Raw genomic sequence first — 44,091 nt, 5'->3', positions numbered from 1 at the left:
GCCTACAACATTGTCACCGCTGCTGCTACCAGTACCGATACCAATTACAGCGGTGTTAATGCGGATGATGTCGCAGTCACTAATACTGATAACGACACCGCACCCGCACCTGCACCTGCACCTGCACCCACACCCGCACCGGCACCGGCACCAACACCCGCACCAACACCAGCACCCGCACCAACACCCGCACCAACACCTGCGGAAACACCAACACCCGCACCAACACCAGCACCTGCGCCCGCAGAAACACCAACACCCGCACCAACACCCGCACCAACACCCGCACCAACACCCGCACCAACACCCGCACCCGCACCCGCACCCGCACCAGCACCTGCGCCCGCAGAAACGCCAACACCAACAACAGCGGAAACACCGACACCAACGCCCGAAGTAACGCCAACACCAACAACCAATAACATCCCCAACGATGACTGCATCTGCGATGACATTGCCTATCCCAACTTAAACCAACCGAATTCAGTTGAAAACACCATACTCGGTGTATCGTCCATTCAAATAGGCACTGCCCAAAATGATGAATTTCTCGGCAGCAACAACGGCAATATATTGGATGCCAAATCGGGGAATGATAACTTATATGGGGGCGAGAGTCGCGACATATTCAACGGCAACACAGGTAATGATTTTATCAGCGGTGGCAAAGGTGATGACATCCTATTTGGAGATGAAGGAAACGACATTATTCTGGGCGACTTGGGCAATGATTTAATCTTCGGAGGCCAAGGCAATGACTCTATAAATGGCCGCGAAGGTGATGACATTGTTTATGGTAACAGAAATGATGACTTTATTGATGGTGGCAAGGGAAATGACACCTTATTCGGAGGCAAAGGGAATGACATAATCCTTGGTAGTGAAGGTGATGACTACCTGTTTGGAAGTCTGGGTGCGGATACTATCTGCGGCGGGGATGGTGATGATTTTATCAGCGGTAACGAAGCAGCAGATATCCTGGGAGGGTGCGAAGGAAATGATACTCTTTATGGAGGGGAAGATAATGATACTCTCACTGGTGGTCAAGGTGATGATATCCTTTACGGAGATTTGGGAAATGATAGTTTGATCGGAGGTAGCGGTAACGATATCTTTGTCTTAAAAGCAGGTCAAGGATTTGAGATCATCGCTGATTTTACCCTCGGTACTGATGCGATCGCACTAACCGGAGGTTTGAGCTTTAGCCAGTTGGGAATAACTCAAAATACTCAGGGATCTCTCATCAAAAACCTCTTGACAGGAGAGGAGTTAGGTGTAATGATTGGAGTGAGTGCTAATGCGATTACATCGGCTAATTTCCGGCTGATTTAGGGAAATAATGAAAAGTACGAGATCCCTTGGTAGTGAATTAAGGGATCTCGCCACAAATTACGGGTATAGCGGCTTTTCATATCAATTCCGGCTGCGCCGGAATGATAGGTCGGACACGGCACTGCCGTGTCCCTACCACGATCGATTGTAGGGACACGGCACTGCCGTGTCCTGATTTCGGGTGATATTAATTCCGATGCAACCGGAATTGATATCATTAGATTTTTCCAGAAAAGCAAGTCTTGAACAGGCAGGATGCCTGTTCCACAATAAATACGGTCGAGGTCTATTTGTTAATTTTCCCTACTTTACCAGCAGTTCTGAGAATTTGACAAGCCAAAATCGCCGCACCAAACCCGTTATCAATATTCACCACACCAACACCAGCCGCACAAGAATTGAGCATAGTTAAAAGAGGCGCAATCCCGCCAAAACTCGCACCATAACCAACACTTGTCGGCACAGCAATCACCGGACAATCTGCCAAACCCGCAACCACACTAGCCAAAGCACCTTCCATACCAGCAACCGCAATCAACACATCAGCATCAGTAATCACGTGCCGGTTGCTCAGCAAGCGGTGAATGCCGGCAACTCCGACATCCCACAAACGTCGCACCTGAAAACCGCAAAGTTCCGCAGTAATTGCCGCCTCTTCCGCTACAGGTAAATCCGCCGTTCCCGCACTGATAATAGTCACAGTACCCGGATGCTGCGGAGTTGGGGAATTAGGAGAAATTGCACAAATCCGAGCCTTTTGGTAGTAGCACAAATCGGGTATTTTTTGTTGCAGTTGCTCGAAAACTTCCGGTTCGATTCGTGTCGCCATCACCGCCGAATTTCGCCCGCGCATCGCGTCGATAATTTCAACAATTTGGTCTGGCGTTTTCCCTGGGCCCCAAATTACTTCAGGAAAACCCGTTCTTAAAGTGCGGTGGTGGTCAATTTTGGCAAAATCGCCGACTTGTTCAAAGTCAAAATGCTTTAATTTATCCAAAGCTGCGATCGGACTCACATCGCCTGCGGCCACTGATTCGAGTAACTGCTGTAAAATTTTAGGTTCCATAAACTAATAACAAATGACTGCTAACTAATGACCTGCCCAAAAACGGATACAAGCCCCCAACTTAAATCGCGATGGCACAATTTTAGACTCTTGTTCAAGTTCCCAGATTCATCTTTAGACTAAATGAAATCTAAAATCTAAAATCTAAAATCTAAAATCGACTGACTATTCTGTTATTTTCAGTTCGTACAAATTCCAGAAAGCACCGCCGAGGGCACTGTAGCGAATTCCCGAAACGCGATCGCGCACAGCCTCAAAAGTCAGCGGATTTACCATATAAACAAAAGGCACTTGTTCCGCGATAATCTGCTGCGTCTGGCCGTAAATTTCTTTGCGCTTCGCCTCATCAAGCTCCTGGGAAGCTTTCACGTAAAGGTCATCGATTTTTTGCTCCCAATCGTCAACTTTCCAACCCTTAATCGGCGGTTCTCCCGGCTGCGGGCCCTGGTTGAAACTGTGCAGTGTGCCGTTAACAGACCAAATATTGTAGCCGCTGTGCGGTTCAGTACCTCCGGTAAAACCGCCGAGGTAAGTATCCCAATTTCGAGTCAAGCGCAGCTTTTCCACATAAGTGTTAAAACTCAGGAACTGCGTATCAATTTGCATTCCCAGTTTGCCCAAATCTTGCTTAATTTGCGTTGCCATTTGTTCCCGCACTTTTTTTCCCGCAGCCATCAACAACGTAAATCGGACTTTGTTGCCTTCAGCATCCAACAATTCCTCGTTACTATTATACTTGAAACCAGCACTTAACAGTAACTCTTTGGCTTTTTGCCGATCGTAACTGTAAGTTTTCAATCCCTCTTCTGGGGACAGGTAGAACGGGCTTTGCGCCGGAATTGGGGAATGCAGCGGCGCGCCCAGTCCGCGATAGATATTGTTAGTCATGGCGGATCGGTTGATGCCGTAGGCGATCGCCTGCCGAAATTCCTTACTCGCGAACCACCGAGACTTAATTGGGTCTACAAACGGCTGATTTTGAGCATTGCGCCCCTTATTCAGATTGAAACACATAAACACGCTGCCAGTATCCGGCCCGCCGTTAAAGACCGTATATTTGCCGCGTTTTTCCTCCCGTTTCAGCAGGGGAAACACTTCCGGTTCCACGTTCAGAGTATCCAAATCGCCCGATCGAAAATTCAGCAATTGATTATCAGTATTTTCGATAATTTGCCAAACAATTTGCTGGATGTAAGGCTGGACATTTCCCTCAGCATCTTTGCGCCAAAAATAGGGATTTTTTTCCAAAACAACGCGCTGATTAGGAGTATAACTCAGCATTCGGTACTGACCGTTGCCGACAATTTTTTTAGGATCGGTATCCGTGCCCCAAGTAGTCAGGTATTTAGGGTTGCCGTCTGCATCTGTATTTTCGACAGCTTCCTGTAAAATATGAGCTGGTAAAATTGGGATTCCCCCAGCATATCTAATAAATGGAGCAAAGGGTTCTGCAACGGAAAATTCAACGCGGCGGCTGTCAATTTTTTTAACTTTTGGGAATTCGCGACTCATCCCAACTCTCAGAGTATCTTTCAAACCGCTAGGAATTTTGTCATTGAAATAAATCTTTTCATAGCTAAAGATAATGTCATCAGTAGTCAGGGGTGCGCCGTCTGACCATTTCAAATTTTCTCGCAGCGTGAAGACGATTTTTTTGCCATCTTTGGAGACTTCCCAGGACTCTGCTAAACCGGGTTCTAGCTTCGATGTCAAGCCGTTTTCGTTGATCAGTCCTTCGTACATATAGCCAAAGACGCTGTATGCAGATTGATTCAGCGGGTAGTTGAAGGTGGCCGGGCCGCTGGGGGTGGGAACGATGAGTCTGTTTGCTAAGTTCGATCGGGCTGGAGTGCACGCAGACAGAGTTATAGTGGCAATTGCCACCAGTAAAATCGCCAGACAGCGCAGTCTTGAATGTAGCATCATAGAAATTTTCATAATTTTTTACTATACCATCTGCGTGCAACTACGAGGAACCAATCACCAATAACAAATAACCAATGACCGAAAGTAATAAGCTGTTGTGCATTTAAATTGTATGTTGAGGGCGGGCTCTTCGGCCCACCCCACAAGAAGGAAAATTTATTTCCCCATGCAATTTAAATGCGTATTAGCTTATGCTCACAAGCCCCTGGATTCATCCGTAGAGACTTTAAAAAGCTCCGCATCATTCCTAACAAGCCCCCGGATTCATCCGTGGGATGAATCTAAAATCTAAAATCTAAAATCTAAAATTGGTTGACTGAGATTGTAACCAACCGAGAAAGTCTTCAGTGCGCGAAAAATACTTGGTTATCCCTACTTCCCGCAAAGCATCTTGAACTTCCGGTAGTTTGCGAAATTCTCTAACGTTGCCGCTTAAAAATACTTTGGGAGCTGTGGGGTGCAAGCGGGCATGACTCAGGATACAGTGTAGAATCAAATTGTCTGTTGGGTCTTGAGCAATGATAATGTTATTCAAGCTTTCTTGAATAACATTAGCAGTTAAGACAATCATTTCACCTTTTTGAGATAACTGCTCCATAGCTTGGCGCAGACGCAAATTTATATCAGAGAGTCGTCTTTCATAGTCGATTCTAGACTCACCTAAGTTTAAAAATAGAGACCGGGCGTGCTGTGAGGTTAAATCTCGATTAGCCTCGCTGATTTGATTGTCAAGTTGCTGTTTGAAATAGTTGTTTCGCTTCACTTCGTCCTCTAAAGCAGAGAAAGATTCCATATAGCAAATACTGGGTATTGTCAACTGTACGGATGCTGGCGTTTGCGTCAGCAACATACTTGCTTGAGGCTCACGCCCGGTCGCAATACTCATCAAAAAGTTTGTCTCGATATACAAAATTGCCAAGTTGCACTCCTGATTTTGTTGTTCCACCAGCCAGCCTTTCTAACAAGCCAATTATTGTTATCTGTTCTGATGCTGGCGGCATCTCCGATTTCCATTGATATGCTAAGTCTCGCAGCCACGCTTCGATTAGAGTCTCTAAGTAAGACTCAAATATCTGTTGGCTACCAAATTCTGGCTGATAATGGCGAAGTATTTCACCAGTGTTTAGAGAACAAACAGGTTCAGATAAGTTTACTCCGTCCCATTTGAAAATCAGAATTTGTTCGGTGTCAACAAACATAGCATAGGGAATGATGGTGCGCTGCTCGGACATCTTTGCTAACACAGCTTTCATCCAAGATATCATGTAGTCAGCAATCCTCTGCTTTGCTGCTTTTTCTTGAGCTTGAATAATTTTGACCTCGATTAGCACGACTACGCGATCGTCCTTATCGAGAGCTATGATGTCAACGTCGATCGGTGTTGTGATTTCCAAGTCTTCGGCGAGCATAAATTCGACTCCTAAATAAGTAGAAAATTTTCATAACCTGACAACTATTTTAGCACTAACAAAACTACAGCATAGGCTGCAATTCCTTCTTCTCTCCCCACAGGGCCTAACTTTTCGTTGGTAGTAGCTTTGATGCCGATTTGGTCAGGTTTTAATTGTAGGACAGTAGAAAGCCGATCGCGCATTTGCTCAATATGCGGTTTCAGCTTTGGACGTTCTGCCACTACCACCGAATCAATATTGCCGATTTCCCAGCCTTTATCTAATATTAACTGATTGACTTGTGCCAGCAATACGAGACTATCCGCACCCTTCCATTTCGGGTCAGTTGGAGGGAAATACAGCCCGATATCTCCTAAGCTGAGAGCTCCGAGCATGGCATCCATGATAGCGTGAGTAAGTACGTCGGCGTCGCTGTGGCCGAGTAATCCTAATTCGTGAGGAATATTGACACCGCCTAGGATGAGAGGGCGATCGGGAACTAAGCAGTGAATGTCGTAACCGTTGCCGATGCGGATGTTCATGTAAAAGGAAGGTTTGGGAAGTATAGTAGAAGACAATTATTTCATATTTTTAGGGAGATCAGTGAATTTATTTTTTAATGCCGAGCCGAGTGTTAAATATTTTTTTTTGCTGATTTCCTTAGCAGCTATGGCAATCCTAAAGCGGCTGGAGGGGGGAGAGAAGGGTTAATGCTGGAAACGCTAGAAAATTATGGGGACTTCTCGATCACTCTCCTGAACTCAAAGACTTACAAACGCGAATCCAAAATTTATTAGGCTTTTAAATATACGGTTTTGGACGCATCAAGACCAAAGAAACCGGGTTTTTTACCGAATCTGTGGACGACAACGAAGTATTACCGCAAAAAACCCGGTTTCTGACCACGAATTTCAAAGGTGGTACGCGCCACGTGATTTATCCGTGGAATCAATCCAAAATCGAAAATCTAAAATCCTCAAGCCCCCGCATTTATCCGTGGGATCAATCGAAAATCGAAAATCTAAAATCTAAAATCGATTGACCAGTCGTGCGATCGCCCTTTCTCCTATTCTTCCCTCTCCTGCAACCACCGATCGTACAAATCCGATCGCCTTTGGCGCGTTCTTTCAATTTGCTGTTCCCTGCGCCAGCGAGCAATTTCTGCGTGATTACCCGACAGCAACACGTCGGGCACCTTCAATCCCCGAAAATCCGCCGGTCGAGTGTACTGCGGATAATCCAAAAGTCCGTCCTCAAAACTCTCAAACTTCAGCGAATCTTCCTTCGCCACAGTTCCCCGCAGCAATCGCAAAACTCCATTAATCAAAGCCAAAGCCGGAATTTCCCCCCCCGTGAGTACAAAATCCCCCAAAGACACCTCGCGAGTTACCAAATGCAGGACTCGATCGTCCACACCTTCATAATGACCGCAAATCAACACCAACTGATCGCGATCTGCCGCCAACTCCCGAAACATCGACTGCTGCATCGGTTCCCCCTGGGGAGTCAGCAAAATCACCTCCCGCCTCGGCAAAACCGGCAGCGACTCCACCGCAGCAAAAATCGGTTCCGGTTTCATCAGCATCCCCACTCCGCCCCCGTAAGGCTCATCATCGACTCGCTGGTGTTTGTCTGTGGTAAAATCGCGGGGATTGACAAAATTCACCTCAGCAATCTTTTTAGCTAAGGCTTTGCCCATCAGTCCCGACTCTAGGGGAGCCCGGAAAAATTCTGGAAATAGGGTAACAACGTCAAATCGCACAATTATTGGAATTTCATTGATACATCACCTCTAGTTTGACCTTTAGAGGGAGTTCAGTTTTCAGTAATTGCTTTATTCTTTATAATTTCTTATAATTTCTGAAAATTTTGGCAAGTTAAATTCTCTTCCTGTGTCGGCGGGCCGGTTTTGTACAAAAATAATCTGTTTTTCATGACAGCGACTGCAAGTAAACTCGCCCCCAAACAACTGCGGGATAGCGCGATCGCCGATCGCACCTCGCTCGCACCAACAAATATTTATTCTTAAAAAGCCCTATTCTACGCACAGCCACGGCAAAATTGAATTTCACATCCAACAGAGGAAGACACACCATGCAGCAGTTGACATCTCAAGCCCTTGAACACAATATTCCCCAGCGCACAAAAACCTCGATTATGGTCATCGGGGGAGCCGAAGACAAAGTTCACGGGCGAGAGATTCTGAACACCTTTTTTTGCCGTGCTGGGGGTGCAAACGCTCGGCTGGCGATCGTTCCCTGCGCTTCGCGAGATCCCGAAGGAATTAGCAACCGCTACCGCACAATATTTGACGAAATGGGCGTTAGCGCAGTCAAAGTAGTGGACATCCGCGAACGCGAACAAGGCGAAAACCCCGTCTGGAAAGATTACTTAGAAGACTGTACGGGCGTATTCATCACAGGCGGCGACCAACTGCGGCTTTGTGGGCTGCTGGCGGACACCCCGCTGATGGAGAAAATTCGCAAAGAAACTCTCGAAGGCAAGATTACCCTCGCTGGCACCAGCGCGGGTGCTGCGGTGATGGGATATCACATGATTGCCGGCGGTGGGAGTGGTGCCCCGCCGAACCGCTCTTTAGTAGACATGGCAAACGGACTTAACATTATTCCTGAGATCATCGTAGATCAGCATTTTCACAACCGCAACCGCATGGCTCGCTTGCTGTCGGCTGTGGCTTGCCATCCCGATCGCCTCGCTATTGGTATTGACGAAGACACCTGCGCCTTGTTTGAGGGAGACGATACTATGAAAATTCTCGGTAAAGGCACTGTGACTATTGTTGATTCTAGGGAAAATTTTTATACCAATGAGTCTATGGTAGGAGCGACAGAACCCTTAAGCCTGTTCAATATGCGCTTGCACGTCCTGTGTCACGGAGATTGCTACAATATGCCCCTAGGCAAACCAATGCCATCGGGAGCGTGTTCCGAGTCTGGCTGGCCCCCCGAATGCCGCACAGCCAACTAACGTAGAACATCTCTTGTCATTGATTCGGCAGAAATTAGGCGGCATTCCGGCCGAATCATGGATACCACAATAGAATAGATTCCGAAGCAGCCACGGTCTGACCCCAGGAGGCCGAACCACAGAAAATTCTAGCTTCGGGCTTGGAGTTTTTGCTAGCCATGTACCTGTACTTGTTTTTAGCCGATCGCAGGGCATAAATTTTCAATTGGGTAGCCCATAACTGGAAATTCACTCCCAAACTGTTCGCTGCGAACAGTCTATCGAGCAATCTAGATCGAAATTGAATAAATGCTCCAATTATCTATAAGATTTCGCGCCCCATACCCCTCTAACTGCCATGAAAATACTTAAAATCCAGACCTTACGCGGCCCCAACTACTGGAGCATCCGACGCCAGAAACTCGTCCTGATGCGTCTGGATTTAGAGGAGTGGGCAGATAAAACCACAGCGGAAATTCCTGGATTCTACGAAGGGTTGATCGCCGCACTTCCGAGTTTGAACGACCATCACTGTTCTCCAGGCCATCAGGGAGGATTCCTGCAACGGGTCAGAGAAGGCACAATGATGGGACACGTAATCGAACACGTCGCCCTAGAACTTCAGGAAATGGCAGGAATGCCAGTCGGGTTCGGTCGCACCCGCGAGACTGCGACCCCAGGCATTTACCAAGTAGTAATCGAGTATCAAAACGAACAAGCAGGTCGCTATGCAGCCCGGGCGGGCGTGCGGATGTGCCAAAGCATTGCCGATACGGGCACTTATCCAGCAGCAGAATTAGTCCAAGATTTGAGAGACCTGAGAGAGTTTGCTGGGTCGGCGGCACTAGGGCCGAGCACGGAAACACTGATCAAGGAAGCAGAAGCGCGCGGCATTCCTTGGATACCTTTGAACGCCCGGTTTATGATTCAACTCGGCTACGGGGTTCACCAAAAGCGGATTCAGGCAACTCTGAGCAACCGCACGGGAGTTTTGGGGGTAGAACTGGCCTGCGACAAGGAAGGTACCAAAAATATCCTCGGCAGCGCCGGCGTGCCTGTTCCCAGAGGAACGGTGATTCATTATTTGGACGAACTGCGCGGGGCGATCGAAGATGTCGGCGGTTATCCGATCGTCCTCAAACCCCTAGACGGCAACCACGGCCGCGGCATTACGATCGACATCAACTCCTGGGAAGCAGCAGAAGAAGGCTACGACTTAGCCAGCGCGGCATCAAAAACAAAAAGCGTCATTGTCGAGCGCTATTACACCGGCCGCGACCACAGAGTATTGGTAGTCAACGGGCAAGTCGTAGCAGTCGCAGAACGAGTCCCCGCTAACGTCGTGGGCAACGGCAAGTCTACAGTAGAACAGCTTATTGAAGAAGTAAACCGCGACCCGCAGCGAGGAGACGGACACGACAACGTACTCACCCGGATCACGATCGACAAATTGTCCCTGGATTTGCTGCAAAAACAAGGATACGCGATGGACTCCGTAGTGCCCGCCGGCGAAAGAGTATTTTTGCGGGCGACAGCAAACTTGAGTACCGGTGGAATTGCAGTCGATCGCACCGACGAAATCCACCCAGAAAACGTCTGGCTGTTTTCCAGAGTAGCCAAAATTATCGGTTTGGACATCGCCGGCATTGACGTAGTAACTCCCGACATCTCCCAACCCCTGCGCGATGTCAACGGCGTCATCGTTGAAGTCAACGCAGCACCGGGTTTCAGAATGCACGTCGCCCCGAGTCAGGGTTTACCCCGCAACGTCGCCGGCGCCGTCTTCGATATGCTTTTCCCCTCACCTCAACCCAGCCGGGTGCCGATTTTAGCGGTAACGGGAACCAACGGCAAAACGACAACCACTCGCCTGCTAGCCCACATTGTCAAGCAGACCGGTCAGATTACTGGATACACGACTACCGACGGCACTTACATTGGCGATTATTTGGTCGAAACCGGAGACAATACCGGGCCGCAGAGTGCTCAATTGATTTTGTCTGACCCGACGGTGGAAGTGGCCGTGTTGGAAACTGCCAGAGGCGGAATTTTGCGATCGGGCCTCGGCTTCGATCAGTGCGATGTCGGCGTCGTCTTGAACGTCGCAGCCGATCACTTGGGCATTGGCGACATCGACACCGTGGAACAACTGGCCAAACTCAAGAGCGTCCTCGTCGAGTCGGTAATGCCCAAAGGCTATGCAGTTTTGAATGCAGACGACCCGCTAGTATCACAAATGGCGCAGCGTGTCAAGGCTCAAATTGCATATTTTTCCATGAACCCGGACAACGAACTGGTTGCCAAACATACCGCGGCGGGCGGGCTGGCAGCGATTTACGAAAACGGGTACTTGTCGATCTTAAAAGGCGATTGGACGCTGAGAATTGAGCAGGCTGTGAACGTGCCGCTGACGATGGGCGGGCGCGCGCCGTTTATGATTGCCAATGCTTTAGCAGCTTGTTTGGCAGCTTTTGCCCAAGGATTGAAAATAGAAGATATTCGCGCTGCTTTGTCAAGCTTCCAAGCATCGGTGGGTCAAACTCCCGGACGGATGAATTTGTTTAAATTGGGCAGCTATCACGCTTTACTCGACTACGCCCACAACCCCCACAGCTACAAAGCTTTGGGCAGTTTCGTGCTGAATTGGCCGGGACTGCGGATCGGGGTAGTCGGCGCGCCCGGAGACCGACGAGATGAAGATTTTGTCACGCTGGGCAAACTTTCGGCCGAGATGTTCGATCGTATCATTGTCAAAGAAGATATTGACAGGCGCGGCCGAGAACCCGGTACGGTGGCAAAGTTAATTTGCCAGGGAATTGCCGAGGCGATTTCTGCAGGAACCGCAAAGAAATCTCAAGTTGAATACGAGTTGATTCTCGACGAAACAACGGCTGTTAACAAAGCTTTAGATGAGGCGCCGGCCGGCAGTTTGGTAGTGATTTTACCTGAAAGCGTGAACAAAGCTCTGAGTTTAATTGAAGCCCGGAAACCGATTAAGGAATCTGTGGAAGTTCAAAATAGTTTAGATCGATCGAAGTCACAGGAAAGTTTAAAACCGACTGTGGTGAATCAAGGCTAAACTCTGAAGTTTGATTTCATTACATTATTAATAGGTTGGGTTAACGAAAGAAAACCCAACCTTTTTGCTTTAGACAACCGCCGTATTATCTTTCAATATTTTCTCTGTAACCTCAATCAGTTCGCACACAGAATTTTGCGTAAGTTGTGTAGTTTTAAACCCATGAGCAATAGCGTTCCGCAAAGAAAGCGCATTCATTAATAACTGATATTCGGATTTAGAAATCACGCCCTCAACCGTCAGTTGTTTCACTAAATACAGCGGTTCTAATCTTTGCAAACTTAGCTCTTCTTTATGGGCAACAATCCTCAAAGTTGCCTCAACTAAAGACCAACAATATAGCATTGCTGACTCTAGATGTTGTGTTACAAGTTGCTTGGCGACTTGCAAACCCAACTCTATTTCATGCTCTTGAAAAGAATCCTCAGCTTGGGAAATATCGACTGCATCCTCCGAGTTAGTCATCACTAACTCAAACCTCCAGCCGGGATTTTCTGCTACTGCTTGGGCTAAATTACGTAGATATGTAGTAGAGGGTGACTTGAGTGAAGCGCGTGACTTGACTGCAATAACCACCGATTCTTCGCCCCGGCGCACTATCAGATCCGGGCGATAGCTTTTAAGGAAGTCCGGTAAATCTTCAGAGTTTGGATGAAATGAAATTTCATAACCTTTCTCACGATACTCCTCTGCTAGTTTCAGCAGTTGCTCTCTTTCTATGTTTGCACTTGGGGTTGCGATCATGTCAGTACCTCTTTGTCAGGAGCATCAATTACGACAATGTGCAAGAATTCATCAGAAAAATGGGTAGAAACCCCGTCCTTTTAGGACGGCTTTACATTTTTGATTTACTACCGCCTTGGGACTGGTTGGCGGGAGTGTGCTTTTGTGTTGCACTTTCAACGGGACAATTACCGCCTCAAACTTAAGAGCCCTGTACGCATAGTGTTTTGCTCTTTCGAGCCTCCCTTGCGGGGTAAAGTTAGCTTCGCCAAGGTTTAATGAGCTTGTTAGGCCCGTAGCACTGTCTCAGTGACCTTAAGACTGTTTAACTACCAGCGACAGAGCAGGGAACTAGCTTCGCATTCTCCCGGTGTCGTGACTCAAAAAACGTAGCCAGTTAAGACTTAGGCTGGTCAGAACGGCTTGTTAGATTTCTCCTTCAAGCCTCATGCCTTTAGGCTGAGGTTCCTGACTACCACGGGCAAATCCTTCCGCTAGAATCGAGGTCATATTTTCTACTTTAAAGTTAGTTGATAAATTCCTCTTGCGGACTAGAACATCAGTTACTTGATCGTCATCGACATAGGCTAGCCCGATAATTGCATCTTGAATTGGCTTTACTATGTTGTCTACATCGATTTTAACAGAATCGTAGAAATAAGTTATCTGAAGCATCACTAGGCCAGTAGCTGTTTTCTGCTCCGAAGACCAGTATTTTTCAGCCTCTTGCCTCACTGTCACTTTCCAAGCTTTAAGAAGAGCTCGCCTACGAGCTTGTTGTGATACTGGTGGGCCATCTACTATGAACTCAAATCTCGCCAAAGTGTTTCTAAATAGAAGATTGGGGATTATTTTACCTCTTAACTGCCGCCCACTGGGTAATCGGTGCCAGGAGTTTCCAACCAAAATCGCAAGATAAATCGCCAATTCAAACCGATCGAAGTATAGAATCAGGAAAAAGCAAGCAGCAGGGATTCAAGCATGAATGAGGCCGATCGCACGCGAGTCGAAACATTCATCACGCGCTGGGCAGGTTCTAGCGGTAACGAACGGGCAAACTACCAGTTGTTTTTTGCGGAAATGTGCGAGGCGCTGGGAGTCGATCGCCCTTTTGATAAAGGCAGAATTCCCAACGATCCCTACTGCTTTGATAAAGATGTCAAAATTTTTCACCCCAGCGGCAAAGTAACTCCGGGGTTTATTGACTTTTACAAAGCCGAGCATTTTTTAATCGAGGCAAAACAGGGCGGAACAACGAGCAAAAAGGGAACGGCCAAGCGGGGGACAAATACCTATTTGCGAGAGATGGAAAAAGCGTTTGTGCAGGCAGTTGCCTATACCCGCAGTCTCAGCAGCAAACCGCCGTTTTTGTTAACTTGCGATATTGGCGATCATTTTGAATTATGGATGGGGTTTAGCGGCGATTATGGCGGCTATGGGGCGCGGCGAGAAATTGGGCTAATTGAGTTGCAGAAAGCCGATGTTTTCGATTTGTTTGTCGATATTTTTAGCAATCCGCAGCAGCGCAATCCAGAGAAAATTGCGGCGCGGGTGACGCGGGAAGTGGCGGCGGATTTGGCAGAGTTGGCGAAGCGGATGGAGGCGAATGTCGATCCGCAGCAAGTCGCCCAGTTTTTGATGCGCTGTATTTTCACCATGTTTGCTGAGGATGTGGGGTTGTTGAAAGAACATTTGTTTACGCAGGCGCTGGAAACGCGATGGATTCTCAATCCGAAGACGTTTAAGCCGGAGGTAGAGGCGCTGTGGGAGGCGATGAATGAGGGAACGAGTTTTGGCTTTCATGGCAAACTGTTGCGGTTTAATGGCGGATTGTTTGCCGAGTCGCAGGCGTTTGCGCTGACAAAGGCGCAGTTGGAAGTTTTGTTGCAGGCGGCGAAGCGGGATTGGTGCAATGTGGAACCGGCGATTTTTGGGACGTTGTTGGAAAGGGCGCTGGATTCGAGGGAACGGAGTAAGTTGGGGGCTCATTATACGCCGCGATCGTATGTGGAACGGTTGGTAAAGCCTGTGGTGATGGAACCTTTGGGCGATCGCTGGATTGCGGTACAAGCGGAGGTTAAACAGTTGCTCAACGCGGGGGAATCGGAACCGACTGCAAATCAAAGGAAAAAGGCGAGATCAGTTTTAGAAGCATTTCTGACGCAGTTACAACAGGTGAAGATTCTCGATCCGGCCTGCGGATCGGGTAATTTTCTGTATGTGACGTTGGATTTGTTGAAGGGGTTGGAATCGGAGGTGTTGCGGCGCTTGGAGGATGTCACCGGATCGGCGCAGTTGCGGTTAGATATTGCTCAAGTTAATCCGAGTCAGTTTTTGGGAATTGAGATCAATCCTAGGGCGGCGGCGATCGCGGATTTGGTGATTTGGATTGGGTATTTGCAGTGGCATTTTCGGCGGTTTGGCGCCATTCCGCCGATCGAACCGGTGCTGCGGGAGTACAACAATATTGAATGCCGGGATGCGGTGTTGGCCTATGACGGGAGGGCACCGGATGTGGATGCGGCGGGGAAGGTGAGAACTCGCTGGGGCGGACGGATGATGAAGAGTCCGGTGACGGGAGAAGATATTCCCGATGCGAGCGATCAGATTCCCATTTATCGGTATATTAATGCACGCCCCGCAGAGTGGCAGGAGGCAGATTATGTTGTGAGTAATCCTCCATTTATAGTAGATAAGCGTATGAATAACATATTAGGAGATGAATATGTTAGTTCTCTAAGAAAAGTTTATATCGATTCACTCACAGCCTGTGATTTTGTGATGTTTTGGTGGAATAAAGCTGCTTATCTTCTTACGCAAGGAAAACTTCAATCATTTGGCTTTATTACAACTAATAGTATCACGCAAATATTTAACCGCAGAGTTTTAGATAAGTATCTGAATCAAATTTCTATTATTTTTGCAATTTCCGATCATCCTTGGGTCATTAGCGATGATGGTGCAGCAGTAAGAATTGCAATGACGGTTGCTGTTGCTGGCATCAAAGAGGGTTTACTTGCCAAAATTATATATGAATGCTTCAATAAAGAAGGGATGAATGATGTTATTTTTAAAGAAAAAAAAGGATGTATTTATTCTAATTTGAGGGTTGGATTTAACTCTTCCGAGGTTGCTCCATTAGCTTCAAACCTAGGTGTGTGCAATAAGGGAGTAACAATACTTGGTGAAGGTTTCTTCCTGTCTGCCGAGGAACTCAAGCTACTGCTTCACTTAGAACCAGATGCAAAAAAAATAATCAAACTTCTCTACAAAGGTAAAGATATTACTGATAAACCCCGAAGCCTTAAAGTAGTTGATTTATATGGGTTAACTGAGAAACAGGTTCAAGATTTTTATCCAAGAATTTATCAACGAATTAGGGATGAAGTTTTTCCATTTAGAGCAGTTCAGAAGAGAAAAGCTTATCGAGATAGCTGGTGGATTTTTGCTGAACCAAGATCCCAGTTACGCAAAGCTATTGAAGGTCTTGAGCGTTATATTGCCACCGTTGAAACAGCAAAACACCGTGTATTCACTTTTCTTGCTGAAGATATATTACCCGATGTAAAACTCGCTGTCATTGCTTCAGATGATGCTTATTATTTAGGAGTTTTATCTAGCAGTGTACATCTTACGTGGGCACTTATTGCAGGTGGTACTTTAGAGGATCGCCCTGTTTACTCAAAAACTACTTGCTTCGACCCTTTCCCCTTCCCCGACCCCACGGACACCCAAAAACAAACCATCCGAGAACTCGGAGAACGCCTCGACAGCCACCGCAAACGAGTCCAAACCACTCACCCCGAAGTCACCATCACCGGGATGTACAACCTCCTCGAAAAACTCCGCCAAGGCGAACCCCTCAACGACAAAGACAAAGCCTTCAACCAAAAAGCCCTCGTCTCCACCCTCAAACAAATCCACGACGAACTCGATGCCGCCGTATTTGCCACCTATGGTTGGGAACCCACCCTCACCGACGACCAAATCCTGGAAAACCTCGTCACCCTCAACGCCCAACGCGCCCAAGAAGAACGCAACGGACTGATTCGCTGGCTGCGTCCCGACTACCAAGCCCCAGGCGAAACCTACGTGCAACCATCCCTTGCAGGTATCACCACCGAAACCGAAACCTCGATCGCCCCCACGGAACAACAACCTTTCCCCAAAACCCTCAAAGAGCAACTTTGGGCCATCCGCGACTTATTCCGCACCCAAAGCGGCGAATGGACAGCCGCCCAAGTCACCGCCCATTTCAAAGCAGCCAGCCGCAAACAAAAAGTCATTCTCGACTGTCTAGAAAGCTTGGAAGATTTGGGGATTTTGCTCAGTCATAATGAAGGTGGCGTGCAATATTGGTATCTCCCAACCTGATGGAATTGCAAAAACTTGTAGCTTACGCTAGGGGGTTTGAAGGCGATCGCCCTTACCGGAAAACTGGGTTTAAAGCCCCGTCCTTCTAGGACGGCTTTTCCTCTTTAAGTTTATCAATCCAGTCTTCTACAAGTTGGGTCATTGTTTTTTCTTTCTGTTTGGCAATTCTCCGCAACTTCTCTAGCCGACTCACGACAATGCGAATACTTAATCTTTCTCTGACCATTTGGCTACCCAATTGCTACCTATTATGTTATCATAGTTAGCATGAAAACATTGAAGTTCAAGCTATATCAAAGCAACCAAAATAAACACCTCAAGCAAAGTATCAATGCTGCCGGAGTGATTTATAACCATTGCATTGCACTTCACAAACGGTACTACCGGATGTGGGGTAAGCACTTGAATTGCAGCAAACTTCAAAGTCATATCGCCAAACTCAGAAAGCGTAAAGCATTCTGGCAACAGGTTGGATCTCAGGCTGTACAGGATATCTGTCAACGCATTGAGAAAGCCTATCAACTGTTCTTTAAGCATCACAAGAAAGGAGTTAGACCTCCCGGATTCAAGAAAGTTCGCAGATACAAATCGTTCACTCTCAAGCAAGCTGGCTACAAATTATTAGGCGGCAATCGAATTAAGATTGGGAATCGCGTTTATCAGTATTGGAATTCCAGAGAGAGAGAAGGGAAGGTTAAGACGTTAACCATTAAACGCACGACATTAGGAGAGCTATTTATGGTTGTGGTCGTTGACAGCGTTGAAGAACCTGAAACCAAAGTCGAGACGAGTAGAATCGCTGGCGCAAGATTTCGGCTTGAAAACGTTTCTCACCTGCTCAGATGGAACAAAAATCGAATCACCGCAATTCCTGAAACAGTCCCTTAACGCTATTAAGAAAGCAAATCGTCAGCATTCCCAAAAACGGAAAGGCTCAGCGAACCGAGAAAGAGCAAGACTTAATCTAGTTCGCAAACATGAAGCCGTAGTGAATCGTCGCTCTGATTGGTTCTGGAAATTGGCTCACGAACTAACTGATAAGTTCGACGTGCTGTGCTTTGAGACGTTGAATCTAAAAGGAATGCAACGACTTTGGGGACGTAAAATTTCAGACATTGCATTCGGCGAATTTCTCCAAATTCTCGAATGGGTTGCCAAAAAGAAAGGAAAAGAAGTAGTTTTCATCGACCGTTGGTATCCATCTAGTAAGACTTGCTCGCATTGTGGACAGGTTCTGAAAGAGTTGGATTTGTCAGTTCGTGAATGGCGCTGTCCGTCCTGTCAAAGGGTGAACGACAGAGACGAGAACGCGGCGATAAATATTTGTGTGGTTGGGGCATCAACCGCTAAGTTAGGTGATGTTAGACAGGCTATGCCTGCAATTGCTGTCTGAGCTTAGAATCCCTTCGCCTTTAGGCAGGGGAGTATGTCAAGTTCTTCATGCTTTCCAAAAGAAAACTCAGAAGACAGCCAAGAAAAATATCGAAATTGGACAGAAACGCTACCAACAGTTGTTACAAAATCGTTTAAATTCAAGAGAACCACAACCATGAGTGAAAATACTATTACCCAAGCAACCGATAATATCTTTCTCGATCTGGGATTTTCAGCAGAAGAAGCTGATAACTTACTAATCAGATCGCAACTCATGCTCGCCCTGCTTAATCAGATAAAACATCACCGTTGGACGATCGACCAAACTGCTCAACATCTCCAACAGTCAAACGACCAAATCAAAGCTCTAACTCAAGGTAAAATTGGGGAATTCTCGGTTGATACTCTGATCGCAATGCTAAACCAAGTAGGCATGACTGTCAAAATCGAAATTTGTCCCAAGGTAGCTTAGAGCGAGATTAGAGACATCGGTAAGTTTTGCTTTGCGCTTGTTATCATGAGCTTATCCAGCAAGAGGTTATCTAATGCTAGAAACCACCATCCTAGAAACCCTGGTCAAGTTGCCAGATTCCCTGAAACAGGAAGTTTTGCACTATGTAGAATTCTTGGCCGCAAAATATGCAAATAATGCAAATAATGAGGTTGCCGTAAATCCTCCTCAAAAGAAACGTCAAGCCGGGATGATGAAAGGCACGTTTGTCTTACCGCTTGCTGATGATTTTGATGCACCATTAGAGGATTTGCAGGAGTATATGGAATGAGTGCATTGCTCCTCGATACTCACACTTTTATTTGGTTTTCAGAAAATGCTCCTAACCTATCAGTTACCTTGAAGGAGCAGATTGAAGCCGCCGATATAGTCTATTTGAGTATTGCCAGTCTTTGGGAAATTGCCATCAAAATCAGCATTGGTAAATTGACACTGCAAGCAGACTATGCAGACATCGAACCTCAGTTACCTGCTGCTGGCATCTTATTACTGCCAATTTCCTTTGCGGATACTGTACTGGTTCGCAATCTACCATTCCACCATCGCGATCCATTCGATCGCATTTTAATTGCCCAATCCATTAATCATGCTTTAGTTTTAGTCAGCCGTGATGAAGTGTTTGATGCTTATGCTGTTCAAAGACTATGGTTATAAACTAGATTATTATCGCCAATGGCATTGACCAGATCGATTGTAAAAGAGTAAAATAAATTATATAATTACTCCCAAAAAGTTTCCATGCCTCCCCAAGAAATCCTCCTACAATACTGGCGCGAACTTGCCCCCGCCGATCGCGCAAAAGTCCTTCACTTTACCCAAGCTCTAGCGCTCAAATCTTCACCTGAATTTACCCCCAAAACACAACTCGGTCAAACCTTGTGGAAACTTCGCCAACGGGCGATCGCCAACGGTATGAAACTCCTCAATGAAGTTGAGTTAGAGCAAGAAATTGCCGATCGTCGAGGTGGCTACGGTGTCTGGTAAACTAACTTATCTGGATCTCTATTCCATTTGCAAATACTCCAAAACCAGCAACCGCAAATAGTCTAGCATTCGGATATAAGACCGCATTTGAAGATAGCCCGATCGCGTCTCATCATAAAACTGAGCGATCGCAGAACGATCGAACACCCGAAGCTGATGTAAGTCTGCGATCGCTTGCTCGCGATTCTCAACCTCTGCGCGCTCCTCAATCTGACTAGCATAACCGCGAATACTTACTGTTACTAACTCCAGATCCTCCAGAAACGAAAAATCTTCCTCAGAACCAAGATACCTCTGAGATATCTCTTTGCGCTCTAATTTAGTGTTTTGATAGTCAACCCTCAACTGTGCCAAAAGTTGCACAATAATATCTTGTTGAATCGCTAATTTGTTCGGAACTTGTGCCATATCGCTATTCCTCATTAATGCCATAAGTCACGATTTTCTCAACACCATACTGGTCAGGTCGCACAATTAAAAACTCATTGCCCTTTCGGTAAACAGCGGCTCCATCCTGCCGAGATCCCGTGCGAGGAACTCTTACAGCACCTCTGGTGTTGAAGTTGTGTGCTTTACGCAAATATTTGAGTGGATCAAATCCTTTTCTTTGTGAATGGTCTAACACACTTTGGGCCACAGTTCGATAAGTTCCTCTATCCCATTCAGACAGATATTGCTGTAGTTCGATAACTTCAGTGTTGGAATAGTCTTCAAACAGTCGATTTAAATAAGGATCTACAGATGATTCGTCTGGCATTATCACTCTCATTCCAGAGGATATTATTGATTATAGCTTTATTAGAAAAAGATCGATCGCCTTTTACATCAAATCCACTCTTAATCGGAATGATTCATCTCTCTCATCTCTTCCTCTGTGTTCTCTGCGTACTCTGTGGTTAAATCATTCCGAGCCAATCAGAATTGGTATTACCCCTTAACAACCGCCCACTGAGTCACCGGTGCAAGCGGCTTCCAACCCTGAAAAGAACCGATCGCCCCTACTCGCTGAATCCCAATTCTAATTAGTTCCCCACCATAACGATCGTGCCATTGCAAAACTTTAAACTCGCTCTCAACAGTCACCGCATTAACAACTAATCGGCCGCCTTCACCTAAAGCATTCCAGCAAGTTTCCAGCACAGATTCTGCGGTGACACCGCCGCCGATGAAAATAGCATTCGGTTGAGGTAAATTTGTCAAGGCTTCCGGCGCTGATCCCGCCACGATTTCGAGTTCGGGAACACCGAAAGTCGAGGCATTTTCAGCGATGTATTGCAATCGAGTCGGATGGCGTTCGATCGCGATCGCCCTGCACCGAGGATGACTCCGCATCCATTCGATCGCGATCGAACCGCAGCCCGCCCCCACATCCCAAAGCAACTCTCCGGGAATCGGTGCTAACGTTGACAGAGTAACGGCTCTAACCTCCCGCTTGGTAAGTTGTCCGTCGTGGCGATAAGCAGTATCCGCCAAACCGGAGGTACGAGGGAAAATCACAGTTGGTCGATCGGCTGCAACTGCGATCGCGATTGTGTTCAAATCCGCCAAATCCACTGCATTCCAGGCTGCTGCTACCCTCTCGATCCGCCGTTCCGCTCCCGCTCCCATCCGCTCGAACACGGTCATCAAACTGCTGCCAAACCCCCGCTGCGTCAACAATTGGGCAACCTTTCCCGGCGTGTGCCTGTCAGCGCTCAACACCAGCAAGCGCGCCCCCGGCGACAAAGCAAGGGCGATCGATGCGATCGGGCGATTTGTCAAACTGAAAGTCTCAACATCCGCCAAAGCCCAACCCAAACGGGCGCAAGCAAGACTAAAAGCCGATGCAGCGGGAATTACAGTCATTTCGGAAATGGGAATCTGGCGCGACAGTGTTACCCCAATTCCGTGACACATCGGATCGCCGCTTGCGAGCACGCACACAGACTGTCCCCGGCGGCGGAGGATGTCGTCAACTGTTGTCTGCAAAGGCGATGCCCAGAGCAATTTTTCGCGGCTGTCGTCGCTTGGTAGCATTGCTAGGTGACGGGCGCCACCAACAACGATTTGAGATCGAGAGAGGAGGGTAGAGGCGATCGCACTCAATCCCGAAAGTCCGTCTTCGCCAATCCCCACCACCGAAAGCCATTTGTGCATTGAATCCTTACTGCTAATCTCGTTTCCGGCTGCATCGGAATCATCAAACTCAATAGTCATCACTCATTAGTTATTAGTTATTAGTTGTTAATCACATTATTTCCGCTAGAACAACCCGAATAAAATTGATTTAGAGTGAGGAATTCATTCCTCATAAAACTCTGTGGGACTGAATTATTGACTACAAAATTTATAACTGACATCTTGCACAATTTTCAATAATAGGCATCTTGCCTGTTCCACAAAGAGTATATTTCTTCTTGTGGGGAGTAGGGGTTGGGCATCCTGCCCGCCCGTGAAACGGTTATTAATAATGGTACAAGATGTGAGTTATAACGGTTATTTTACCGGACGAGATATCCTAATAAAGTCTCTAAATATTTTTCCCCAAACAAAAAGCGCCCCTATTTCTAGGAGCGCTTTTTGTTAATCAAAAACTAAAACTTAGCCATTGATAGAAGGAGCAACCAAAGCTACTGGGGTGACTTCACTAGCAGCCAAGTCGAGAGGGAAGTTGTGAGCGTTGCGCTCGTGCATTACTTCCATACCCAAGTTAGCGCGGTTGATGACATCAGCCCAAGTATTGATAACACGACCTTGCGAGTCGATAATCGATTGGTTGAAGTTGAAACCGTTCAAGTTGAAAGCCATCGTGGAGATACCCAAAGCGGTAAACCAGATGCCGACAACTGGCCATGCACCTAACAAGAAGTGCAAAGAACGGCTGTTGTTGAAAGAAGCGTATTGGAAAATCAAACGACCGAAGTAGCCGTGGGCTGCAACGATGTTGTAGGTTTCTTCTTCTTGACCGAATTTGTAACCGTAGTTTTGTGATTCGGTTTCGGTTGTTTCACGAACCAAGGAAGATGTTACCAAGCTTCCGTGCATGGCGGAGAACAAGCTACCACCGAAGACACCAGCAACTCCCAACATGTGGAACGGGTGCATCAGGATGTTGTGCTCAGCTTGGAACACGATCATGAAGTTGAATGTACCGGAGATACCCAAAGGCATACCGTCAGAGAACGAACCTTGTCCAATTGGGTAGATCAAGAATACTGCGGTGGCTGCTGCAACAGGTGCAGAGTAAGCGACGCAGATCCAAGGACGCATACCTAAGCGGTAAGACAGTTCCCATTCACGACCCATGTAGCAGAAAACGCCAATGAGGAAGTGGAAAATTACCAATTGGTAAGGGCCGCCGTTGTACAACCACTCATCGAGGGAAGCTGCTTCCCAGATGGGGTAGAAGTGCAAGCCGATCGCGTTGGATGAAGGAACAACAGCACCTGTGATGATGTTGTTACCGTACATCAAGGAACCTGCTACTGGTTCGCGGATGCCGTCGATGTCCACTGGAGGGGCAGCGATGAAGGCGATGATGTAGCAGATGGTGGCGCTCAGGAGGGTAGGAATCATCAAGACTCCGAACCAACCTACATAAATGCGGTTGTCGGTGCTTGTGACCCACTCACAAAAGCGTTCCCAGACATTGGCGCTTTCGCGCTGCTGTAAGGTTGTTGTCATTTGTTTATGATTGCTTTATTTGGTTTTCAATGTTCGTGACGGCTTTGTGTTCCGCCATGTAAATAAACATAAAGCTTTTATTTCAGTTTGTAAAGGCCTTTTAAGCACAGTTTTTCTTATAGGTGTCATAAAATATGCTTGTTAAAAGCCACAAGGCTTGCTGTATAAGGAGTTGAAAAGCAGAATGGGGAATTTGGGGACGATCGCCCACAAATGAAGAATACTCATAATCTACCTGGGGAACGAGATTCGGGATGGGCGTCAGTGTTAAGATAGATTAAGGGTTGCGATCGCCAACCGCAAAACTCGCACTGCACAGATATATGTTGTTGCGTAAGTCCGATCGATAAAAATCCCAAGGAATGTCCCGCAACGTCACCTACAGCCCTGCTTATACTCTGGTTCCCACTTACGAGTGTTTTAACCGCTGCACCTATTGCAATTTTCGGGCAGAACCGCTGCAAAGTCCTTGGCTAACACTCGCAGAAGCCGAAAAACAGCTTTTGCTGCTGCAAACTCAAGGTGTAATTGAAATTCTCATCCTCAGCGGCGAGGTACATCCTCAAAGTAAACGGCGAAAAGCTTGGTTGCAGCGGATTTACGATTTGTGCGAACTGGCACTTGCTCTGGGATTTTTGCCGCATACTAATGTGGGGCCGCTCAGCTTTGAGGAGATGGCACTGTTAAAAGAGGTAAATGTATCGATGGGGCTGATGCTAGAACAGCTTACCCCACATTTGTTACAAACTGTTCACAGGCACGCACCGAGTAAAGTGCCGGCGCTGCGGCTGCAACAGTTAGAATGGGCTGGGGAATTAAAGATTCCATTCACAACTGGTTTGCTGCTGGGAATTGGGGAAAGTGAGGCAGATTGGGTGGAGACATTAGAGGCGATCGCCCGGATTCATTCGCTATACAATCACATTCAAGAAGTTATCCTCCAGCCACACAGTCCCGGAAATCAGCAAAGTTGGGACGGTGAAGTTTTTGATGCTACAAAAATGCCGGAAGTAATTGCGATCGCCCGCAGCATTTTACCATCGGAAATCAGGTTGCAAATTCCCCCGAATTTAGTTGCACAGCCAGACATATTGCTGGCTTGTTTAGAAGCAGGTGCTAGAGATTTAGGAGGAATTGGACCGCGGGATGAAGTTAATCCCGATTATCCTCACCTGCAACACCAAACTTTAACAGAAATTTTAGCAGCAGCGGGATGGCAACTTGTGCAGCGTTTGCCTGTTTATCCTCAGTACGATAAGTGGCTGCCACAGACATTGCAAACTGCTGTTAAACAATGGAGAGTCAATCGATTTTAGATTTTAGATTTTAGATTTTAGATTGAAGAATTGAGCCTAGGGATAAATCCGGGGGCTTGTGACCAAATTGCTTGATAGTCAGTCAATCGATTGAAGAATTGAAGAATTGAAGAATTGAAGAATTGAAGAATTGAGCCTAGGGATAAATCCGGGGGCTTGTGACCAAATTGCTTGATAGTCAGTCAATCGATTTTAGATTGAAGAATTGAAGATGGGTAATTGGTAGCAAGATTCTTTAAATTGCTGCTATAGAGATTTCAAATCAAAGAACCGCCACCATCAATCCAGACTTCAGTACCTGTAATGAAGCTGGAGGAATGTGATACCAGAAACAACACTAATTGGGCGACTTCTTCGCTAGAACCTGCGGTATTATCCGTCAAAGGAATCATGTCTTGAATGGAATCAGGCGGGACTGGAATGCGATCGAGATGGCGCTTAACGGTGCTTTCTTCAATTGCAGTTAGCACCCCGCCCGGACAGATCACATTGACTCTGATTTGGCAGGCTGCGAGTTCTAGCGCCAGCATTTTTGCAAAGGCTACTTGGGCAGCTTTTGAACAAGCGTAGGCCGTGGCACCAACTTTCCTGAAACTTCGGGTGCCATTAATCGATGATGTAATTACAATTGAACCTCCTTGTTTTTTCAGATGAGGAACAGCATACTTAACAGCCAAAAATGTTCCTCTGAGGTTGGTGTTAATTGTCCGATCCCACTCATCGGGTTCTATCTCCTCTATCGGCGACCATACACCGTTAATACCCGCATTTGCAAACAAAATATCAATTCTTTGATATTCATCAAAAATTGTTTGAAACGCTTTTTGCATTTGCCCAGAATCTCCAACATCTGCGGCAATAGCCAGCCCGCCGCCTCCTTCATTGACCAACTGGCGGACGGTTTCTTGCCCCGTTTCCAAAATGCGATCGATAATAGCAACTTTTGCGCCTTCCTTGGCCATTAAAATTGCTGCTGAACGACCAATTCCCGACCCACCGCCGGTAATAACGGCAACTTTTTGTGAAAGTTTCATATTTTTTTAGATAAATATTTTTTTGCGCGATCGCATAGCATAAAAATAATACTCGATAGAGGACTAAAGTCCTCACTACAAACAACTTTCCGTCATCAAAATCATGAAATTCAAAAGTGGTTTAATGTACTAATTATAGCGGTAAGGTGTGCACTGCACACCCTACTTTAGGCAGAGGAGTACCTCAATTTTAATGCTGTTCTTACGGCTGTGGAACCCAGACAGAAACTGAACCGGCGTTACACCTAAAATCAGCCCAACCATCCTCATTCGTGGTGATGGGCTCTTGGATGTGTTCGGTGATGTCAATATAAGTTCGATTCGGTTGTCCGACTTCCATAAACTTGGTGCCATCGCCTCCGTTACTGAGTACCACAGCCATGCCGCCCGGATGTTCTTCATCTCCGAGTCGCGTCCAGCCAATAGTGTTGGCGTGGTCGAAGTAATCGTACTGATTGCCGTAGGAATAGGTTTGGCGCGCTAACAAGAATTTATCTACCATAAACTGATGTTTGTCTAACCAAATCTCGTATTCGTTGCCATCGTTTGCTGTATCCTTATAGTTAGCGCCGTAATAATCCGGGTAAAAAATGCACGGATATCCTTCGCGCCGCAGCAGAATTAAAGCGTAGGCAAGGGGTTTAAACCAAGCCTCGACAACTGATTCTAGGGATTGTAAGGGTTGGGAATCATGGTTGTCAACCAAGGTAACGGCGAGGGCTGGTTGCTGTTGGACGAGGGTGTTATCAAAAATTGTTCGTAAGTCGTAGCTATTGCCGGCTTTGCTAGCAGCGTAGAAGTTGTAGTGGAGGGGCGCGTCAAATAAGGAGACTTTACCATCGGTTGCTTGGATGAAGCTGTGCAAAGCTTCAACTTCATAAGACCAATATTCGCCGACTGCAAATAAGTCGCGTTTGACATAGTTACGAACGTGTTCTAACCATTCTTGGAAAAATTCTGCTTTAACGTGTTTGACGGCATCGAAGCGAAAGCCGTCAACGTTTGTTGTATCGACATACCACTCACCCCAGTATTTTAATTCCCCGGTGACTTCTGGGTTGTCCATATCTAAATCGCAACCCATCAGGTAGTCATAATTACCTTTTTCTAAGTCTACTCCGGGATCGAATTCTTTACCTTTGAGTAGGTAAACGGCATGGGTTTCTGTGTTGTAAACGTTGTAATCAATGGCGTCAAAATGCCACCAATGCCACTCCATGCTGGAATATTTTTTATCGCGACCGGGAAAAGTAAAATGCGTCCAAGCTTTAATGTTTTGATATTCGCCTACTGTGGCATTGCGGTCATCGGGATTGAAGGGTGTGGCTTCGGCTTCTTCTTCTGCATCTGCACCTAATTTGTGGTTGAAGACTACATCGGCATAAATCCGAATTCCTGCATCTTGGGCAGCTTTTATCGCGGCCAAATACTCATCTTTTGTCCCGTATTTCGTCCGTACCGACCCTTTTTGGTCGAACTCGCCTAAATCGAATAAGTCGTAGACGCCGTAACCCACATCCGTACCGCCGCCAGTTCCTTTATAGGCGGGTGGCAACCAAAGGGATGTAACGCCTATTTTGGCTAAATCTTTTGCAGATTTCGCTAGCTGATTCCACAGGCTGCCGTCGTCGGGGCTGTACCAGTGGAAATACTGCATCATCACGCCATTGGCTTCAGACATATATTTAGTTTTTCCTATTTTGTAATATTGCCAGATAGATTTTTGTTCGTAGCTTGCTAGTTTACGTAGGTCTACAATCTATCGTTAATAAATATCATAATAGATGGGGTTGCTCACCACAATCTATCTGTTGATGGATTGACAAAAAAATGTAAATTTGATAATAATTATTTTCAGGCTATCGAAAATTATTAAAAGGGTGGCGATGCTTCGGCAACTCGCTCAACTCTGGTGTTCCAAGTACCGTCGATCGCCAATTCAAGCAATCTAAATCCCGGCGGGATTTCGTCAAGTATAATCGGATGGCTTTTGGGTAAAAGTTGGATGCAGGTGCTGGGTGTCCCCAAGTAGGTAACTGAGCCCCGCTGTTGGTGAAATTCTTGGTGAATGTGGCCGCAGAGGACGATTTTTATTTGAGGATATCGATCGACAATTGCCAAAAATTCATCAGCATTCTGCAGCATCATTCCATCCATGATTTCAGAGTCGATCGGCAGCGGATGATGGTGCAAGGCAATGATAACAGGTCGATCGCCCGTTTCTTGCAGTTGAGAGTCGAGCCAATGCAAGCTTTCTGGGGAAAGCCGCCCGCCGTCGCATCCGGCTTCCACACTCGAAAGTAATAGAAATTGCCAGTTTCCTAGCATCCATGATTTTTCTGGGGAAAGGGGCGACTGATTTAAGATTTCTGCCATGACTGGGATGTTGTCGTGGTTCCCAGGTATCCAGTAGGCGGGTATTCCGAGGGGGGCGATGAGGGAGACGAGGCGCTGGTAGGATTCGGGTGTTTCGTCTTGGGACAAGTCGCCTGTGAGTAGGAGTAAGTCGGGCGGCGGCTGTATCTGTTGCAAGCGATCGAGAACTGCTTGGAGGGTGCGGGTTGTTGAGAGGCCTTTCCATTCTCGATCGATCTCTGCAAACAAGTGAGTGTCGGTGATTTGGGCGACGAGTAGGGGAGAATCGGGTGTCATGGCTGGTGTTGCGGGTCGTTGCTATAGTTCTAGAGTACCTTCCCACAAGGGTTTTGGGGATATGGAAAAAAGGGCGATTCCCTACCCTTGGGGAACCCACGCGCGATCGGGATAGCTGCGCTTGACGAAATTTTTGACAGGTATGTTAAAATTTTCGAGATTTGGTGTACTATAAGAAAACGTCAAATTTGAGACGTGACGGCGGCATAGCCAAGTGGTAAGGCAGAGGTCTGCAAAACCTCCACCCCCAGTTCAAATCTGGGTGCCGCCTTTTTTAGTCATGTTTTTAAATAGCTTGAATTGCTTTCGTGGTAACGATAGTACGATTGTTGCTGATTGTAAATCGCATATAATCGCACATAATTAGATTGAGAAAGTAGTGCAAAACTAAGACAGTGCCAAACAACCCAAAAATCAATCAAGCTAATGGTCGCTTGAAGGCGGCCAAGACTGGGGTCTCGATTTTGCAGCGGGGCGATCGCCTTTATCTTAGGGCTGTACTCCCCCCGCGCCCTGGTTCGGGCAAGTTATCGCCGTGCCAGCAGCAAATCGCGCTAGGCATTCACGCGAATATCGCCGGAATATCCTTGGCCGAGAAGGAAGCTCGCAAAGTTGGGTATCTGCGGGATGCCCGAAAGTTTGACTGGGGAGATTACGGTGGCGGCAGTTCTAAGCCTGCTGAGACGATCGCCGATTGGTTGGCAAAATTCGAGCAAAGCAAGCGAGGTGCGGTTTGTTCAACCACTTGGAAAACGGATTACCTGCAACCTTTTAGTCAGTTACCTGCGGACGAGCCGATCGCCCCAGAGATATTGTTAAGTGCGATCGCCCAGACAAAGCCCAACACCCGGCAGCGGCGCCGCTTTTGCTTAGCTTTCCGGCAGCTAGCTCAATTCGCCGGCATTGATATGGATTTGGGTGATTTACTTGGTAACTACTCCCCCACAAAGGTGCAGCCCCGCAATCTACCGAGCGATGACGATATTGAAGCTTGCTTCGACAAAATTGAGAACCCTCAGTGGCAGTGGGTTTTCGGCATTCTTGCTGCATACGGTTTGCGCGACCACGAAGCTTTTTATCTGGATTTGAGTAAATTTCCGATCGCTCAAGTGCTCGAAGGGAAAACCGGTTATCGGCAATGCTGGCCACTACGGCCCGAATGGGCGGAGCGTTGGGATTTGGCAAATGATAAGCGGCCTCCCGTTACTGGTAAGTGTCACGCTGACTTTGGCGATCGCGTTTGCAAGTTTTTTGCTCGATCGCCTGCTGATTTTTGTGCTTACGATTTGCGTCACGCTTGGGCGATTCGGGCTATGAGCTTTGGGCTAGATGCCTCGCTGGCGGCCAAACAAATGGGCCACTCCTTGGCGACCCATACACAGACTTATCATTTAGCTCTGAATGAGCGCGAGCAACAGCGAGCTTATGATCGCATTTTGTCAATGCACGCGCGTTAATTTCTAGTCATTGCCCTCGAATATTTTCAGTTTCGGTAACTGCCTCATAGCTTGTGGAATGGAAATAATTTGTTCCCCCGATATATCAAGGCATTCCAATTTCAATAGTTGTCCTAGCGATTCGGGAATGAAGCTGATCGGATTGCTTCCAATCGCAAGTTCTGTTAGGTTTGACAGTTTTCCGATTGTATCAGGGATAGAAGTAATTCGATTGCCGTTAAGGGCGAGTTCTGTCAGGTTTGACAGTTGCCCGATCGATTCAGGAATGGAGTCGATCTGATTGCACGTGAGGGAAAGTTCTTTTAGTTTTGACAGTTGCCCGATCGATTCAGGGATGGAGGTGATCTGATTATCAAAAAGGTCAAGATTTGTCAGGTATGACAGTTGTCCAAGCGTATCTGGGATGTAAGTAAGCTGATTCCTGCTAAGAAGAAGCTCTTTTAATTTTGACAGTTGCTCAATCACTTCAGGAAGAGAGGTAAGGCGATTATATTCAAGGTCAAGTTTTGTCAGGCTTAATAGTTGTCCGATCGATTCAGGAATAGAGGTAATACGATTATATCCAAGGTCAAGTTTTGTCAGGTTTGACAGTTGTCCGATCGATTCAGGGATAGAGGTAATACGATTCCCACGTAAACTGAGCGTTGTTAAATTTGGCAGTTGCCCTATCGCTTCAGGGACAGATGTAATCTTGTTGTCACTGAGGTCAAGTATCTTTAAGTTGGTTAATTCAAGGACAGCATTAGGAAACTCAGTTAACCTATTTCCAACCTGTCTGTCTTCATCTTGGCCCAACAGCAAAGTTTCAAGTTTTATGCACTTGGCAATTTCTGGTGGCAACTTTTTCAACTTCAGCCCCGACAAATCCAGTTTTGTCGAATTCTCCTCAGATGCTTGATCGATTCTCTGCACTGCTTTCTCTCGCGTCATGTTCTTTGTCTCTCAGTGAAATTCATTTTAGTGTGACTATGATTTTAGTCTATCTCTCATCTATCAAGTTCTTCTTTCCGCAGTAAAACTTAGCTAAAACTGTCCGAAATTTCGGACAGTTTTAGGGTAGTGGTATTTCGTAAAGGACAGAGTAAAATACTCTATTTTGGAAGTCAGACTGGGTAAGACTCCTCGAAAGGTCGATTATTCTTCATCCTTTACGAAAAGACACTACCCGTACTCCTACGCGATATTTGATTTTTTGTAGATGTCTATTGACTACGATCGCAAATCGTCGATCAGTTTTTCTATAGCCATACTTTTTGTGGTTTCATCCGGTAGAAAATTAAACAGTTTCTGCAAAAGTTCTATAGACGCATTTTTAATAAACCAATCTTCACCCGGATTCTCCCCAAGATTTAAAAAATACTTTAAACGTTCCTCTATAGCTTCCTTATCTGCTTTATCCAGTTGTCCAACTCGCTTAAGCCAATCCCCTTGCGAATCTTTAAAACAGTTAGCATCAACAGTACATATCTGATGCACTAGAGCGAAGGAATTCTTAGAAAGACCATTTGTGCTTGTAGAATTAATCGGATATACAGTTGGCAAACCTTTATAGGTTTCTTGTGAAGTCAACGGAATCAGCGTCAAAGTTTGGATGTATTTAGATTCATCTTGAAATTGGTCATTTGTCCAAACGATATAAGGATGCTCTCCCCGAAAAACCCGACTCGAATTAATCACCTGAGTGCAAGAAATTGTCTTGCACTCAATCTCCCCTGGTTCATTTATCTCATAAATATGATGATGACCGAGTTTGCAACGAAGAGATACTCTATAGGGATTGATAAAATAAATCCAACCTTGACGCGGTTTTTGTCCAGACACTCGCTCACTCCAATTCACTCATTAACTTTTCTCTTTCTTTGTACAGATTAAGTCTCACCTGTTCCTCTGGTTGGTGGCTATATCTAACCTCAAGCATGGGAGCAGTGTTATATACATATTCTAGTAACTGATTCAGTTTATCCTCTCCTGATCCCGCCCATTCTCTCCTGATGTTGTCAAGCATGAGCTTCAGACCTAAAGGTAACTTTAAATCATCCACATTACCAGCTCCCTCACCAAGTCTGATGAATATACTTTCTCCCTGAGATTCTTGAACAATCTCTTTGCCATTCATTTGATTTAAAGCAGCGTCTATGCCTTCATTCCAAGGCCCATAGTAATAATAACGCCAATCTAAATCAGTAAGCTGCTTGTCTGTCCATTTGACCGCATAAAGATCGGCCAAATACAAAAACTTGATTAACTGCGTTTTTGTAATATAGCCTTTTGTTGCGTACACAAAGTATTTGATCAGGTTTTCTAGCATGGCTTTCCTTCTTTTGATTTCAAAAAGCTCCCTAATTAATCTTATAATTTGTTCGCTCAATTGAACTTTATTCTATTATATCATCCAAAGGAAAGCTTGGCTATTAAAGCAGATAAAAAATACCCAATGGTAACAAATAGAGTGTGTGCGTCCAAGAGTGTATTCTTCAAAAGTTGAATTGCCGTCTAAGAAATATTTAGAAGGATTATCGCTCGCTTTAATATTTGTTGAACAACCCCATAATAATGAGGATTTTCTAACCCTTCTAATTCATGTTCGATATCTTCCCAATCCCCTAACTTGCTTTTCCACTTACCATCCTCTTCTTGTCTGGCTGCGTGCTGTGGCTGGCCGTTATAGGTGTATATTGCTATTTTTTGAAACCCCGGTTCAAGGTCACGATTCTCGCAAGGTTCATATCCAATAGTTTGATAAGCTTGGATAAAAGCTTCCAGCGTTAGCTCTCTTGAAACACCATCCGGCCAGTACCCATCTGGGTCTACCGGATCCCATCTGCATTCCTCTTCTCCAGCAGCAAAAGCAAAGCAGTTATAATCTACTGTTTCTTCACTTGTTACTTGATATTCAGTAAGCTCTAAGTTAGGAAATCTCAATATTTTTCGGTACTCTAGCTTACCACTCATAACCGTGTTCTTTTCCCCATTGTATCCAGGCTTGGGCCATTTGCTTCATCCGGCCGCGCTGTTCGGGTTTTACCGGATTGTCACCAGTAATTGCCCTCAACGCCCAAAACCAATGGTCTGGCTTTTGTTCGAGGTCACGCAAAATCAAGGGGATAACTGGCTGTCCCATGCCGATAATTCTCTGATAAGCCTGGTGCATCGATTTCTGTGTAACTAATGATAGCATCCCCGTCTCTACGCGCCATTCTTCGGCGAACTTCTTAAACTCTGCTTCCAGTTCTACCTTGCTTTTAATCGGGAAGTCATCAGCAGGAATTCCTGAAGGCAACAAATATACTTTTAAAACATCTTTGGCTTTTGATGCCGATTCTAAAAAGCTATTCGGCATCAACAATTCATTAAGCTTTTCACAAAATCGCTCTTTTTCTTCGGTTGATAAGTTAGAGAGTTCTTCAAATTCATCAACAGCCGCAATCAGCTCATCTGCTAGTTCTTCCACTGTCCAAGCATAAGTTTTCTTTAAAGCGTATATAGGAATAATACTCTCTAGTATATTGACTAAATCATCATAGTTCGTGTTTTCTACCTCTGACTCTACGTTTCTGACTAAATCATCAAGAGGCAACGCAGGGACTGTTTTTCTCAATGCAGTCAAAATAGCCTCAAAGACTGAGTTGTCCAAGGCTATAATTTTTTCGATGCCGGATTGATATTGGCGATGTATTTTTAAAGAAGGCATATTAGTTTTCTTGTCTTTGCTAAGAGAAAGTTAACTTGAGACTAATTGGCTTACTTATACATTCATTCAAACACAAATGGTAAGGTGCGCTAGGCGCACCCTACAAGTAGAGTCTGTGCGTAAGTCCTAAATTAGCAATCTTACCCAAATTATCACATTTTGCTGATAATTCTTTGGAGGATTTCCACGCCTGATACCGCTTGCCAGCCAAACAGCCCCAAGAGCACAATATTCAGAAAGATGTGAGTGTTTCTCGCCCAATCATTGCCTTTTTGCATCAAAGGAGTCAGCGAGGCTGCGATCGCAATTATTGCCATCATTCCCAACCCTGCTAGCAAGTGCGGCCCGACAAATAGCTTGCCGTTGTTGATGTAGGTGACAGCAATCCCCACGATCGCCACCGTAACCATCAAGGCTAACAGCAAAGAACCCATCTGGTGGTGCTTGACGTTGAATTTGCCCTTAAGTAACTCTTTTTTGAGCTCGCCTTCCGCACTTCTGGTACGTCGGATTTGAATGCCCAGATACAAAGCATAAAATGAGATAGCCAGCAGTACCCACATTAAAACTGGGTGGATGAATTGGCTCCAAACTTTCACTGACTGAGGAATTTCGAGATTCATAGTGTTCTGAGGATTAGCAAACATACTTCATAAAACTTAGCATACCAGTCAGGCCGTCTCGTGCGACGGTAAAAATATACGGTATGAGAGACTATTATGCCTGCCACTAAACAAGACGCTGTATTAATCCAAGCCGCCAAGACTGGCAACATTATTCACGTCCAAGCTTTACTCGCTAAGGGAGTTGACGCAAACGCCAAAGACTCTGAGGGGACGACGGCTTTGATGTTTGCTGCCCAAAAGGGCTATACAGAAATCGTGCGTATTCTACTAAACAATGACGCTAATGTCAACCAGGTGAGCAGGCGTTTTGGCTTGACAGCTTTGATGCTGGCGGCGGCTCACAAGCAGGCTGACTCTGTGCGGCTGTTGCTGGCTGCGGGTGCTGATGTTAATGCTAAAAATGATGATGGAAGTACGGCTTTGATGGCCGCTTCTCTCAAGGGCGATATCAATGTTGTGCGGATGTTACTTGATGCTAATGCTGATGTAAATGTCCGAGATAAAGATGGAGATTCTGCTCTGAAAATAGCTGCTTTATCGGGACACGAAGCTGTTGTCAAAGCTTTGGCAGATGCGGGTGCTGTTGCTGACAATTCTATGCTGTTTTTAGCTGTCCGTCAAGGTAGCGCTGAAATTGTGCGAATTTTGCTCAATTGTGGGGCGGATGCTAATGTTAAAAATCTAGAGAGCAAAACTGCTTTGATGCTGGCTGCGACGGCGGGAAATTTGGCTGTTGTCGAGGCGCTGTTGGCTGCTGGTGCTGATGTCGAAATTCGCGACAAAAACGGAGAAACTGCTTTAACTTTGGCTGCGGATTCCGGCAATACTGATGTGGTGCAAACTTTGCTTGGTGCGGGTGCTGATGCGAATGTGAAAAATGGAGATGGGGGCACGGCTTTGATGGCCGCTGCTGCTGGAGGAAATGCGGCGATCGCCCATATCTTACTTGATGCTGGCGCGGATATCAACGCTAAAGATAAAGATGATGAAACTGCTTTGAATTTTGCCGTGGTTGAAGGCTGGGAAGATGTCGTGGAATTGCTCTTAAACCGAGGTGCTAGTGTCGGTGCTCGAAATCGGTTGGGCGATACGCCTTTACTGGTGGCGGCTGTTCACGGCCATAGTGCGATCGTATCGGCTTTGCTGCAAAAAGTAAACTCAAATCGGGATGAGTTTCTGAATGCGAAAAACTTTGGGGAGACGGCTTTGACGCTGGCTGCGTTTCACGGACATACCGAGACTGTGAAAGCTTTGCTTGACGGCGGTGCTGATCCGAATATCCCGGCGGATTTGGGGAAAACGGCTTTAATGAAGGCGTGCGATCGAGGTTATGTGGCGATCGTCCAATTATTAGTCGAAAAAGGTGCGGATCTCAACTTGCTCGATGATTCGGGCGCAACGGCTGTAATGTGGGCTGCACATCGGGGCTGTGTCGGTGCTGTACAGGTTTTAATTGATGCTGGTGCAGAACTAAACCACAAAAATCCGGGCAATTATACAGCTTTAATGCTGGCTGAGTTTAAACGTTATTCCAGCGTGGTGAAATTGCTCAAAAGTGCTGGAGCACTGGAGTAAGAATCAAATAGTTTTGAGTAACTTAATTCTGTCATTCTGAGGGTAGGCTTTGGGAAGTGAAGAATCTCAGATATAGCCTTTCGAGCTCTCATATGAGGTACTCATGGGCAGAGGGCATAGGGCATAAGCCTCCGTGGGCATACCTCACTTTTTTAAGAACCGCTATATCTGGACTTACGCATTGTAACGGTGTGGCAATAGTTTGAGATTCTTCGCTTCACTCAAAATGACAAAATTATGTGATTAGTGCGTCCCGGACGATGAATTATATCATGTCCGATCGATTAACCATAATATCCCGGTCGGGGCGGGTTTTTGAGATTGTCAATTATTGGCGATTATGGTTGGTGGAACCCGCCCCTACAAAAATCGCGGTAGCTCGACCCGACATGATATTAACCTCAATTTGCTTTGCGTACCCAGCCGTTAATAGTAAAGCGGCTATCAGCAAAAGCTTTTGAGGGACAGCTAACTCGCAAAACTTCGTGCATATAGCGACTCAGAAAAAATACGATGCTATTATTGCGCGGTTCAACAGTTCTGAATGTCTCGTCCGCAACATAGAAATTGTTCTCGATTTTGCTGTCATAAATCAGCAATTCACCACCTGAAAAAGCCTTGGGCTCTCGATAGAAATAGTAAACGTAAGTAAAAAACCGGCTGGCTGTATCTGGCGAGCCGCTGTCGTTGTGAAGTTTGTAAAAGTTGTTGTCATTGTGCATGGTTAACTGAGCTTCTATTTCACCCAGCGGAAATGAGGGAATATTTAATTTGTGCAGCACGTCGGGGAGAATTGCTTTGATGCGATTAACCATCAGTTCGGAAAATTCTGGGAACGAGTGGAGTACCATCGAACGGCGGTAATCTTCGGCATTGGTTGAGGTGCTGGTAGTCACAAATTCTGATTCTTTTGCTAAGACATATTTAATGAGTTTGTTTTTTTCAGCAGGTGTCAAAAAGTTGTCAATTTGGGCGTAGCGAGATATTAAGTCGTCATTTACAGGCGGCGCTGGGGCGGGAATTTCTGCGGGAATTTCTACAGGAGTTGCAGGCTGCTGCGGTTGCAGTTGCTGCAAGTAAATTGGGGGTTCTGTGACTAATCCGACTAGGTGTTCGGCGGGAAAAAAAAGGGTGGAACGCCCGTCGTCTATGGGGATTTGAAATAAGGGCGAAAAACCGAGTGTTTGTTGGGTGCGATCGACTAATGTTTTGATCAGGCTGTGCAATAATGGTGTATCAGATTTGAGGGTGACGGTGCATTGATGTCCCCCGGTGAGCAGAATTTTGACTTTTATGTCTTGGGGTTTAATTTGCTGTTGAATTGTGCTAGTCATAGCCGTTAGTTATAGAAGAAGAAGGAAGTTCGGCAACGGATTCTGTAACGGATGTAACGGATGGAGGGATGGGAGAAGAAAGAAGGAAGATGCAAGAAGGAAGATGGAAGAACAAAAATTCAATCATTGCTTGAGGGCGGGCTAGAAGCCCAACCCACAATAGAATTAACTCTTTGTGGAACAGGCATCTTGCCTGTTCATAATAGAGGTGCAAAATGTCATTGCTACGAACTTAATTAATGCAAGAAGTGGCGGATATCAGTGAAAACCATTGTGATTCCGAGTTGGTTGGCGGCTTCAATGGAATCTCGATCGCGCATACTTCCTCCCGGTTGGACGATCGCAATTATGCCCGCCTCAGCCGCAGTTTTGACTGAATCGTCGAAGGGGAAGAAACCATCGCTAGCCAAAATCGCTCCTTTGCTTTTGTCTCCTGCTTGTTCCAATGCTAGTTTAACCGATCCCACGCGATTCATTTGTCCTGCGCCGACACCGATTGTAGTCCGATCGCGCGTGACAACGATCGCATTAGATTTGACGTGTTTCGCTACTTTCCAAGCAAACAGCAATTCTTCCAACTCTCCCGCCGTCGGCTGTTTCTCAGTAACCATCCGCCATTTGCTAGTTTCTTCTACTACATTATCTGAGTCTTGCACCAGCAAACCGCCTGCAATTATTTTAACAGTTTGTGGCGGCCCTTGAGTCAAATTTGGCAAAATTAATACTCTAACTTTCGCCTTCTTCTTGATAATTTCTTCGGCTTCTGGTTCGCACCCCGGCGCGACGATACATTCTAAAAATGTTTGAGTTAACGCCGTTGCGGTAGCAGCATCAATCGGGCGGTTGAGGGCGACAATTCCACCGAAAGCTGAGACGGAATCAGTGTCGAAGGCTTTTTGATACGCTTCAGAAATAGTTGTTCCCAAGGCTGTACCGCAAGGATTTGTATGCTTCAGAATAGCGGCGGCGGGGGTGTCGGGGAATTCTACGATTAGCCGCCTTGCTGCTTCTAAATCTACTAAATTGTTGTAACTTAATTCTTTTCCTTGCAGGATGGTGCTAGTCGTCCAGCCTGTCGGTGTACTTCCGCTTTGATACCAGGTGGCGGCTTGATGGGGATTTTCGCCGTAGCGGAGAGTTTGCAACTCTTTTCCGGATAAATTAAACTCGTCTGGTAGCGCCGATTTTTCAGCGGATTGGCTGCTGCTGAGATAAGTTGCGATCGCGCGATCGTAGTTGGCTGTATGTTTGAAGGTTTCCAGCGCACATTTTTGCCTAAACTCTAAGGATGCTTCGCCGCCATTTTCCCGCAGTTCTTTTAAATAAGTATTGTACTGTTCTGGGTCGCACAAAACTGTCAAATGAGCGTGGTTTTTGGCGGAAGCTCTCAACATTGCTGGGCCGCCGATATCTATCTGCTCAATTGCGTCTGCTAGAGTAACTCCGGGTTTCGCAATTGTCTGTTCAAATGGATACAGATTGACTACAACTAGATCGATCGCCCGAATTTGATTGGCGGTTAAATCTGCGAGGTCTTCCGGTACATCGCGGCGTGCTAAAATGCCACCGTGGATTCGCGGGTGAAGTGTTTTGACTCGCCCTCCCAAAATTTCGGGGGAACCAGTATATTCCGCAACTTTGGTGACTGGGATGCCTGCTTCTTTGAGGGCCGTTGCTGTCCCGCCACTACTAATTATGTCAAATTCAAATTCTTCTACTAGACTGCGCGCTAAGTCGATTAGTCCGGTTTTATTGGATGTGCTCAGAAGTGCTAGACGTGCCATTGGTTTGAAGTTGCGATCGCAAAAATAGACAGGTTATATTCTATACCAAGTCTGGTGGCAGGCACATGATTTGGTAATGGCTAATTATGATTATTTTTAATAAACAAAGATGAGTTCGCTTATTTGTGCCCAGATTTTTTGTCAAACCTATATAATATTTTATACTGACCCGTGGCTTCTAAATATTTAGGACTTGCGCGTGGAACTGATTATTTTGTGAGTGCGAGGGGGATTGCAGCCATATCCAGCTTGCACAGTTCGTGTCGCTACGTAAGTGTCAATGTTGTTGAAATTACTTAATAAAACTTAATAGATAATTCTAGGGCGATCGCTCTGGAATTTTAACGATGTTTTAGGATGAATTCTCAAAGTAATGTGCTAGCATCGGGTGTAAATTGCTGTCTCCGTAATATTACGGGAAATTGGGCGATCGCAACACCTTAATCTAGAAAATAATTTGGTAGGGTTGAAATATGTTTTTTCAAGAAGCCGATTCCGAAAATAAACTCAGTAATATTAGCAGGAACCATAAAAAAACTGCTCCCAATCTTGCCAATAGAACAGGCTACCAACAGATTCCCAAAAAAAGAGCCGAGAATTCGACCGAGGCCAACATTTCCGAAGCTTATAGTGTTAGTTTGTGCGAATTGCAGCAGATGGAGCGAGCAATGGAACAACTAAAGCAGGATTTGAAAGCTAGCGAATCTCGGTTTCGGAATGCGATCGAAAAAAATGCCGACGGCATCGCAATCGTTAACAAGCGAGGACTTGTCTGTTTTGCCAACCCGTCAGCAGAAGCGCTGTTTAACTGCAAAGCAGAGGAACTTTTAGGTCAAGCATTTTTTGGCAATTTAGTAGTAGAAGTTTCAGCTTGCGACATTGAGATGGCGACGGATATTATTCCCCAAGTTGGAAAAACAGAAGCACCAGGAACTCGCGTCGTGCAAACAGAAGTTGAAGCTATTCGCAAGCAAAAAGCAAATGCTGTAGTAGAAATGCGGGTGGTGGAAACGGAATGGGACGGAGAAATGGCTTATTTAGCTACGCTGCGGGACATTACCGATCGCAAGCGCGCAGAAGAAATGCTTTGGTTGTACGATCGAGCTATAGCAGCTACTAGCACCGGAGTTACGATTTCTGACGCCACTGACCCCGAACATCCAATTATTTATTGCAATCCCGCATTTGAAACCATGACAGGTTATCGGCGGCAGGAAATTATCGGAAAAAACGGCCGATTTTTGCACGGAAGGGATACCGATCCGGCGGCGGTAGAAATAATTCGCCAAGCCTTGCAAACAGAAAGCGAATGCAAGGTAATATTAAAGAATTACCGCAAAGACGGAACCGCTTTCTGGAATTGTTTCTCAATATCTCCCGTGCGCGATCGACTGGGCAAATTAACTCATTTTATAGGCGTACAGAGAGACATCACTGAGCGCAAACAAGCCGAAGAAGCCTTGCATAATTCCGAAGCACAAAGCAGAGAACAAGCCGCTCAACTAGCAGCCACACTTGAGCAACTCAAAGCCACTAATTCCCAATTAGTTCAAAGCGAAAAAATGTCGAGTTTGGGATTGCTACTTGCCGGCGTCGCTCACGAAATTAACAACCCAGTCAGCTTCATTTACGGCAATCTCGCTCATCTCACCAATTATACTCAAGACTTGTTTGGGCACCTCCAACTTTATCAACAGCACTATCCTAATCCAGTAGCCGAAATTCTAGAGGCAAGAGAAAAAAATGATCTCGATTTTTTAGCTGAAGATTTACCTAAAATACTGTCTTCAATGAGCGTTGGTGTCGAGCGGATTTGCCAGATTGTGCAGTCGCTGCGGAACTTTTCGCGGCATGACGATTCACAGATGAAACCCGTGAACCTCCACGAAGGTATTGACAGCACGCTGTTAATTCTCAATCACCGTTTGAAAGGGAGCGGAGAAAAGCCGCCAATTCAAATTGTCAAACAATACGGAGAATTGCCGACTGTTGAGTGTTTTGCGGGGCCGATCAATCAAGTTTTTATGAATATTCTCAGCAATGCGATCGATGCTTTAGAAGATGCGAACAGTAGGCAAAATTGTCAAGAAATGGCAGAAAAACCCAGCCAGATTAGGATTGGTACGGAAGTTGTCGGCAATTTTGTAGAAATTAAAATTGCTGACAACGGGCCGGGAATACCTGAGCAAGTCAAACAGCAGATATTCGATACATTTTTTACTACCAAGCCCATTGGCAAAGGCACGGGAATGGGTTTGTCAATTAGCTATCAAATTATTGTAGAAAGACACAAAGGCGAATTATATTGTACTTCGGAATTGGGCAAGGGCACGGAATTTACTATCAAAATGCCGATCGCACATTAGTGCCGAATGTGCAATCTGCACCTTACCAACGTGATATATAGGCAAGCAAGCGATCGGGATGCTCGCATTCCTAAAAAACGAGAAAAATCGTTTTTTCTCGTTCCCAGACTCTGGCTGGGAACGCATACTTAGAGGCTCTGCCTCCCCATTCTAGAAATAATTTCAGGGTGTTTTTCTGCTCACATTACCCGCCTAAATAGGCAATTAAAAAACCTCTGCACCCTCCAACTTCTTAACAGTTTCAACCTTAGCCCTCGCCGCTTCCCCGCAAGTCTTCGGCGTCGGAAACATCTTCCCAGGATTCGCCAAACCTTTCGGATTAAACACCTGACGCACCCACTGCATAGTCTCCAAATCTACCTCGGAAAACATATCCGGCATAAAACACTTCTTGTCAGCGCCGATGCCGTGTTCCCCCGAAAGACTTCCCCCAACTTTCACGCAAAGCCTGAGAATTTCCCCGCCCAATTCTTCCACCTTTTCCAGCGCACCTTTTACCGAGTTATCGTACAGAATCAGCGGGTGCAAATTCCCGTCTCCCGCGTGAAATACATTAGCAATTCGATAACCGTATTTCTCGCTCAAGCCCTCAATTTCTTTCAAAACATAAGCCATTTGCGTTCGCGGAATTACGCCGTCTTGCACGTAATAATCCGGGCTGAGATGACCCGCCGCCGCAAAAGCAGCTTTCCGGCCTTTCCAAATTTTTAGGCGCGTTTCCGGGTCAGTTGCCGTGGTGATATTTCGTGCTCCGTTATGCTTGCAAATATCAGCAATCCGCTGTTTGTTTGTGGCAACTTCCACTTCTAAACCGTCGATTTCTACGAGGAGAATTGCCGCCGCATCGCGGGGATAACATCCAGTTGCTACCACATCTTCCACAGCATTGATGCTGATGTTGTCCATGATTTCCATGCCGCCGGGAATAATGCCAGCGCTGATAATATCGGAAACTGATTCGCCCGCTGCTTCTATACTGGAAAAATCCGCTAGGAGAACGCAAATCGATTCCGGCGCTTTGAGAATTCGCAAAGTAACTTCTGTGGCGATTCCTAAAGTGCCTTCAGAACCGACAAATACACCAGTTAAATCGTAACCGGGCATTTCGGGAATTTCGCCACCGACATCGACAATAGAACCGTCGGGAAGTACCAATTTTAATCCTAAAACGTGATTGGTTGTGACTCCGTATTTGAGGCAGTGAACACCGCCAGAATTTTCGGCAACGTTGCCGCCAATCGAACAAATAATTTGACTGGAAGGATCTGGCGCGTAGTAGAAACCAGCGCCGCTAACTGCTTGCGTTACCCAGTTATTAATTACTCCCGGTTGCACGACTACTTGCTGATTTTCTAAGTCTACTTTCAGGATTTTTCGCATCAGGGCTGTGACAATCAGCACGCAGTTTTCTACAGGCAAAGCGCCGCCGGAAAGGCCGGTGCCTGCGCCTCTAGCCACCCAGGGAATTGAGTTGCGATCGCATATTTTGACCACTTGCGCCACTTCCTCGGTAGTTCGAGGCAATACCACCAGGGCGGGGCGCTGGCGGTAGCTGGCGAGTCCGTCGCACTCGTAGACAATCAATTCTTCGCGGCGCTGTACGACGCCATTTTTGCCGACTACAGCCTCGAATTCTTTAATAACGGGTTTCCAGTTGCGTTCTGTTTCTACGGCTATCATTAGTGAATTTAATTAGGGAACTCTCAATAATATTGTTGCAAATTTTACTAAGTTTAGCCAATTATTTTTCTAAGGGTTGCAATATTGACACAGGGAAGGATCGGCAGTCTCTCGACCGTCGGGAAATAGTTTTTCTTTAGTATAACCGCAGTTTTTGCATTTATAGATTGCCGATCGCACTAGCTGAGTCGGAAAATAGCAAAGTTCGCAGGGCAATCCGATTTTCCTCTCAGCTATATCGAATCCCGGCCAACCGCACTCCGGGCAGAATTGCTTAAATTTTTTAACTAAATCGAGAGTTGCATTTTCGATGTTTTTCATCCGAGTTGGATTGTACATCGCCCGCATATCTGTTTCGATATGAACTCGGCCGGTTGACGATTTTTTTAAGCCTGCTGTCACAGCGTCAAAAAGTTGTTTTTCTGTCCTAATGCCCTTGACAATTTCGCCGTTACCGAGGGCAGCATCGCCAACTATAACCACCAGTGCGTGTTCGGGAAATCCAGCTTTTTTAGCAAAATCATCTGCTTCTTCTATACTGGAAACTAACAGGTGACTGTAGTTAGTTTCAACGGAGAAAGAGTCGCCGATGAGTTCTAGATTGTTGGCTATATCTAATAAAATTACAATTTCTCTGTTAGCTGGCAGATACGGCATCATTGGGTGAGGGCCGAAAGTGCCTTCGCTGGCAAAGGCAAGAGTTTCGCCCGCAATTTCTAGAGCTTTTTGTGCTTTATGGCGAGCCGCTTCTATTTGTGTTCCTAAGCGTTTAACTTCTCTGGTGAAGGTGCCGAATGCGTCAGTATCAAGCGCCGCAGGTACTAGGATATTTACACCCAATTCTCGTTTCAAAATGGGAGCCATCACCCGTTCTTTTTGGTGCATGGTAGCAATAACTGCGGTGCGATCGCTCAATAATTGATAGGGATTCACAGGCTCAGAAATATTAGACATACAGCAGCATCATTTTAGGAAAAAAAACTCACATACACCCTTTCCACCGCCCCACAACCGATAGAAACCCTGACTTAACTTCCGAGTAAAAATTTTAGACCTCAGTTAAATATTCATGATATTCACCTGTGGACTTAATTTAAAATTCTTCAATCTTCAATCGTCAATCTAAAATCTAAAATCTAAAATCGTATTAGTTGCCCCCAGTCACTCCCCCAGCTTGACCTCTGAG

General features: G+C 46.1%; 42 protein-coding genes and 1 tRNA gene (1 of these 43 cut by a window edge). 16 read left to right on the top strand and 27 right to left on the bottom strand.

Translation table 11 applies throughout. From position 1 onward, the window contains the following. Nucleotides 1-1,332, top strand: a 1,332-nt coding sequence (locus QUB16_RS04450; RefSeq protein ID WP_333314307.1) for a calcium-binding protein, incomplete at its 5' end; no start/stop codon positions are given. 286 nt (nt 1,333-1,618) lie between these two features. Here the strand turns inward: QUB16_RS04450 and larB are convergent. The 6 genes from larB to trmD all read right to left on the bottom strand — a co-directional run bounded on the left by larB (nt 1,619) and on the right by trmD (nt 7,477). Next, a complete protein-coding gene (larB, locus tag QUB16_RS04445; protein ID WP_333314305.1) occupies nt 1,619-2,398 on the bottom strand; it encodes a nickel pincer cofactor biosynthesis protein LarB in 780 nt (259 codons plus the stop codon). 165 nt (nt 2,399-2,563) lie between these two features. Next, nucleotides 2,564-4,324 (bottom strand): ABC transporter substrate-binding protein, encoded by a 1,761-nt coding sequence (locus QUB16_RS04440; RefSeq protein ID WP_333314304.1) that lies wholly within the window; start codon nt 4,322-4,324, stop codon nt 2,564-2,566. A 295-nt stretch (nt 4,325-4,619) separates the two neighbouring features. Then, the gene (locus QUB16_RS04435) at nt 4,620-5,210 is read right to left on the bottom strand and encodes a PIN domain-containing protein (protein WP_333314302.1); all 591 of its coding nucleotides are present in this window, start codon (nt 5,208-5,210) and stop codon (nt 4,620-4,622) included. Continuing rightward, nucleotides 5,188-5,733: a hypothetical protein gene (locus tag QUB16_RS04430; protein WP_333314301.1), complete on the bottom strand. Its 546-nt coding sequence runs from the start codon at nt 5,731-5,733 to the stop codon at nt 5,188-5,190. Before QUB16_RS04430 ends, QUB16_RS04435 begins: the two co-directional genes overlap by 23 nt. 44 nt (nt 5,734-5,777) lie before the next feature. Beyond that, a complete protein-coding gene (ispF, locus tag QUB16_RS04425) occupies nt 5,778-6,257 on the bottom strand; it encodes a 2-C-methyl-D-erythritol 2,4-cyclodiphosphate synthase (RefSeq protein ID WP_333211506.1) in 480 nt (159 codons plus the stop codon). Nucleotides 6,258-6,781: 524 nt separating this feature from the next. Then, the gene (gene trmD, locus QUB16_RS04420) at nt 6,782-7,477 is read right to left on the bottom strand and encodes a tRNA (guanosine(37)-N1)-methyltransferase TrmD (RefSeq protein WP_333314300.1); all 696 of its coding nucleotides are present in this window, start codon (nt 7,475-7,477) and stop codon (nt 6,782-6,784) included. 332 nt (nt 7,478-7,809) lie between these two features. On the opposite strand from trmD, the gene QUB16_RS04415 reads away from it, so the two are divergent. Next, nucleotides 7,810-8,703: a cyanophycinase gene (locus QUB16_RS04415; protein ID WP_333107830.1), complete on the top strand. Its 894-nt coding sequence runs from the start codon at nt 7,810-7,812 to the stop codon at nt 8,701-8,703. A 337-nt stretch (nt 8,704-9,040) separates the two neighbouring features. Then, a complete protein-coding gene (gene cphA / locus QUB16_RS04410; protein WP_333314298.1) occupies nt 9,041-11,761 on the top strand; it encodes a cyanophycin synthetase in 2,721 nt (906 codons plus the stop codon). A gap of 69 nt (nt 11,762-11,830) precedes the next feature. On the opposite strand, the gene QUB16_RS04405 is transcribed toward cphA, so the two are convergent. Continuing rightward, nucleotides 11,831-12,505, bottom strand: coding sequence for a hypothetical protein (locus tag QUB16_RS04405; protein WP_333314296.1), 675 nt, complete (start codon nt 12,503-12,505; stop codon nt 11,831-11,833). A 405-nt stretch (nt 12,506-12,910) separates the two neighbouring features. Next, the gene (locus tag QUB16_RS04400) at nt 12,911-13,411 is read right to left on the bottom strand and encodes a RusA family crossover junction endodeoxyribonuclease (RefSeq protein WP_333314294.1); all 501 of its coding nucleotides are present in this window, start codon (nt 13,409-13,411) and stop codon (nt 12,911-12,913) included. Between the two features lie 54 nt (nt 13,412-13,465). On the opposite strand from QUB16_RS04400, the gene QUB16_RS04395 reads away from it, so the two are divergent. Continuing rightward, a complete protein-coding gene (locus tag QUB16_RS04395) occupies nt 13,466-16,858 on the top strand; it encodes a DNA methyltransferase (RefSeq protein WP_333314293.1) in 3,393 nt (1,130 codons plus the stop codon). 85 nt (nt 16,859-16,943) lie between these two features. On the opposite strand, the gene QUB16_RS04390 is transcribed toward QUB16_RS04395, so the two are convergent. Beyond that, nucleotides 16,944-17,084 (bottom strand): hypothetical protein, encoded by a 141-nt coding sequence (locus QUB16_RS04390; protein ID WP_333301139.1) that lies wholly within the window; start codon nt 17,082-17,084, stop codon nt 16,944-16,946. A gap of 41 nt (nt 17,085-17,125) precedes the next feature. Here QUB16_RS04390 and QUB16_RS04385 point away from each other — a divergent pair, with 41 nt between their 5' ends. The 7 genes from QUB16_RS04385 to QUB16_RS04360 all read left to right on the top strand — a co-directional run bounded on the left by QUB16_RS04385 (nt 17,126) and on the right by QUB16_RS04360 (nt 19,727). After that, entirely contained in the window at nt 17,126-17,746 is a 621-nt protein-coding gene (locus QUB16_RS04385) for a transposase (RefSeq protein ID WP_333314382.1), read from the top strand. Continuing rightward, entirely contained in the window at nt 17,676-18,251 is a 576-nt protein-coding gene (locus tag QUB16_RS04380; protein ID WP_333206800.1) for an RNA-guided endonuclease TnpB family protein, read from the top strand. Before QUB16_RS04385 ends, QUB16_RS04380 begins: the two co-directional genes overlap by 71 nt. Further along, entirely contained in the window at nt 18,217-18,411 is a 195-nt protein-coding gene (locus QUB16_RS33480; RefSeq protein WP_445251094.1) for a type II toxin-antitoxin system RelE/ParE family toxin, read from the top strand. The genes QUB16_RS04380 and QUB16_RS33480 overlap by 35 nt, the downstream gene beginning before the upstream one ends. Then, entirely contained in the window at nt 18,408-18,704 is a 297-nt protein-coding gene (locus QUB16_RS04375) for a helix-turn-helix domain-containing protein (RefSeq protein ID WP_445251093.1), read from the top strand. Before QUB16_RS33480 ends, QUB16_RS04375 begins: the two co-directional genes overlap by 4 nt. Before the next feature lie 73 nt (nt 18,705-18,777). Continuing rightward, on the top strand, nt 18,778-19,014 hold the full coding sequence (vapB, locus tag QUB16_RS04370) for a type II toxin-antitoxin system VapB family antitoxin (protein WP_333314289.1): 237 nt from the start codon (nt 18,778-18,780) through the stop codon (nt 19,012-19,014). Beyond that, a complete protein-coding gene (locus tag QUB16_RS04365) occupies nt 19,011-19,397 on the top strand; it encodes a type II toxin-antitoxin system VapC family toxin (RefSeq protein WP_333314287.1) in 387 nt (128 codons plus the stop codon). The genes vapB and QUB16_RS04365 overlap by 4 nt, the downstream gene beginning before the upstream one ends. 84 nt (nt 19,398-19,481) lie before the next feature. After that, on the top strand, nt 19,482-19,727 hold the full coding sequence (locus tag QUB16_RS04360; protein ID WP_333314285.1) for a hypothetical protein: 246 nt from the start codon (nt 19,482-19,484) through the stop codon (nt 19,725-19,727). A gap of 18 nt (nt 19,728-19,745) precedes the next feature. Here the strand turns inward: QUB16_RS04360 and QUB16_RS04355 are convergent, their stop codons facing one another. From QUB16_RS04355 to psbA, 4 genes are all read right to left on the bottom strand, one after another. Then, complete coding sequence (locus QUB16_RS04355; RefSeq protein ID WP_333314283.1) at nt 19,746-20,135, bottom strand: hypothetical protein; 390 nt, start codon at nt 20,133-20,135, stop codon at nt 19,746-19,748. A gap of 4 nt (nt 20,136-20,139) precedes the next feature. Next, nucleotides 20,140-20,484, bottom strand: coding sequence for a hypothetical protein (locus QUB16_RS04350; RefSeq protein WP_333314281.1), 345 nt, complete (start codon nt 20,482-20,484; stop codon nt 20,140-20,142). A gap of 170 nt (nt 20,485-20,654) precedes the next feature. Beyond that, nucleotides 20,655-21,923, bottom strand: a complete 1,269-nt coding sequence (gene cbiE, locus QUB16_RS04345) for a precorrin-6y C5,15-methyltransferase (decarboxylating) subunit CbiE (protein ID WP_333314280.1) — start codon at nt 21,921-21,923, stop codon at nt 20,655-20,657. 384 nt (nt 21,924-22,307) lie between these two features. Then, nucleotides 22,308-23,390, bottom strand: a complete 1,083-nt coding sequence (gene psbA / locus QUB16_RS04340; RefSeq protein WP_333070606.1) for a photosystem II q(b) protein — start codon at nt 23,388-23,390, stop codon at nt 22,308-22,310. A gap of 362 nt (nt 23,391-23,752) precedes the next feature. On the opposite strand from psbA, the gene cofG reads away from it, so the two are divergent. Then, nucleotides 23,753-24,706, top strand: coding sequence for a 7,8-didemethyl-8-hydroxy-5-deazariboflavin synthase subunit CofG (cofG, locus tag QUB16_RS04335; RefSeq protein WP_333314279.1), 954 nt, complete (start codon nt 23,753-23,755; stop codon nt 24,704-24,706). A gap of 257 nt (nt 24,707-24,963) precedes the next feature. Here cofG and QUB16_RS04330 read toward each other — a convergent pair whose 3' ends face one another. From QUB16_RS04330 to cpdA, 3 genes are all read right to left on the bottom strand, one after another. After that, nucleotides 24,964-25,740: an SDR family NAD(P)-dependent oxidoreductase gene (locus tag QUB16_RS04330; RefSeq protein WP_333314277.1), complete on the bottom strand. Its 777-nt coding sequence runs from the start codon at nt 25,738-25,740 to the stop codon at nt 24,964-24,966. 202 nt (nt 25,741-25,942) lie between these two features. Beyond that, nucleotides 25,943-27,421 (bottom strand): alpha-amylase, encoded by a 1,479-nt coding sequence (locus QUB16_RS04325; protein ID WP_333314275.1) that lies wholly within the window; start codon nt 27,419-27,421, stop codon nt 25,943-25,945. 191 nt (nt 27,422-27,612) lie between these two features. Then, the gene (gene cpdA / locus QUB16_RS04320) at nt 27,613-28,392 is read right to left on the bottom strand and encodes a 3',5'-cyclic-AMP phosphodiesterase (protein WP_333314274.1); all 780 of its coding nucleotides are present in this window, start codon (nt 28,390-28,392) and stop codon (nt 27,613-27,615) included. A 200-nt stretch (nt 28,393-28,592) separates the two neighbouring features. On the opposite strand from cpdA, the gene QUB16_RS04315 reads away from it, so the two are divergent. Beyond that, nucleotides 28,593-28,663, top strand: a tRNA-Cys gene (locus QUB16_RS04315). A 124-nt stretch (nt 28,664-28,787) separates the two neighbouring features. Further along, on the top strand, nt 28,788-29,849 hold the full coding sequence (locus tag QUB16_RS04310) for a site-specific recombinase (protein WP_333314273.1): 1,062 nt from the start codon (nt 28,788-28,790) through the stop codon (nt 29,847-29,849). 3 nt (nt 29,850-29,852) lie between these two features. Here QUB16_RS04310 and QUB16_RS04305 read toward each other — a convergent pair whose 3' ends face one another. The 6 genes from QUB16_RS04305 to QUB16_RS04280 form a co-directional block, all read right to left on the bottom strand. After that, entirely contained in the window at nt 29,853-30,689 is an 837-nt protein-coding gene (locus QUB16_RS04305) for a leucine-rich repeat domain-containing protein (RefSeq protein WP_333314271.1), read from the bottom strand. A 369-nt stretch (nt 30,690-31,058) separates the two neighbouring features. Continuing rightward, nucleotides 31,059-31,670 carry a type II toxin-antitoxin system PemK/MazF family toxin gene (locus tag QUB16_RS04300; protein ID WP_333314269.1) on the bottom strand — a complete coding sequence of 204 codons (612 nt, stop codon included), beginning with the start codon at nt 31,668-31,670 and terminating at the stop codon, nt 31,059-31,061. Between the two features lie 4 nt (nt 31,671-31,674). Further along, nucleotides 31,675-32,217, bottom strand: a complete 543-nt coding sequence (locus QUB16_RS04295; protein WP_333314268.1) for a type II toxin-antitoxin system antitoxin SocA domain-containing protein — start codon at nt 32,215-32,217, stop codon at nt 31,675-31,677. Between the two features lie 125 nt (nt 32,218-32,342). After that, nucleotides 32,343-32,801: a DUF7689 domain-containing protein gene (locus QUB16_RS04290; protein WP_333314267.1), complete on the bottom strand. Its 459-nt coding sequence runs from the start codon at nt 32,799-32,801 to the stop codon at nt 32,343-32,345. After that, nucleotides 32,791-33,540 (bottom strand): hypothetical protein, encoded by a 750-nt coding sequence (locus tag QUB16_RS04285; RefSeq protein WP_333314265.1) that lies wholly within the window; start codon nt 33,538-33,540, stop codon nt 32,791-32,793. The genes QUB16_RS04290 and QUB16_RS04285 overlap by 11 nt, the downstream gene beginning before the upstream one ends. Before the next feature lie 152 nt (nt 33,541-33,692). Then, nucleotides 33,693-34,163, bottom strand: coding sequence for a DUF4079 domain-containing protein (locus QUB16_RS04280; protein ID WP_333314263.1), 471 nt, complete (start codon nt 34,161-34,163; stop codon nt 33,693-33,695). Between the two features lie 96 nt (nt 34,164-34,259). Between QUB16_RS04280 and QUB16_RS04275 the strand changes: the two genes are divergently transcribed. Next, nucleotides 34,260-35,741, top strand: coding sequence for an ankyrin repeat domain-containing protein (locus QUB16_RS04275; protein ID WP_333314262.1), 1,482 nt, complete (start codon nt 34,260-34,262; stop codon nt 35,739-35,741). A gap of 401 nt (nt 35,742-36,142) precedes the next feature. Here the strand turns inward: QUB16_RS04275 and QUB16_RS04270 are convergent, their stop codons facing one another. Together QUB16_RS04270 and purH are read right to left on the bottom strand one after the other, a co-directional pair. Continuing rightward, complete coding sequence (locus QUB16_RS04270) at nt 36,143-37,075, bottom strand: 2OG-Fe(II) oxygenase (RefSeq protein WP_333314260.1); 933 nt, start codon at nt 37,073-37,075, stop codon at nt 36,143-36,145. A 236-nt stretch (nt 37,076-37,311) separates the two neighbouring features. Next, nucleotides 37,312-38,859, bottom strand: coding sequence for a bifunctional phosphoribosylaminoimidazolecarboxamide formyltransferase/IMP cyclohydrolase (purH, locus tag QUB16_RS04265; protein WP_333314259.1), 1,548 nt, complete (start codon nt 38,857-38,859; stop codon nt 37,312-37,314). A gap of 473 nt (nt 38,860-39,332) precedes the next feature. On the opposite strand from purH, the gene QUB16_RS04260 reads away from it, so the two are divergent. Next, complete coding sequence (locus QUB16_RS04260) at nt 39,333-41,225, top strand: PAS domain S-box protein (RefSeq protein WP_333314257.1); 1,893 nt, start codon at nt 39,333-39,335, stop codon at nt 41,223-41,225. A 204-nt stretch (nt 41,226-41,429) separates the two neighbouring features. Here the strand turns inward: QUB16_RS04260 and glcD are convergent, their stop codons facing one another. From glcD to QUB16_RS04245, 3 genes are all read right to left on the bottom strand, one after another. Next, entirely contained in the window at nt 41,430-42,905 is a 1,476-nt protein-coding gene (gene glcD, locus QUB16_RS04255) for a glycolate oxidase subunit GlcD (protein WP_333314255.1), read from the bottom strand. A gap of 69 nt (nt 42,906-42,974) precedes the next feature. Beyond that, nucleotides 42,975-43,859, bottom strand: a complete 885-nt coding sequence (locus tag QUB16_RS04250; protein WP_333314254.1) for a DUF6671 family protein — start codon at nt 43,857-43,859, stop codon at nt 42,975-42,977. 193 nt (nt 43,860-44,052) lie between these two features. Beyond that, nucleotides 44,053-44,091 carry the end of a transporter gene (locus QUB16_RS04245; protein WP_333085435.1) on the bottom strand. Its footprint extends 354 nt past the window's final position, so 39 of the gene's 393 nt are visible here — the last part of the coding sequence; its start codon lies off the right edge, out of view; its stop codon occupies nt 44,053-44,055.

It is taken from the genome of Microcoleus sp. D3_18a_C4 (assembly GCF_036702415.1).
GTDB lineage: Bacteria > Cyanobacteriota > Cyanobacteriia > Cyanobacteriales > Microcoleaceae > Microcoleus.
This window is presented reverse-complemented; position numbering and strand designations above follow the sequence as displayed.

Bases quoted from the DNA above. Each gene is read 5' to 3' on its own strand.
- cofG (WP_333314279.1), top strand. From the start codon at position 23,753: ATGTCCCGCAACGTCACCTACAGCCCTGCTTATACTCTGGTTCCCACT.
- QUB16_RS04285 (WP_333314265.1), bottom strand. From the start codon at position 33,540: ATGCCTTCTTTAAAAATACATCGCCAATATCAATCCGGCATCGAAAAA.
- QUB16_RS04360 (WP_333314285.1), top strand. From the start codon at position 19,482: ATGCCTCCCCAAGAAATCCTCCTACAATACTGGCGCGAACTTGCCCCC.
- QUB16_RS04365 (WP_333314287.1), top strand. From the start codon at position 19,011: ATGAGTGCATTGCTCCTCGATACTCACACTTTTATTTGGTTTTCAGAA.
- QUB16_RS04275 (WP_333314262.1), top strand. From the start codon at position 34,260: ATGCCTGCCACTAAACAAGACGCTGTATTAATCCAAGCCGCCAAGACT.
- psbA (WP_333070606.1), bottom strand. From the start codon at position 23,390: ATGACAACAACCTTACAGCAGCGCGAAAGCGCCAATGTCTGGGAACGC.
- purH (WP_333314259.1), bottom strand. From the start codon at position 38,859: ATGGCACGTCTAGCACTTCTGAGCACATCCAATAAAACCGGACTAATC.
- QUB16_RS04430 (WP_333314301.1), bottom strand. From the start codon at position 5,733: ATGCTCGCCGAAGACTTGGAAATCACAACACCGATCGACGTTGACATC.
- QUB16_RS04350 (WP_333314281.1), bottom strand. From the start codon at position 20,484: ATGCCAGACGAATCATCTGTAGATCCTTATTTAAATCGACTGTTTGAA.
- QUB16_RS04250 (WP_333314254.1), bottom strand. From the start codon at position 43,859: ATGTCTAATATTTCTGAGCCTGTGAATCCCTATCAATTATTGAGCGAT.
- QUB16_RS04290 (WP_333314267.1), bottom strand. From the start codon at position 32,801: ATGAGTGGTAAGCTAGAGTACCGAAAAATATTGAGATTTCCTAACTTA.
- QUB16_RS04405 (WP_333314296.1), bottom strand. From the start codon at position 12,505: ATGATCGCAACCCCAAGTGCAAACATAGAAAGAGAGCAACTGCTGAAA.
- QUB16_RS04440 (WP_333314304.1), bottom strand. From the start codon at position 4,324: ATGATGCTACATTCAAGACTGCGCTGTCTGGCGATTTTACTGGTGGCA.
- QUB16_RS04325 (WP_333314275.1), bottom strand. From the start codon at position 27,421: ATGTCTGAAGCCAATGGCGTGATGATGCAGTATTTCCACTGGTACAGC.
- larB (WP_333314305.1), bottom strand. From the start codon at position 2,398: ATGGAACCTAAAATTTTACAGCAGTTACTCGAATCAGTGGCCGCAGGC.
- QUB16_RS04375 (WP_445251093.1), top strand. From the start codon at position 18,408: ATGAGTGAAAATACTATTACCCAAGCAACCGATAATATCTTTCTCGAT.
- ispF (WP_333211506.1), bottom strand. From the start codon at position 6,257: ATGAACATCCGCATCGGCAACGGTTACGACATTCACTGCTTAGTTCCC.
- vapB (WP_333314289.1), top strand. From the start codon at position 18,778: ATGCTAGAAACCACCATCCTAGAAACCCTGGTCAAGTTGCCAGATTCC.
- QUB16_RS04385 (WP_333314382.1), top strand. From the start codon at position 17,126: ATGAAAACATTGAAGTTCAAGCTATATCAAAGCAACCAAAATAAACAC.
- QUB16_RS04415 (WP_333107830.1), top strand. From the start codon at position 7,810: ATGCAGCAGTTGACATCTCAAGCCCTTGAACACAATATTCCCCAGCGC.
- QUB16_RS04280 (WP_333314263.1), bottom strand. From the start codon at position 34,163: ATGAATCTCGAAATTCCTCAGTCAGTGAAAGTTTGGAGCCAATTCATC.
- QUB16_RS04390 (WP_333301139.1), bottom strand. From the start codon at position 17,084: ATGGTCAGAGAAAGATTAAGTATTCGCATTGTCGTGAGTCGGCTAGAG.
- QUB16_RS04330 (WP_333314277.1), bottom strand. From the start codon at position 25,740: ATGAAACTTTCACAAAAAGTTGCCGTTATTACCGGCGGTGGGTCGGGA.
- QUB16_RS04355 (WP_333314283.1), bottom strand. From the start codon at position 20,135: ATGGCACAAGTTCCGAACAAATTAGCGATTCAACAAGATATTATTGTG.
- QUB16_RS04270 (WP_333314260.1), bottom strand. From the start codon at position 37,075: ATGACTAGCACAATTCAACAGCAAATTAAACCCCAAGACATAAAAGTC.
- QUB16_RS04260 (WP_333314257.1), top strand. From the start codon at position 39,333: ATGTTTTTTCAAGAAGCCGATTCCGAAAATAAACTCAGTAATATTAGC.
- QUB16_RS33480 (WP_445251094.1), top strand. From the start codon at position 18,217: ATGTTAGACAGGCTATGCCTGCAATTGCTGTCTGAGCTTAGAATCCCT.
- cphA (WP_333314298.1), top strand. From the start codon at position 9,041: ATGAAAATACTTAAAATCCAGACCTTACGCGGCCCCAACTACTGGAGC.
- QUB16_RS04435 (WP_333314302.1), bottom strand. From the start codon at position 5,210: ATGAGTATTGCGACCGGGCGTGAGCCTCAAGCAAGTATGTTGCTGACG.
- cpdA (WP_333314274.1), bottom strand. From the start codon at position 28,392: ATGACACCCGATTCTCCCCTACTCGTCGCCCAAATCACCGACACTCAC.
- glcD (WP_333314255.1), bottom strand. From the start codon at position 42,905: ATGATAGCCGTAGAAACAGAACGCAACTGGAAACCCGTTATTAAAGAA.
- QUB16_RS04395 (WP_333314293.1), top strand. From the start codon at position 13,466: ATGAATGAGGCCGATCGCACGCGAGTCGAAACATTCATCACGCGCTGG.
- cbiE (WP_333314280.1), bottom strand. From the start codon at position 21,923: ATGACTATTGAGTTTGATGATTCCGATGCAGCCGGAAACGAGATTAGC.